This is a genomic window from Aquimarina sp. MAR_2010_214 (assembly GCF_002846555.1).
Classification (GTDB): Bacteria; Bacteroidota; Bacteroidia; order Flavobacteriales; family Flavobacteriaceae; genus Aquimarina.
Window position 1 is genome coordinate 3,402,615 of record NZ_PJMS01000001.1, and the last position, 57,671, is coordinate 3,460,285.

General features: G+C 31.8%; 51 protein-coding genes (2 of these 51 cut by a window edge). 26 read left to right on the forward strand and 25 right to left on the reverse strand.

Translation table 11 applies throughout. The features are described from left to right. The 3 genes from ATE84_RS14600 to hutH form a co-directional block, all read right to left on the reverse strand. A protein-coding gene (locus ATE84_RS14600; protein ID WP_101448656.1) for a urocanate hydratase crosses the window boundary here: on the reverse strand, nucleotides 1-1,231 show its 5' portion. The gene continues 770 nt to the left of window position 1, outside the view; 1,231 of the gene's 2,001 nt are visible here — the first part of the coding sequence; its start codon is at nucleotides 1,229-1,231; the stop codon falls past the left edge of the window. A 74-nt stretch (nucleotides 1,232-1,305) separates the two neighbouring features. Next, on the reverse strand, nucleotides 1,306-2,544 hold the full coding sequence (gene hutI / locus ATE84_RS14605; protein ID WP_101448657.1) for an imidazolonepropionase: 1,239 nt from the start codon (nucleotides 2,542-2,544) through the stop codon (nucleotides 1,306-1,308). Nucleotides 2,545-2,596: 52 nt separating this feature from the next. Further along, nucleotides 2,597-4,177, reverse strand: coding sequence for a histidine ammonia-lyase (gene hutH / locus ATE84_RS14610; protein ID WP_101448658.1), 1,581 nt, complete (start codon nucleotides 4,175-4,177; stop codon nucleotides 2,597-2,599). Between the two features lie 80 nt (nucleotides 4,178-4,257). Between hutH and ATE84_RS14615 the strand changes: the two genes are divergently transcribed. Further along, nucleotides 4,258-5,136 (forward strand): LysR family transcriptional regulator, encoded by an 879-nt coding sequence (locus ATE84_RS14615; RefSeq protein ID WP_101448659.1) that lies wholly within the window; start codon nucleotides 4,258-4,260, stop codon nucleotides 5,134-5,136. 68 nt (nucleotides 5,137-5,204) lie between these two features. Here ATE84_RS14615 and ATE84_RS14620 read toward each other — a convergent pair whose 3' ends face one another. From ATE84_RS14620 to ATE84_RS14660, 8 genes are all read right to left on the reverse strand, one after another. Continuing rightward, entirely contained in the window at nucleotides 5,205-5,927 is a 723-nt protein-coding gene (locus tag ATE84_RS14620) for a DUF3307 domain-containing protein (RefSeq protein WP_101448660.1), read from the reverse strand. Then, nucleotides 5,924-6,523: a SatD family protein gene (locus ATE84_RS14625; RefSeq protein ID WP_101448661.1), complete on the reverse strand. Its 600-nt coding sequence runs from the start codon at nucleotides 6,521-6,523 to the stop codon at nucleotides 5,924-5,926. The genes ATE84_RS14620 and ATE84_RS14625 overlap by 4 nt, the downstream gene beginning before the upstream one ends. A 254-nt stretch (nucleotides 6,524-6,777) precedes the next feature. Beyond that, entirely contained in the window at nucleotides 6,778-7,143 is a 366-nt protein-coding gene (locus ATE84_RS14630) for a SnoaL-like domain-containing protein (RefSeq protein WP_101448662.1), read from the reverse strand. A gap of 94 nt (nucleotides 7,144-7,237) precedes the next feature. Beyond that, on the reverse strand, nucleotides 7,238-8,545 hold the full coding sequence (locus tag ATE84_RS14635; RefSeq protein ID WP_101448663.1) for a deoxyribodipyrimidine photo-lyase: 1,308 nt from the start codon (nucleotides 8,543-8,545) through the stop codon (nucleotides 7,238-7,240). A gap of 3 nt (nucleotides 8,546-8,548) precedes the next feature. Then, entirely contained in the window at nucleotides 8,549-9,247 is a 699-nt protein-coding gene (locus ATE84_RS14640; protein ID WP_101448664.1) for an SDR family NAD(P)-dependent oxidoreductase, read from the reverse strand. 10 nt (nucleotides 9,248-9,257) lie between these two features. Further along, nucleotides 9,258-9,752, reverse strand: a complete 495-nt coding sequence (locus tag ATE84_RS14645) for an SRPBCC family protein (protein WP_101448665.1) — start codon at nucleotides 9,750-9,752, stop codon at nucleotides 9,258-9,260. Between the two features lie 85 nt (nucleotides 9,753-9,837). Next, nucleotides 9,838-10,194, reverse strand: coding sequence for a hypothetical protein (locus tag ATE84_RS14650; RefSeq protein WP_101448666.1), 357 nt, complete (start codon nucleotides 10,192-10,194; stop codon nucleotides 9,838-9,840). 473 nt (nucleotides 10,195-10,667) lie between these two features. Beyond that, nucleotides 10,668-11,327 (reverse strand): MIP family channel protein, encoded by a 660-nt coding sequence (locus ATE84_RS14660; protein ID WP_101448668.1) that lies wholly within the window; start codon nucleotides 11,325-11,327, stop codon nucleotides 10,668-10,670. Between the two features lie 126 nt (nucleotides 11,328-11,453). On the opposite strand from ATE84_RS14660, the gene ATE84_RS14665 reads away from it, so the two are divergent. Further along, a complete protein-coding gene (locus tag ATE84_RS14665) occupies nucleotides 11,454-12,296 on the forward strand; it encodes a DUF2911 domain-containing protein (RefSeq protein ID WP_101448669.1) in 843 nt (280 codons plus the stop codon). A gap of 138 nt (nucleotides 12,297-12,434) precedes the next feature. Here the strand turns inward: ATE84_RS14665 and ATE84_RS14670 are convergent, their stop codons facing one another. The 8 genes from ATE84_RS14670 to ATE84_RS14705 form a co-directional block, all read right to left on the reverse strand. Beyond that, on the reverse strand, nucleotides 12,435-13,472 hold the full coding sequence (locus ATE84_RS14670) for a S9 family peptidase (protein ID WP_101448670.1): 1,038 nt from the start codon (nucleotides 13,470-13,472) through the stop codon (nucleotides 12,435-12,437). Nucleotides 13,473-13,647: 175 nt separating this feature from the next. Next, a complete protein-coding gene (locus tag ATE84_RS14675) occupies nucleotides 13,648-14,361 on the reverse strand; it encodes a hypothetical protein (protein WP_101448671.1) in 714 nt (237 codons plus the stop codon). Between the two features lie 177 nt (nucleotides 14,362-14,538). Continuing rightward, entirely contained in the window at nucleotides 14,539-15,051 is a 513-nt protein-coding gene (gene lspA, locus ATE84_RS14680) for a signal peptidase II (RefSeq protein ID WP_233195816.1), read from the reverse strand. A 204-nt stretch (nucleotides 15,052-15,255) separates the two neighbouring features. Next, nucleotides 15,256-16,236: a Gfo/Idh/MocA family protein gene (locus ATE84_RS14685; RefSeq protein ID WP_101448672.1), complete on the reverse strand. Its 981-nt coding sequence runs from the start codon at nucleotides 16,234-16,236 to the stop codon at nucleotides 15,256-15,258. Next, nucleotides 16,236-17,915 carry a sodium:solute symporter gene (locus ATE84_RS14690; protein WP_101448673.1) on the reverse strand — a complete coding sequence of 560 codons (1,680 nt, stop codon included), beginning with the start codon at nucleotides 17,913-17,915 and terminating at the stop codon, nucleotides 16,236-16,238. The genes ATE84_RS14685 and ATE84_RS14690 overlap by 1 nt, the downstream gene beginning before the upstream one ends. Before the next feature lie 207 nt (nucleotides 17,916-18,122). Then, nucleotides 18,123-20,621 (reverse strand): PIG-L family deacetylase, encoded by a 2,499-nt coding sequence (locus tag ATE84_RS14695; RefSeq protein WP_101448674.1) that lies wholly within the window; start codon nucleotides 20,619-20,621, stop codon nucleotides 18,123-18,125. A gap of 141 nt (nucleotides 20,622-20,762) precedes the next feature. Next, nucleotides 20,763-22,067 (reverse strand): sodium:solute symporter, encoded by a 1,305-nt coding sequence (locus ATE84_RS14700; RefSeq protein WP_101448675.1) that lies wholly within the window; start codon nucleotides 22,065-22,067, stop codon nucleotides 20,763-20,765. Between the two features lie 7 nt (nucleotides 22,068-22,074). Continuing rightward, nucleotides 22,075-24,246, reverse strand: a complete 2,172-nt coding sequence (locus ATE84_RS14705) for a DNA mismatch repair protein MutS (protein ID WP_101448676.1) — start codon at nucleotides 24,244-24,246, stop codon at nucleotides 22,075-22,077. An 88-nt stretch (nucleotides 24,247-24,334) separates the two neighbouring features. On the opposite strand from ATE84_RS14705, the gene ATE84_RS14710 reads away from it, so the two are divergent. Continuing rightward, nucleotides 24,335-25,000: a uracil-DNA glycosylase gene (locus ATE84_RS14710; RefSeq protein ID WP_101448677.1), complete on the forward strand. Its 666-nt coding sequence runs from the start codon at nucleotides 24,335-24,337 to the stop codon at nucleotides 24,998-25,000. Between the two features lie 490 nt (nucleotides 25,001-25,490). Here ATE84_RS14710 and ATE84_RS14720 read toward each other — a convergent pair whose 3' ends face one another. From ATE84_RS14720 to ATE84_RS14740, 5 genes are all read right to left on the reverse strand, one after another. Beyond that, a complete protein-coding gene (locus ATE84_RS14720) occupies nucleotides 25,491-26,342 on the reverse strand; it encodes a substrate-binding domain-containing protein (RefSeq protein ID WP_101448679.1) in 852 nt (283 codons plus the stop codon). A gap of 383 nt (nucleotides 26,343-26,725) precedes the next feature. After that, nucleotides 26,726-27,604 (reverse strand): nucleoside phosphorylase, encoded by an 879-nt coding sequence (locus tag ATE84_RS14725; RefSeq protein WP_101448680.1) that lies wholly within the window; start codon nucleotides 27,602-27,604, stop codon nucleotides 26,726-26,728. Between the two features lies 1 nt (nucleotide 27,605). After that, nucleotides 27,606-28,544, reverse strand: a complete 939-nt coding sequence (locus tag ATE84_RS14730) for a DUF1835 domain-containing protein (RefSeq protein WP_101448681.1) — start codon at nucleotides 28,542-28,544, stop codon at nucleotides 27,606-27,608. 15 nt (nucleotides 28,545-28,559) lie between these two features. Next, on the reverse strand, nucleotides 28,560-28,889 hold the full coding sequence (locus ATE84_RS14735) for a translation initiation factor (RefSeq protein ID WP_101448682.1): 330 nt from the start codon (nucleotides 28,887-28,889) through the stop codon (nucleotides 28,560-28,562). A gap of 8 nt (nucleotides 28,890-28,897) precedes the next feature. Continuing rightward, complete coding sequence (locus ATE84_RS14740; protein ID WP_101448683.1) at nucleotides 28,898-29,848, reverse strand: isopenicillin N synthase family oxygenase; 951 nt, start codon at nucleotides 29,846-29,848, stop codon at nucleotides 28,898-28,900. Nucleotides 29,849-30,104: 256 nt separating this feature from the next. Here ATE84_RS14740 and ATE84_RS14745 point away from each other — a divergent pair, with 256 nt between their 5' ends. From ATE84_RS14745 to ATE84_RS14810, 14 genes are all read left to right on the forward strand, one after another. Then, entirely contained in the window at nucleotides 30,105-32,111 is a 2,007-nt protein-coding gene (locus ATE84_RS14745) for a thiamine pyrophosphate-dependent enzyme (RefSeq protein WP_101448684.1), read from the forward strand. A 331-nt stretch (nucleotides 32,112-32,442) separates the two neighbouring features. Beyond that, nucleotides 32,443-33,441 carry an SDR family oxidoreductase gene (locus ATE84_RS14750; RefSeq protein ID WP_101448685.1) on the forward strand — a complete coding sequence of 333 codons (999 nt, stop codon included), beginning with the start codon at nucleotides 32,443-32,445 and terminating at the stop codon, nucleotides 33,439-33,441. A 34-nt stretch (nucleotides 33,442-33,475) separates the two neighbouring features. After that, on the forward strand, nucleotides 33,476-34,759 hold the full coding sequence (locus tag ATE84_RS14755; protein WP_101448686.1) for a nucleotide sugar dehydrogenase: 1,284 nt from the start codon (nucleotides 33,476-33,478) through the stop codon (nucleotides 34,757-34,759). 45 nt (nucleotides 34,760-34,804) lie between these two features. Continuing rightward, the gene (locus tag ATE84_RS14760; protein ID WP_101448687.1) at nucleotides 34,805-36,334 is read left to right on the forward strand and encodes a lipopolysaccharide biosynthesis protein; all 1,530 of its coding nucleotides are present in this window, start codon (nucleotides 34,805-34,807) and stop codon (nucleotides 36,332-36,334) included. Nucleotides 36,335-36,337: 3 nt separating this feature from the next. Continuing rightward, nucleotides 36,338-36,994: a CatB-related O-acetyltransferase gene (locus ATE84_RS14765; protein ID WP_101448688.1), complete on the forward strand. Its 657-nt coding sequence runs from the start codon at nucleotides 36,338-36,340 to the stop codon at nucleotides 36,992-36,994. Continuing rightward, a complete protein-coding gene (locus tag ATE84_RS14770) occupies nucleotides 36,987-38,141 on the forward strand; it encodes a glycosyltransferase family 4 protein (protein ID WP_101448689.1) in 1,155 nt (384 codons plus the stop codon). Before ATE84_RS14765 ends, ATE84_RS14770 begins: the two co-directional genes overlap by 8 nt. Then, nucleotides 38,138-39,250, forward strand: a complete 1,113-nt coding sequence (locus ATE84_RS14775) for a polysaccharide pyruvyl transferase family protein (protein ID WP_101448690.1) — start codon at nucleotides 38,138-38,140, stop codon at nucleotides 39,248-39,250. The genes ATE84_RS14770 and ATE84_RS14775 overlap by 4 nt, the downstream gene beginning before the upstream one ends. Nucleotides 39,251-39,262: 12 nt before the next feature. Continuing rightward, complete coding sequence (locus tag ATE84_RS14780; RefSeq protein ID WP_101448691.1) at nucleotides 39,263-40,246, forward strand: nitroreductase family protein; 984 nt, start codon at nucleotides 39,263-39,265, stop codon at nucleotides 40,244-40,246. Between the two features lie 57 nt (nucleotides 40,247-40,303). Beyond that, a complete protein-coding gene (locus ATE84_RS14785; protein WP_101448692.1) occupies nucleotides 40,304-41,047 on the forward strand; it encodes a glycosyltransferase family 32 protein in 744 nt (247 codons plus the stop codon). Beyond that, the gene (gene wecB / locus ATE84_RS14790; protein ID WP_101448693.1) at nucleotides 41,044-42,210 is read left to right on the forward strand and encodes a non-hydrolyzing UDP-N-acetylglucosamine 2-epimerase; all 1,167 of its coding nucleotides are present in this window, start codon (nucleotides 41,044-41,046) and stop codon (nucleotides 42,208-42,210) included. Before ATE84_RS14785 ends, wecB begins: the two co-directional genes overlap by 4 nt. An 11-nt stretch (nucleotides 42,211-42,221) precedes the next feature. Then, nucleotides 42,222-43,340: a glycosyltransferase family 4 protein gene (locus ATE84_RS14795; protein WP_101448694.1), complete on the forward strand. Its 1,119-nt coding sequence runs from the start codon at nucleotides 42,222-42,224 to the stop codon at nucleotides 43,338-43,340. A gap of 452 nt (nucleotides 43,341-43,792) precedes the next feature. Further along, entirely contained in the window at nucleotides 43,793-44,896 is a 1,104-nt protein-coding gene (locus ATE84_RS14800) for an EpsG family protein (protein WP_101448695.1), read from the forward strand. Nucleotides 44,897-44,923: 27 nt separating this feature from the next. Then, entirely contained in the window at nucleotides 44,924-45,814 is an 891-nt protein-coding gene (locus ATE84_RS14805) for a glycosyltransferase family A protein (protein ID WP_101448696.1), read from the forward strand. Beyond that, the gene (locus ATE84_RS14810; RefSeq protein ID WP_101448697.1) at nucleotides 45,811-46,917 is read left to right on the forward strand and encodes a glycosyltransferase; all 1,107 of its coding nucleotides are present in this window, start codon (nucleotides 45,811-45,813) and stop codon (nucleotides 46,915-46,917) included. The genes ATE84_RS14805 and ATE84_RS14810 overlap by 4 nt, the downstream gene beginning before the upstream one ends. A gap of 37 nt (nucleotides 46,918-46,954) precedes the next feature. Here ATE84_RS14810 and ATE84_RS14815 read toward each other — a convergent pair whose 3' ends face one another. Next, nucleotides 46,955-48,913 carry a right-handed parallel beta-helix repeat-containing protein gene (locus ATE84_RS14815; RefSeq protein WP_101448698.1) on the reverse strand — a complete coding sequence of 653 codons (1,959 nt, stop codon included), beginning with the start codon at nucleotides 48,911-48,913 and terminating at the stop codon, nucleotides 46,955-46,957. A gap of 516 nt (nucleotides 48,914-49,429) precedes the next feature. Between ATE84_RS14815 and ATE84_RS14820 the strand changes: the two genes are divergently transcribed. The 9 genes from ATE84_RS14820 to ATE84_RS14860 all read left to right on the forward strand — a co-directional run. After that, on the forward strand, nucleotides 49,430-50,581 hold the full coding sequence (locus ATE84_RS14820; protein ID WP_101448699.1) for a glycosyltransferase family 4 protein: 1,152 nt from the start codon (nucleotides 49,430-49,432) through the stop codon (nucleotides 50,579-50,581). A 111-nt stretch (nucleotides 50,582-50,692) separates the two neighbouring features. Next, nucleotides 50,693-51,742: a sugar-transfer associated ATP-grasp domain-containing protein gene (locus ATE84_RS14825; RefSeq protein WP_101448700.1), complete on the forward strand. Its 1,050-nt coding sequence runs from the start codon at nucleotides 50,693-50,695 to the stop codon at nucleotides 51,740-51,742. A 23-nt stretch (nucleotides 51,743-51,765) separates the two neighbouring features. Continuing rightward, nucleotides 51,766-53,067 (forward strand): phenylacetate--CoA ligase family protein, encoded by a 1,302-nt coding sequence (locus ATE84_RS14830; RefSeq protein WP_101448701.1) that lies wholly within the window; start codon nucleotides 51,766-51,768, stop codon nucleotides 53,065-53,067. Between the two features lie 19 nt (nucleotides 53,068-53,086). Continuing rightward, nucleotides 53,087-53,701, forward strand: coding sequence for a sugar transferase (locus ATE84_RS14835; RefSeq protein ID WP_101448702.1), 615 nt, complete (start codon nucleotides 53,087-53,089; stop codon nucleotides 53,699-53,701). Continuing rightward, nucleotides 53,679-54,275 carry a formyltransferase family protein gene (locus ATE84_RS14840; protein WP_101448703.1) on the forward strand — a complete coding sequence of 199 codons (597 nt, stop codon included), beginning with the start codon at nucleotides 53,679-53,681 and terminating at the stop codon, nucleotides 54,273-54,275. The genes ATE84_RS14835 and ATE84_RS14840 overlap by 23 nt, the downstream gene beginning before the upstream one ends. A gap of 10 nt (nucleotides 54,276-54,285) precedes the next feature. Beyond that, entirely contained in the window at nucleotides 54,286-55,377 is a 1,092-nt protein-coding gene (locus ATE84_RS14845; protein ID WP_101448704.1) for a hypothetical protein, read from the forward strand. Between the two features lie 9 nt (nucleotides 55,378-55,386). Beyond that, a complete protein-coding gene (locus tag ATE84_RS14850; RefSeq protein WP_101448705.1) occupies nucleotides 55,387-56,883 on the forward strand; it encodes an AMP-binding protein in 1,497 nt (498 codons plus the stop codon). Nucleotides 56,884-56,886: 3 nt separating this feature from the next. Further along, nucleotides 56,887-57,129: an acyl carrier protein gene (locus tag ATE84_RS14855; RefSeq protein WP_233195817.1), complete on the forward strand. Its 243-nt coding sequence runs from the start codon at nucleotides 56,887-56,889 to the stop codon at nucleotides 57,127-57,129. A 157-nt stretch (nucleotides 57,130-57,286) separates the two neighbouring features. Then, nucleotides 57,287-57,671: the 5' portion of an acetyltransferase gene (locus tag ATE84_RS14860; protein ID WP_101448706.1), read on the forward strand. 308 nt of this gene lie beyond the right edge of the window; only the first 385 of its 693 coding nucleotides appear in the window; its start codon is at nucleotides 57,287-57,289; the stop codon falls past the right edge of the window.

The following is a 57,671-nucleotide window of genomic DNA, read 5'->3' on the forward strand; positions in this document are numbered from 1 at the left end:
CTCCTGCACGAGAAGCTTCTAGTAAGAACGCGTTTCCGTAATCAAAGAAATAGGTGCCTCTTGCAGTATGTTTATTAATTGCTTCTGCATGTCTGCGAAGCGATTCCTGAACTTTGTTTTTAAACGCTTCTGGATCATTACTGATCAAGGTATTGGCTTCTTCATAGCTTAGCCCTACAGGATAATATCCTCCAGACCACGGGTTGTGCAATGATGTTTGATCAGATCCTAATTGAATATAGATGTTTTCTTCATAGAATCGCTCCCAGATATCAACAACATTACCTTGATATGCAATAGAAACGATTTCTTTTTGATCCATTGCTTTTTGAACTCTGGTTACCAAATCATTTAAATTATCATGAATTTCATCTACCCAACCTTGCTCATGACGTTTTTGGGCTGCTTTTGAATTTACTTCGGCACAAATAGTAATACATCCTGCAATGTTTCCAGCTTTTGGTTGAGCACCACTCATTCCTCCTAATCCAGAAGTTAAAAAGATTTTACCAGCAGGACTTTCTTCGGATTTCAATGTTTTTCTAAAAGCGTTCATTACGGTAATAGTTGTACCATGTACAATACCTTGAGGACCAATGTACATATAGCTTCCTGCGGTCATTTGCCCATATTGCGTTACACCCAGAGCATTGTATTTTTCCCAATCATCAGGTTTTGAATAGTTGGGAATCATCATTCCGTTGGTTACCACAACTCTTGGAGCATCTTTTGAAGAAGGGAATAATCCCATAGGATGTCCAGAGTACATATGTAAAGTTTGCGCTTCGGTCATCGTGGCCAAATATTGCATCGTTAATACATATTGTGCCCAATTTTGAAATACAGCTCCGTTACCACCATACGTTATTAACTCGTATGGATGCTGTGCGACTGCATGATCCAGGTTATTCTGAATCATAAGCATAATTCCTGCTGCTTGTTTTGTCTCTGCAGGATATTCATCAATAGGACGAGCATACATAACGTATTCTGGCATAAAGCGATACATATAAATACGTCCGAATGTATTTAATTCATCTAAAAACTCACTGGCAAGTTCTTTATGCCAGTCTTTTGGGAAATATCGTAATGCATTTTTAAGTGCTAATTTTTTTTCTTCGTTAGAAAGAATTTGTTTTCGTTTGGGAGCACGACTAATTTTAGAATCCAAAGATTTCTTTGGAGGCATTGTTTTAGGAATCCCTTGAAGTATTTGTTCTTTGAAACTCATATTCATATTTTTTTTACCTCATGACTGTGCTGTATCGAATTGAGTGCAGGCCTGTGAAGTTTGTTTTATTGTCGTTATATTAACTTTCCTTTTTTGCATACCTGAGAAGGAATGAGTTTTCCCTGATGGTAAAAGATTTCATTGATATGTTCTGTTTCAAACAGGTTAAAATCTGCTATCATCCCAGGAACTAATCTTCCTCTGTCGTCTAGATTAAGTGCAGCAGCTGCTCTACAGGTAATTCCGGCAAGAATTTCTGCATTACTTAATTTTTGAAATGTGCCCAGAATACAAGCTTGTGTTAGCAAATCCCCCATTGGTGCCGAACCAGGATTCCAGTCACTGGCGATAGCAAGAGCTCCTCCTGCGTCTAAAATTTTTCGGGCAGGAGTGAAGTCACATCCTAATCCAATGGAAGCACCAGGTAAAGCAACCGAAATCACATTACTTTGGGCTAACATTTGTATTTCATTCTCGGTACTGGCTTCCAAATGATCTGCACTAATTGCTCCTACTTTTACAGCTACTTCGCTACCTCCTGTATTAAATTGATCTGCATGGACGGTAATATCAAATCCCATTTGTTTTGCTTTTTCAAAATAGGGATAGATATCAGAAGGAAGAAATGCTCCTTGCTCAACAAAAGCGTCTATTCGATTTGTAAGTTGCTCTTCTTTTAATAAAGGAAATAGAGTAGTACTAATTTCTTCGAGGTATGCTTTATGATCTCCATCAAAATCCCGGGGAAGTATATGCCCGGCAAGACAGGTGGAGACTAAATCTGCTGTTGTACTACTATTTGCAGTTTTTATAGCACGTAGCATTTTAAGTTCTTCTGTAACCGAAAGACCATATCCACTTTTTACTTCGATTGTGGTAATTCCTCTTTTTAGTAATGTATTTGCTCTTTCTATAACACCAGAAACAAGCACCTGCTGTTCTGCTTTTCTGGTTTGAGTAACGGTATCCCAGATACCACCACCAGCTTCAGCAATTTCTAGATAGGATCTTCCTGCATTTCGCATAGCATAATCATTAGCTCTGGATCCAGAAAAACAAATATGAGTATGAGGATCTATAAAGCCAGGAGTACATACATGATCGGTATGTAATTCTATAATTTCTGCTTGTAGCGCATTGGCTTTTTCTTTTAAATCTGAAAAAGCACCAATGGTGTGGATTTTTTCACCTTCAATAAGAATACCTGCATTCTCAATGATTTCGAGGTCTTGATCTTTTATAGCACCTTTACTACCTGTTTTTTGTAGCGGTATAAGTTGCGTGATCGGGCCTATTAATGTATATGTTGTCATATTAATTTTTTTTCATTTACATCGAGTCTAAGGGAACTACTTAATTTTTGGACTAATATTTTTCAAATTCACTAGAAAACTGCGTTTCTAATGATAATTGCTCTTTTGCTGATACTTGATTTGCCGTGGTAATTATAGTTTTCTCTTTAATTATTTTGATTCCTTTTTCTATATCATCTGCAAATACTCTGTCTTTATCAGCAAAAGATACAGCTTCTCGTACTTTTTTATGAATTTCATCTAGAATGATTCCTGATTTTAAAGGTTTTCTAAATTCAAATGCCTGAGCTGCAGTTAATAATTCTATAGCTAGTATTTTTTCCAGATTTTCAATTACTCTCAGTGCTTTTCTACCACCGATTGATCCCATACTTACATGATCTTCCTGCCCCAGAGAAGTAGGAATACTATCGGCACTTGACGGAAAACATAATCCTTTGTTTTCACTTGCCAATGCAGCAGTGGTATATTGTAGTATCATATAACCAGAATTGATACCTGTATCTTCCATCAATAATTTAGGAACACCAGGAGAATTACCTTCTAATGAAAGGTAAATTCTTCTATCAGAGATATTACCGAGTTCTGAAGCTGCTAAACATGCATAATCAATAGCCATTGCTAAGGGTTGCCCATGAAAACTACCTCCGCTAATGGTTAGCTCTTCATTTATAATTATAGGATTATCGGTTACCGAGTTTAACTCTACTTCAAGAAGTTCTTTTAAATGTAACCAAGCATTTCTTGATGCACCATGTACTTGTGGCATACAACGTAAAGAATAGGGGTCCTGAACACGGTCGCAATCGATATGATCTTCCATGATTTCAGAACCTTTTAATAAAGATTTTATTCTGGAAGCGACATGTATATTTCCTTTATAAGGTCGTAATTGGTGTAGTTCTTTAAAAAATGGTTTTATAGAGCCTTGCAATCCTTCGATCATCATTGCTCCAATAATATCAGCTTGCGTAAGGCAGCTATGTAGTTTTGCTACTACCTGTACCGCATGGGCTGCAATAAATTGAGTTCCGTTGATTAAAGCTAATCCTTCTTTTGGTCCTAAATCAAGAGGTTTTAATCCTGTGATGTCGAATAACTCTTGTGTCGTAATTACTTTATTTTGATATTCTACTTTCCCTAACCCCAGTAAAGGTAAAAATAGGTGAGAGAGCGGAGCTAAGTCTCCAGATGCTCCAACAGATCCCTGACAGGGAACAATCGGGATAGCATCGTTATTAATATGCCATAGAATTCTATCTAATGTTTTTTCTGCAATACCAGAATACCCTTTAGCCAGAGATTGTATTTTAAGAATAAGCATAAGCTTAGCAATCTCGGTATCTATGGGGTCTCCCACACCTACACTATGACTTTGCAAGATGTTACTTTGAAGAATATTAGTTTCTTCTTTAGATATTTTTGTAGTACAAAGTGGTCCAAAACCCGTATTAATACCATATACAGGGTCTCCTTTATCTACAATGTTTTCTACTACTTGCTGGCTTTTTTTTACTTTATTGCGAGAGGTTTCAGAGATAATTCCGATGGTTTCCCCACGAGCAATTTGTATTGCCATACCTGCGGTTAGGTAATCTTCTCCAAATGAAAATTGGTGTGTTGTCGTTGACATATACGTATTTCTATTTTTTTACTAAAATAATACCTATTTTTGATAATTAGAAATACTAATTTGATCATTAATTAATAACCATGAGTTATCAAATAGAACTTCGACATTTTACTTATTTTATGGCAGTAGCCGAAGAGTTACATTTCAGAAAAGCTGCGGATCGATTGTTTATTTCTCAACCAGGATTAAGCAGACAGATCAAACAGATGGAAGAAATAATTGGTGTTGCTCTTTTTGTACGTAGCAAAAGAAAAGTGACACTAACTGCTGCTGGAGTGTATCTAAAAAAAGAGTTGGATTATATTTTTAATCATATAGATTTTACGATACGACAAACTCGTTTGATTGATAAAGGAAGTGATGGAGAAATTAGAATAGGTTTTTTGGGTTCGGCAATACAGACTATTATTCCAGCATTGTTGGTTAAGGCAAATGAAGAATATCCTAACATACAATTTAGTTTAGAAGAGATGTCTAATTATCTTCAGGTAGAAGGGATTGTCAAGGATCAATTGGATCTTGGTTTTGTAAGACTAGCCAGAGTACCAGATGGAATAGAAATAAAAACGGTACATACCGATACATTTTCTTTGGTCTTACCGATGAACCATCATTTAAATGAGAAGACGTTTAAGAGTGTAAAACAGGTTGCTGATGAACATTTTATTTTGTTTTCATCTGATTATAGTTCGGTATATTACGATAAGATAATGAGTATTTGTGAGGACAAAGGATTTTCTCCTATCGTTTCTCATAAATCGGTGCATGCTCAAACTATTTTTAAACTGGTAGAGAGTGGGTTAGGAGTTGCGATTGTTCCTACATCATTGCAACAAGGTTTTGATCTGGGTGTTAAGTTTTTAGAGATTCCGAAAATATCTCAAAAAGCAATACTTTCTGTTATTTGGAAAAAAGACAATCGAAACCCAGCGCTACAACAAATTTTGAAATTCTTGTAGAAAAGATAACTATCAATCATCAGAATATCATGCTTGAAAAAAATAATTGATTTGACTTGGTATTAGATTTAGATAATAGTTTGTGCAAGATACGTATAGGTGATACCTATCAACATGGCTAATCCAAAACTTAATAAAGTACCGATTAGGATATATTCTGTGAGTTTTCTATCTCCTGCTTTAGAAAGATCTCCATATCTAAATACAGATTTGGCTGCTAATAGAAAACCAATGCCTTCCCACCGCCCTGTAACGATAAATATAAATATAAAAAGACGTTCTAGCATACCTATATACGTTCCGGCTTTGTGTAAAGAATTTTCAGGAGTACTATATTCACTTACATTCCATTGAGAGATGAATAGTTTCATGATTATAGAAGATACAAGTGTGGTAAGTATTAAAAATACTAAAAATAGTAGTGTTTTTGAATTATATACGATGCCAAAATCAATATTGTATCGATGATAGTAATACACAACGAGTGCTATTATACATAAATGAAGGATTTGGTCTAAAACAAATAGAAATCTATAGTTTATTTTTGATTTTAGATAGACTTTAAGAAGATCTATTCCAAAATGAGAGATTGAAATGATAAGTATACCTAACCAATATTTCATTTTAAATTGAAGTATGACAAATAAGAGTATTGCATGAATTATAATATGCAGGTATAGATATACTGATTTATATTTTTTGATTTCTTTATCCTGTACCCATGAATTAGGTTGAAATAAAAAATCCCCAAGAAGGTGAGAGAATACTAATTTTATGGCTAATGCGATCATTTGGTTTTTATATAATTGATATAATAAGATATTAATTGACTCATTTCTTCATACCCTGACCTTTTTAGTCCTTCGCTTACAGTACTTTGGGTTTTCCCTAGTAACTCGGCTAATTGTTTTTGTGTTTTTTTAGGGTTTTCGAGTGCAGTCTTTACAATAGATGAATACGCAGGTTTCCAGTCATTCATAGTTAGTAACGCTAGTCGAAGCATTAGATTTATGGTGCTGTCGAACTCTTCCCAGGGAGATTTTATAGCTATATTTTGTTTTTTTAGATTTTCAAAACATTCCCCTGAGCGCTCAAAAGCATCACCATTTGATTCCGTAATTTTTTTAGAAGTATACGTTTTTTCGCCAATTCCTATAGCTATTCGTACATCTAGAGGCTTACATTGTTTAATTGTCGCTTTTATCAGAAAAACAACTTCTAATGCTTGCTCTATGGGAATTTCAATTTGAAAACTGTCTCCTCTATAAATTTCCCACTGATTAGGTTCAGAACCATATTTTTCGAATACTTTTTTCAATAAAGGTATCCATTGCTGGGGAGCACGTTCTCTAGAATTAATAATATCACCTGTTAAAATACTGATCATGTATTATAATTATCTGTTAGTGTAATTATCGGCTAAAAACCCAATAATTACAAATATCGACTAAAAACCCGATAATTGCAAATATCGATCATATTTATCATTAAATGAAACTTCCATATATTTTAAAATAAAGATCTTTTTATACAAAGAAACGCAAGTATGTGTATAGAGATTGCCTTTACAGGTACATAAAAAAGTCAAACCCTTCAAGGTTTGACTTTTGAGTATATTTTAAACTACTTCAGTATGTAGTCTTAGTTTGGCATAGAATAGAAAAACTGCTCTTCTGTAATTTTACCATTATTTACTTGATACACACAAACTTCTTCTATTTGCATACGTCCTTGCTCTTTAAAGGTGCAATCCATTTTCATGGCACAGCTGAAGTGATTTTCTGCAACCACAGGCTCGGATATTTCTCCACCGTGATACTCTTCGACAGAAGCATACCATTCTTCACTTTTCTTAAGCACAGCATTAATACCCGAAGTCACTTCGTTCGGCATTCCTGGCATTTCTTTACTTACTATGTTTTGATCATACAACTCCTTAAGAGCTTGCATATTCTCTCCTTGACGACAGAGTTCTACTAAACGTGTGGCCACTTCTTGTGTGTTCATGGTATTAAAATTATTGGTTTATAAATGACTTGCGATATGTGTAAAGTACAAAAAAACCGGATCATAATTTTAAAAAAATGTTATAATTTTTTGCTTAACCAACAGCTTCCTTATATATTTTGAGACAACGCTCACGGGCCATTTTATGTTCTATAATTGGTTGGGGGTAGGTGAGTTCATTGATATCATTTACCCAAGTATTAATATAGGTCAATTGTTTATCAAATTTATGAATTTGTGTAGTTGGATTAAATATTCTAAAATATGGAGCTGCATCCACACCAGAACCTGCTGCCCATTGCCAGTTACCAATATTAGCAGACATATCATAGTCTAATAGTTTTTCTGCAAAATAGGCCTCGCCCCATCGCCAGTCGATTAATAAATGTTTACACAGAAAACTGGCAACGACCATTCGTACACGATTATGCATATATCCTGTTTGATTGAGCTGTCTCATTCCAGCATCTACCAGTGGATATCCTGTTTGTCCAGTCATCCATTTTTTAAATTCCTGCTCATTATTTCTCCATTCTATTCTATCATATTTGGGTTTAAAAGAAGAGTTTTTAGTATGTGGATAATGCCATAAGATTTGCATAAAAAACTCTCTCCAGATTAGTTCTGACCAAAATACCTGATTTTCTTCTGCGATCGCTTTTTTGACGATCGATCGTATCCCGACAGTCCCAAAGCGTAGATGAGGTCCTATTTTTGAAGTTCCGTTTTCTTTTGAAGGAAAATTTCGGGTGGCCTCATAATTTTGAATAAGATTAGGTGAGATATTATAATCTGGAACTTTGATGGATGATGAAACAAACCCCATTTCCTGTAATGTTACATTAGGAAGATCAGTATTCTTAACCAAATTATCAAGATATGATTCTGTGGCATGGATTTTTAATTGGATGGAGTCAAATATTTCTTTCCACTTATTTTTATAAGGCGTGTATACTACATATGGAGTACCATCTTTTTTTACAATTTCATCTTTCTCAAATATAACCTGATCTTTACATGTATGTAATTGAATATTATGTTTTTGTAAAAGATTTTTGATTAGTGTATCTCTTTCTTTTGCATAAGGTTCATAATCGTGATTGGTGTATACTTGTTGTATGTCGTATTGAGAAATTAGAGTTTCAAAAACTTTTTTAGGAGTGCTATAATGTAATGATAAAGAACTTCTGTGTTTGTTTTGAAGCTCCAACCTTAATTTTTGCAGTGTTTCAAAAATAAAGGTTATCCGAGCATCATTTTTTGGCAGATGTTCCAAAATATGCTTATCAAAAATAAAAACAGGTAAGACCGGATATCTACTTTTTAGTGCTTCAAGAAGCCCTGTGTTATCATCTAACCTTAGGTCTCTTCTAAACCAAAATACAGTGACTTTCTTTCTCATAAATTAATTTACATTTAGAGTAGACATACCACCATCTACCCCAATAACCTGACCTGTAATCCAACTACTATCATCACTTAACAAAAAGCGGGCAATATTTGCTACATCTTCTGCTTGTCCTACGCGTTTCATTGGATGACGATTATCCATGAGTTCTTTCTTTTTTTCGTTATTTAATAATCCTTTTGCAAGGGGAGTATTTGTTAAAGATGGGGCGATAACATTAACTCTAAAATTTGGAGCATATTCTGCGGCTAAGGCTTTTGCAAAACCTTCTATAGCGCCTTTTGCCGCTACAATACTGGTATGAAAAGGCATTCCGACCTTTACAGCTACAGTACTAAAAAACACTAAACTTGCTTGTTCCGAATTTTTCAATTTAGGAAGTAAGGTGTGTATAATTTTGACCAAAAACATAAAATTGATCTGCATATCTTCTTCAAATACTTTTGGAGTTAACATTTTGAAGGATTTGAGATTGATACTTCCCGGGCAATACACAAAACCATCAATTCTTTCAGGAAGCACAGAGGTGTCGATTTCATCCTTTGACGCATCATAAGGAATATGAGTAACTTCTAAATTACCTAGGTTTTCAGAAGTTCTTGAGGCAATAAAAACGTTATGCTCATTATATAGTTTTAAAGCGATTTCAAAACCAATTCCATGACTTCCTCCTATGAGTAGGATGTTTTTTCTCATTATTTAAGTTTTAAACAAATATAATTTCATTATTTGCTTTGGTTTCAGATGTTCCGAATAATTCGATTAACTTTTTTTTGCGATATTCAAACACTTCTTTTAATCTTGGTTTTACAATAATAGGGTGAATCAATTGACCTAGTATCCCAAAGGGTATTTTATAATCAATAATATCTTCCATTTCAACCCCACCAGGAATTTCTTTGATAAAGTGTTTATGATGCCATAATGAGTAGGGACCAAATCGCTGTTCATCTACAAAATATTCCTCGTTCTTTACATGTGTTATTTCTGTTACCCATTTGTTTTTGATTCCTGCTATTGGGGTAACAATATATTGTATAATTTGACCAGGATACATTTTGCGATCAGCACCAGATAAAACCTCAAACTTCATATATTCTGGTGTTATTGTTTTTAAATTTTTAGGATCTGAAAGAAACTCCCAAGCTTTTTCTATAGATATAGGAAGATTTTGTTTTGCTTTTAAGGTATATATTTTCATAAGGCACGAAATTATATCAGCAAAGGTATAGTAATTTTGTTTAACATAAAATAGTTTTTGTTAAACAATTTAATTGCTAGTTCTGTTAAAAGAAACTTTTTGCCCAGGATTTAGCTTCTTCAAGAGTGTTAAAGAACGCAAAGGATTTACCATATAATGGTTGCTCAATAGTAGCTTTATCTCTTTCTTTATCATTACTAGACACAATTGCCAATCCTATCATATTGTTTAATAGTCCTTGTTTGTATATGTCTGGAGAGACTTTATGTTCAAACTTACGATGGCTAATCATTATAAAATCTTTAGCTTCATAATGTTGTCTAAGTTTATTTCTTAGTATTGAAGCTTTATTAATGGTAAAATCTACATTTTCATTAATGGTAAGTATAGCGTATTGATCGTATAGTTCTATTTGGCAAAAATCATTAATAAAGTGCTCCATTGGGGGATATGGGTATTGTTTGTTAATTGTAAATATATGTTAAAAAGAACAATTTTTATAAAGTATACCACCAAAATAACCGTTTATGATGAGTAAACTAGTAAGAGGTGAATTTTAAACACTCTTAGATTTAATTTTGGTATTAATCCAGAATAAATAAATCAATTGTACTAAACCTAGTATCCAATATACTTGATATCTTAGCTTGTAGATATTAAAAAACTCAATTTCAGTATCGGAAAATTTGACAATCAAAAAAGCAATTGAGGGTATGGTAACTCCAAAAAAGACTATTATAAAGAAGATTGTAGCAAGCCCAGTATTTTGTTTAAGATTAAATTCTGTTGAGAATTTATATTTTCTATAATTTATATAAAATAGCAAAAGAAGAATTGTAATATCTATATATACCCAAAGCATGTTGGTGAGCTAAAATTTTGTATTCAATATAGCAAATTTATACAAGATATTCTCTAACAGTTGGTACAACAATTATCAGGTTTTACTAGTTTACAAGTTAACACAGCCAATAGGGCACCTAAAACAGGAGCAATGAAATATAGCCATTGATGTTCCCAATGACCAGATAATAAAGCAGGACCTAAGGATCTGGCGGGGTTCATTGATGCATTAGTCATAGGGCCAGCAAACATAGCTTCTAACAGAACAACTCCTCCAACTGCTATCCCAGCCATAGTACCAGTTTCTTTAGACCCTGTAGAAACATTTATAATAACTACCATAAGAAAATAAGTAAGTAGTATTTCTAAGACGAGTGCTCTTAGGTCATCTAGAGCTGGCATCGTTCCGCCAAGAAATTCACTTTCTGGAAACAAAAAGAGTAGAATACTACTAGCCACAATGGCTCCGGTACATTGTGCGATTATATACAGAGGAACCTCATTCCATTCAAATTTTTTTGCATAGGCAAATGCAATGGTAACCGCAGGGTTAAAGTGAGCTCCGGATATTTCTCCAAAAGCATAAATCATTGCCATAACAATAAGCCCCCAAGTAATTGCGATACCTACATGAGTGACATCTCCTCCTGTTACTTCGTTAATAGTCATAGCGCCGGTACCACAAAATACCATGCTAAAAGTTCCTATGCTTTCAGAAATATATTTTCTCATTACTTTTTTAAAATGAGGACAAATATACTATTCCTTATTTTAAGTTTTTGTTAACTTTTAATGTATGTTGTAATCCTTATTTTCGTCATTAAGTAAATTAAAACAAACAAAACTAAACTAACTACAATGAAAAAGATAGTCTTATTTCTTTCTATGGCTTTATTCTCTTTGGGAATTGAAGCTCAGGTAAAAGCACCGCAACCAAGTCCTGCTTCTAAAATCGAACAAGTTATTGGATTGACAGATGTTTCTGTTGAATATTCACGTCCAAGTATGCGAGGAAGAACCATTTTCGGAAATTTAGTGCCTTATGACAAACTTTGGAGGACAGGAGCTAATAAAAATACCCACGTCACATTTAGTGATGATGTAAAAGTTGCAGGTAAAGAGTTGAAAAAAGGAACGTATGCAATTTATACAAAACCAGGTAAAGAAAACTGGGAGGTAATTTTTTATAGTGATGCAAACAATTGGGGAACTCCACAGAAGTGGGATGATACTAAAGTAGCAGCTACAGCCTCTGTAAAAGCAACTACAATCCCTATGAATGTAGAAACATTTACGATCATGTTTAGTGATTTTAAAATTGATTCTGCAATTATGAATTTTATTTGGGCAAATACAGAAGTAGCAGTTACTATAGAAACTCCAGCAAAAGCACAAACTGTTGCTAGTATCGAAAAAACTATGGCGGGTCCTACAGATAGGGATCATTATCTGGCAGCTACTTTTTATAAAGATTCAGGAGAATTTGCTAAAGCCAAAGAGCATATTGATAAGGCAATTTCACTACGTAAAGAGCCTGCTTTTTGGTACCATAGACAACAATCTTTGATTTATTTTAAGTCTGGAGATAAAGATGGGGCAATAAAAGCAGCAAAAACTTCGTTAGAGTTAGCAGAGAAGGCTGGAAATGCCGACTACGTAAAATTAAATAAAGATTCCCTTGCAGAGTGGGGAGCCAAATAAACACTCTTTTTCACACACAAATCATAAAAAGCGTTCCATTTGGAACGCTTTTTTCGTTTTCTAACTGATCTTTTTTATTATTAATCTTTTGATTAAAGACGAAAACCGTTATTTTTTTTACTGTATTGGTAAATCGTTTTATTTTCTTTCAGCTAGCCATTTCTCCATAGTGTCAAGAAATCCATCACATCTATTCCACGGTAAATCATTGTCTTGAAACTCATAGAAGCCTCCAGTTTTACATTTAAACAAATTGTGATTACAGTCTGGAAATGATTTAATTGTTAAATCCGTTTTAGATCCAAGTGTTTTCAAATAAAGTTCTTGTGTTTTTGTCCAATCAACATTCATGTCTTTTTCCCCGAATAAGGCTAGCACTGGACAGTCTATATTAGATAAAATATTCTCAAAGTTATTTATGTATATCGGTAACCTAGTTTCTTTATCTAGGTTTTGCTTCATAAGAGATTTTTGGAAAGTATGGTAACTGTCTTTTTCAATTCCTCCATTAGTAAAGCGCAACCAAAACTTATTCTTTCTAAGGTTTGATGTAATTGCCTGATAGTTTTTAAAATTACCACATTCGTGACTAATTCTAATTCCTTTTTGCCATTCATTGACTAATAAGTTTACAGTATCCATTGAATGTCCATTAATTCTTAAATTTTTCTCAAGTAGATATTTAAAGTTTTCTTTTTCATCAACACCACTTACGGATATCCAAAACTTAATGTCTTTGTACTGGTTAATAACTAATGGATTTATCCAACCAGCTCTACTAATTCCCCATAAACCGATTTTATCTGAACCAGGTACTTTTTTATTCTTTAAAGCCTTTATTGCCGCTATCACTTCTAGCGCACTATTTTGTACTGGTTGATTGTAATTGAAATCACCTTCACTTTTACCGCATCCCCTTTTATCCCACATATAAACAGCATAACCAGATTTAATGAATTGCTCTCTGACATCATAGTACCATTCTTGTTCTACTGCATTTGTTTTACCAGAACCGTGAACAATAAGAGCAATACCTTTTGGAATTGTATCTGGTATATTCAAAATACCATTTAGTCGAAAGCCCTCAAATTCAAACTCAAATATTTTCTTTTGAATTTGAGCATTAGAGCTTAGAGTAATTATACTTAAGAATAGTAATATTTTGATTTTTTTCATTTGTATTTTCAAATCTAGACTAACGATAAAATTTTGTCCTTTAAAAAAACTTCAAAACTTCGTCCGTTAACTTAAGGAATTAATTGGTTTCTGATGTGTTGAATGTTTGCAATGTTCTGCTTAAAGCCATAGTTTGGGTTGAGCGTTGGCTTTTATGTATTGTTGCCATTCTGTTTTATTCCTTTTTTACCCATCCAATTATAGAATGTTCATTATCTTTTTTATGAAGGATTAAGTACCAACCTTCTTTGAAGTCAAGAACTACCACTTTCTCATTATTGATTTTTAGTATTTGATTCCCAATATTCTTCTGTGGTAGACAAGGATCTTGATGAATATTATCATATACGATGGGTTTTGATCTCAATACTCCTGAAATTAGCTTTTCTTTTAATTCAGAAGCAAGGCTAACTTTTGTATCAAAATGATATTCTACAATTGCCTTTACCATGCGATTATCAAAACCAATACTGATTTCCGTGAATTCAGAATAGTAATCACAACAACAATTTGATTTAAGGATAGAAATTTTTGATGCTAAATGGTCGGTTTGTACTTTAAGAAGTTTTCCTGGGGAATCATATACGTTATTCAGTTTAGTGCCATCATTTAAAAAGATTATGCATTGATAATATGGTTTACAAGGACCAGAATAAATAAGATCTTTTAGACCATCATTATTCAAATCCTGAACATGCCAAAAGATACCTGATTCTCCATCATAGCAGTCATAATCTATTTTGGGTAGTTTTTCAAAGCCTGTTGAATCTAACTTAAAATTGACGCTATCTGCATTCACTAAAACCATTAATTGATCTCTTAAATCAGTTTGTGTCTGACTGTAAGAAATATACGATATTAAAAGTGCTATAATTAAAATTACTCTCATATTGTAGTCAACACCAAATATATAAATCGAAGTAAGGCAAGCATACCTGAACCAATCGATTTATCTGCGCATCTTTTTTCTTGTTTAACTTATAAAAATCTAGCGCTATCGCAAACAGGAAATAACCTTTTCGATATAGCACTTAACTTTGCTCTGATTTCATATATGATGTTACAATTAGGTTTTTTTAAGTTGATATTTTTTTAATTCTGATATTACTGAATTCAATAAGATCAGAAGAGTTCCAACAACTACAGAAACATCCGCCATATTAAAAATTCCGGTGTGTAAATAGCCGTATTCCAAATACATAAAATCTGTTACGGAGTTAAATAATATTCTATCATAGATATTTCCAATTCTACCTCCAATAATAAAAGAGAATCCAATCAGATTAAATTTCGTGATCTTTTTTTCTTTAACAATATAAACAAACATAAAAAGAAGGACTAGTAATGGTAATACTTGTGAAAAAATGATTTTTAAGTTAGGAGTAAGGTTTTCTCCTAAACTTAAAGCTGCTCCAGTATTCTCTACTTTAGTCAGAATAAAGTTGTCACCAATAACTTTTACAGTTTCATTTTTAGAAATTTCCTTTCTAACCTTTTCTTTTGTAATCTGATCACAGCTTATGTTACTAAATATTATTACTAAAGAAACAAATATTTTAATCAGTCTTTTTATTTGCAAATCTAGAGGATTTCTGATTAACCTAAAATAGATATAGCTATCTGGGTGCAAATTTTAATTGTTTTTGTACTACTATATCCTAAATATGGTTTGTGTATACTTTAAATCAAGCCTATATGAATAACTTTATGCGAATGATACTATAATAGGAATGTACCTCTCTATGCTTTTGGTATTGAAAATAGAAAAGGAAAGAAATTCAATTCAATCGTAGTGCAAGTCTATTTTTTCTCTAACCGTATCTAACAAGTTGATTAACTGAAGACTTTTTTCGAAACTCATAACTGTACTTTCTTTACGATTTTGGAGCAACATCTCTTGTACATGAATGGCTTCATAGTTATACCCATTTGTAGTAACGTTAAACTCTATAAGCTCTGATTTTCCTTCTTTTAGAATAGTGATTGAAGAAGGTTCGTGAAAACGACTATTGATGATGATCGATCCTTTTTCGAACTCTAGGATAGCTGTTGTATCGGTTTCTTTGGTAACAGCACTAAATAGTGAGGCTGTAGCTCCATTTTTATATTGAAGCTGAATACTACAATCTTCATCAATTCCTGTTTTTCCTATGGTAGCCTTTGCATTCACTTCTTCTGGATATCCTAAAATGGTTAATGCTGCAAATAATGGATAAATACCGACATCCAAAAGACTACCTCCTCCTAGTTTTTTATTGAATACTCTTCCTTCGGGATCAAAAGGAGTGGTGAAGCCAAAATCAGCTTTCAGTGTTTTTACTTTTCCAAGTTCATTAGATGTAACAATATTCAAAACATATGTATAATGCGGAAGAAAATACGTCCAAAGCGCCTCCATCAAGAATACCTTATTCTTCTTTGCTAGCGCAATCATTTCTTCAACCTGAACAGTATCCATTGCAAACGGTTTTTCGCATAAGACTGCTTTTTTATGGTTAAGACACATCACCGTATTTTCATAATGAAATACATGAGGAGTTGCGATATACACAACATCAATATTTGAATCTTTACTTAATTCTTCATAACTACCATAGTAGGTAGAGGCTTGATATTTCTTCCCAAACTCCTTAGCTTTTTTTATATTTCTACTAGCAACAGCATAAAGTTTTGCATTGGGTACCGATTTTAGATCATTAGCAAATTTATGTGCTATTTTACCACAACCAATGATTCCCCATTTTATGACTTTTTCAGCATTCATTAGGAAGTTATTTGAGATTTAGACCCCATTAATGGTTGTATGAATATTGCTATAGTCATTACCAAAGCACATCCAAATAAATTGAGCCATAGATATGGCATCCAATCATAATACCAACCAAGAATAACAATTACTTGAGTAATAAGTGCGGCGACAAAGGTGGCATTACTATGTACGAATTTTACGAAGAAAGCTAATAGGAATATTCCTAGCACATTTCCATAAAAAATAGAACCAATAATATTTACTAATTGAATAAGGTTGTCGAATAAATTAGCAAAACATGCTACTATGATGGCTAGAATACCCCAGGCAAGAGTGAAAAGTTTGGAAGCGGATACATAATGCTGATCACTTTTTTCTTCAGAGAGATTTCGTTTATATAAATCAATAGCGGTTGTTGAAGCTAAGGCATTTAATTCTGAAGCTGTAGAAGACATAGCAGCCGATAATATAACAGCAAGGAGCAAACCTATAAGTCCTCTGGGCAAGTTATTTAGAATAAAATGGATAAATACATAATCTTTATCGTTTGTTTCTACAGTTGTATCTGCCTTATTAATTAATGCTTTAGCAGCTTCACGGGTTTCTTTTTCTTTTTTGTTAAGCTCCTGAATTAAACTTTTATTATCTGGTTTTTGGTCTGCTAGATATCCCTTAATCACAGCATCTTTTGAACTATGAATTTCTGCAAGTTTATTTTCTAGTTTTGTATATTGTTCTGCATATTCTGTGTTAAGTATAGCTTCTTTTCCTTTTGGATTGAAATTTAGAGGAGAAGCATTAAATTGGTAAAAAACAAATACCATAACTCCAACTAAGAGGATAAAGAATTGCATAGGTACTTTGAGCAACCCGTTAAACAAAAGCCCTAGCTGACTTTCCTTTATAGATTTACCAGTTAAATATCGTTGTACCTGGCTTTGATCTGTACCAAAGTAGGAGAGGGCCAAAAATGTTCCTCCGATGATTCCACTCCAGAATGTATAACGATTATCAAGATCAAATGAAAAATCCAGAATTTCCATCTTTCCACTAGCACCTGCAATATCCAATGCTTTAGAAAAAGTTATTCCTTCAGGAAGGTAGCTTATTATAATAAAAAAGGCTACCAACATACCAATAAAAATAATACCCATCTGTTGTTTCTGGGTAATATTCACTGCTTTTGTACCGCCAGAAACGGTATATATGATCACTAGTATTCCTATGATGATATTTAAGGTTACTAAATCCCAACCTAGTACAGATGATAATATTATAGCTGGTGCAAAAATAGTTATACCGGCCGCTAATCCTCTTTGAACTAAAAATAGAATAGCAGTCAGACTTCTGGTTTTGAGATCAAATCTACTCTCAAGATATTCGTATGCTGTATACACATTTAATTTGTGATACATCGGTATAAATACCATACAAATGACAACCATGGCAATAGGGACCCCAAAATAGAATTGTACAAATCCCATTCCGTCATGAAAGGCTTGACCCGGTGCAGAAAGAAAAGTAATAGCACTTGCTTGTGTTGCCATTACTGATAGGCCAATGGTCCACCAATGTGCATCATTACCTCCTCGTATATAATCTTTGACATTTTTACTGCCTTTAGTTTTCCAGGCACCATATAGTACTATAAATAATAAGGTTCCAAGTAGTACGATCCAATCTATGGTTTGCATAAGTGATTGATTAAATTAGTTGATTGATTGATGAGGTTGTTATCTTAAAAGAATTATGAATAAGAATTAGTAATAAAATAGAACAATAGAATATAAACTGCATTAGCGATTAATACTGCACTATATAATTTTTTCCACTCTCTTTTTTCGTTTTTCTCTTCCATATTAAAAATTGTTAGATTATATTTTGTAGTATATCTTGGATATTTATTTTCCTAGAGAAAGTATATTGGCAAAAAGGCGATATGCACCTGATACTCCTGCCGGAAACTCTCTAAAAAAACTAAGCCCTGTATATACATAATGCCCTTTGCCATATTTGGCGATTAATAAAGGACCTTTTTTCTTAGACTCTCCTTTATCATTAGCTGCTAAAATAGGAATATATTCTTTTGACCATTCATTAGGGAAATACAATCCTCTTTCTTGCACCCATCCTTTAAAATCATTGGCCGTGATTTTATTGGGTGAATTTAAGACCTGATGTTCTGGTGCTAAAAAGGTGATTTTTGCATTTTCATCGGTTACTCGATCTCTAGATAATTTAAGAGGATAAGGTCCTAAGTTGTCGGTTACTTTTAATCTACGATTAGTATTATATTGAATAATAAGGTTTCCTCCATTTTTTACATATTCTAACAAATACTTCTGTTTAAACTTTAATTGCTCTACAGTATTATAGGCCCTGATTCCTACGACAATAGCATCAAAAGATTGTATACTTTCTAAAGATATAGATTCTGGGTCAATTGTAGTTACTTGGTAACCAATTTGTTGTAAGCTTTCTGGTACTACATCTCCAGCTCCTTCAATATACCCTATGTTTTGCCCTTTCTTTTTAATATCCAGGCGCACAACTTTGGCCTCAGATGGTAATACTACAGTTTGATGTGGAATATGATCATAATCAATAGTAACCACTTCATTAGAGTATACATTTCCATTAATTTCTATTTTGGGTGAAATGTAACCTTCACTTTGAGTATTGGGTGAAGTAAGTGTAAAAACTACTATTTTTTCTTCTCCTTTCTGAGAAAGACTAAAATTTACAGCAGCTGGAGTCACCTGCCAACCTTCTGGATGCGTAAGAGTAACTTTTCCATTCAGATTTGCTTTTCCGGCTTTTATAGTAATAGGAATTTGTTTTGAAGCACCATTAGCGTAGATAATTACTTTATCCTTGATACTTGCAGAAATAGCAGGGATGACCTCAAAAGGTTTATATACTTCTCCTTTAACAGGATCATTTGTTTTGTAGATGATATCTTTAGAAAAAGGAATAGAAACCCCATCAATTGTTACCGTAAACAAAGCTTTGATTTTATGATCTGTTTCTGGTTTTCCAATTAACTTTTGATCACTAACATTATACATTCCCAATGTACCTTTATTAGTAAGCCAATAGGGGTTAGTAAAATCAAAATTGGAGGGAATAGTACCTTTAAATTCGAAGTTATTTCGGATATTATTTTTTAAAACTTTTTCTGAAACATCACTGATATCAACTGTAGCAATTTTTATAGATTGCAAAGTCATAGTAATTGCACTTCTATTAATAGCTTCTACCTTAATAGTAATTTCACTCCCTTTGGTAGTATTTTCTTCGGTTGCGACAGCTTCTAGATACAAGCCTGAAGCTGCAGCAATAATTTCTTTGATTTCTTTAGATTTAACTACTTTCCAGTGATTGTTTTCTAATTGCTTAATTAGTTGATATGCTTTTATCAGTTGAGGAATACTTGCAGAAGGATTTTTAAAATTAAAATCTTTTTCTACCTGATATAAAATATCACCAATAGCTTTTCCTCCTTTAACCCGATTCCATGAGGTATCAATCCCTTCAAAAATATTCGTTTTATCTTTCGGTAATTCGCCTTTGATCAGTTCTATATATTCACTTTGTTGCCCTCGAGTACCAGTACTACCAAACCCTTGGGATTTGTGCTGACTACGACTCAACGAAGCAATTTCACTATTAGAAAGCCCTAGAGAGGGGTAATATATTCCTGTATCAAACGCTAATAATTTACTTTTATCTGCTTTTTCGAAATTTTCTCGACTACCATAAAACCACCAAGAGGTATTGAAAAATAATCTTGTTGGTTGCCAGGTTTCTGTATAGTTGAGTTGGTCTGGATAAACCGTTTTATCTCCTGTTAGGTCAAAAGCTTCTACACTTAACATAGCCGAAGAAGTATGATGGCCATGAGTGCTACCGGGAGTTCTGTGATTAAAACGGTTGATAATTACATCAGGTTTAAAATTTCGTATAGCCCAAACCACATCACTTAATACTTCTTTTTTATCCCAGATAGAAAGTGTTTCATCGGGATGTTTAGAATATCCAAAATCATTAGCTCGTGTAAATAGCTGTTCTCCTCCGTCAGTTCTACGAGCTGCTAATAACTCTTGAGTTCTAATTACACCTAAGAGTTCTCTAATCTCTGGACCTATCAGATTTTGCCCTCCATCTCCTCGAGTGAGAGATAAGTATGCTGTTCTTGCCTTTACCTGATTAGATATATAGGATATGAGTCGTGTGTTTTCATCATCAGGGTGTGCAGCAACATATAATACAGAGCCTAAAAAATTAAGTTTTTTTATAGCTTGATGGATTTCTGCTGCATTCGGCTTATTAGGTTGTTGTCCTAGAGCAACAAGTGGAAATAGTATGCCAATACAGGCTATAAAAAATAATTTTCGCATAATTTTTTGGTGCAGTTTTTAGTTGAATTTCTCCAAATATAAAAAGATAAAATTCTCAGAATTGTGGTTTAAGGATACTTTAACAGGAAGCTCTCTTCAATAATTAGGAAGATGAATGTGGTTATAGAAACTTATTTTGTATCAGCTTTTTGACCTGTAAATTAGTCCAAGTAATGATCCTAAAAGTACCGTTATAGCAATGGTAGGAGTAGGGCCAAAGATTAATATTCCGATTATTAATCCCAAAAGCCCCCCTAGTGCACTTGCAATAAATCGTCCACTATTTCTTTTTTGTTGTATAACATAGATCATCGCTATTGAAAGTGTCATTCGTAATGCGGCCCCTACAATAGTTATATCAACAATACTCCTCCAAAATAGAGCTACTACAAAAGCAACAATAACGGTAATTATAGTAGCATATCGTAAAGATTTTACTTTTCCCTCTTTTTTAGTATTGGATACAATATGAGAAGCCACTGCAAAAATTGAAGTATCTGCAGTACTCATTAAACCTGCAAAAAAAAGCACGAGTAAAAGTGGTAGCCATGATTGTGATATAAAGTTTTGCATAGCATAAACAAATACAGTATCGGGATCTAAGTTGGGATTTTGAATATAGGTGTACAGTCCTATTAAAAGCAATAGGAAAACGATACCTAAGACAGGAATAATGGCAAGACTCAATCCTCTCTTTAATGATTTCTCATCTTTAGCGGCATAACAAAGCTGATATCGATCTGCTAGCCCAAAAACAGATAACCCTCCGTAAAGAACTAAACCTATAATGCTACCTATAGTTACATTTTGACCTGTAGTACTGCTAAGAATGGTACCAAAATCCTTAACATCAAACATTCCGTAAATTAATATACAGAGAAATACGATTATAATTACTGCCTGAAAAACATCGGTAACGATTACAGCTTTAAAACCAGAAAATAATACATACACCATAACTACTATTGCTGTAATTAGTAATGCGGTTTCATAAGGCAGAATTTCGAAAAATGCAATGATTTTTGCACCACCTGCCAGGGATAATAATATCCAGAAAAACTGAACTACTATGGTTATAACGTTAGTAATGATACCAGTATTTTTGTTGCTCGTAACAAAAGCGGGTAGGTCTCCTTGTGTATAGAATTTACCCTGTGCTGATAGTTTTTTTATTTTAGGCGCAGCCCAAAATGCAAATAAAAAATAACCAACTACTGATCCTATAGACATGGCGAAAAGTCCCCAGCCAAATTTATATGCATAACCCGTATAGGTAATTAGAGTACTCACTCCAATGGCTCCTGCGAATTTAGAGAATAAAATGGCGTACGCACTTTTATTTCTCCCTCCGATAAGGAAATCTTCACTTGATGATGATCTGGATATATATATCGATAAACCAATAATTAAGATAATATAAGTACTTAAGTAAAGATAGATTTCCATTCAGAGCTTATTTTTTTCTTTCTACAAATTCTAATTGATCAATGCTTACATTAGTGGTAAAAATTCCATAATTAACAATAGCTTTTCCTTTTTCTAAAGTATCTATAGTGCCTATAGATCTTCCATCAATCATTCGTACTCGATCACCAATTTTTAAAGTCACTTTTGGTTTTGCTGCTTCGATTTTTTCTTCTTTCTTTTTTTCCTCCTTTTTCTTTTTACGAATAACCTGCACTTTTCCGATAACTTCTTTTACGACTTTTTCCTCTTTTGCTTTTTCTACTTTTCGTTGTTTTACGCTTTGTTTTTTTCGTTTGGAGTTTTCTACTTCAACGATTTTTATAAACTCGTTGATTAGCTCTCTTTTTTTCTTATTGTTAAAGTATTTTTCACTGAGATCATCTATTTTTTGACCCAGATAGATCATTCTTTGATTACCATCATATAACTCCTGATAGCTTTCCAACTTACGTTGAATACGCTGGTTGGTCTTCTCTAGGCGATCTTTTTCTTCCTCTGCTTTTTGCTCTTTGGTTTTAAGCCCTGCAGTAGTTTTTTGTAGTTTGGATCGCTCTTTTTGAAGATTAGCAATACTTTTATCAAAACGAATTTTACCGCGTTCTACCTTTTTCTTTGCTTTATTGATAAGGCTATAAGGGATCCCATTTTTTTGAGCTACTTCAAAAGTAAAAGAGCTTCCTGCTTCACCTAAGTGTAATTTAAATAGAGGTTCTAATGTTTTTGAATCAAATAACATATTTGCATTACTCATATTCGGTAACTCATTAGCCAGCATTTTTAAATTGGCATAATGTGTCGTGATAATCCCAAAAGATCCTCTTTCATAGAAAACCTCAAGGAAAGCTTCGGCTAGTGCTCCACCAAGTTCTGGATCACTACCTGTTCCAAATTCATCAATTAGAAATAACGTTTTGTTATTACATTTTCGCAAGAAATAATTCATGTTTTTCAAACGATAACTGTAGGTACTTAGATGATTTTCTATAGATTGATTGTCCCCAATATCAGTAAGAATAACGTCAAATAAACACATTCTACTGTATTCGTGTACAGGAATGAGCATTCCGCTTTGTAACATTATTTGTAGTAGACCTATAGTTTTTAAAGTAATACTTTTCCCTCCGGCATTGGGACCAGAAATAACAATGATTTGATTATTCTCATTTAATGTTATGGTTTGAGGGAAGGTTTTCTCTCCTTTTATTCTATTAGTATGATATAGTAATGGGTGATAAGCATCTTTAAGTGTTAATTCTCTATCTGTTGTGATTTTTGGCAATACTGCATTAAGTTGACCTGCATATTTTGATTTTGCAGAAACAACATCTACATCACTTAAGTATTCTTGATAGTGCTCTAATAGCTCAATAAATGGTCGTAATTTATTAGTTAGTTCTTTCAATATTTTTACGATTTCTTCTCGTTCTTCATATTGAAGATTACTGAGTTCACGACTATATTGTAAAGTAGCTTCGGGTTCTATGTAAACAATACTTCCGGTTTTAGAATTCCCCATGATGGCACCTTTTACTTTACGCCGATACATGGCAGTTACCGCTAGAACTCTTCTGTTATCTACAACACTTTCTTTAATTTCATCTAGATATCCCAAGCTGTTATATCGAGATAAGTCTTTTCCGAAACTTCCGTTTAATTTTCCTTGTACACTATGAATATCTTTTCGAAGACGTTGTAATACAGGAGAAGCATTGTCTTTAACCTCTCCGAACTTATCAATCACGATTTCGATTAGATTAATAATTTCTTTAGTAAATACTACTCCAGAAGATGTTTGATAGAGCGTAGGGTATAGCTCTGCATTTTTTCTGAAAAAATATAGCAAATCATTAGTAGTAGTACTAATAGAAACCAATCGTTTTAAATTCAAAGCTTCTAAAAATGTATTTTCAATATTCAATAATTGAATTTCTTTATTAATACTATCGAATCCATGATTGGGTATACGAGTATCATTTAATAATGAAGATTTATATTCGAATACTTCCTGTAGGGCAATATGAAGTTGCTCTTCAGTATCGAAGGGAACAATTTGTAATGCTTTCAACTTACCAAAATCTGTACTACACTGTTCTGCAACATGTTTCTGCACAGTATCAAATTCTAGGTCGTCTAGTGTTTTTTTAGAAATGCGAATCATACTTTTTTTTACCCTATTTTTGGGTTATATTCGATCAATTTTAGAACAGGGCAAAAGTACACAATTGCTATAATTTTTTGACATCTATATGAATGTAAATATTGAATCCTCTTGGAATCAGCAACTTGAGGAAGAATTTGATAAGCCATATTTTGGTTCATTAGCAGATTTTGTGAAAACAGAATATAAAAATAACACATGTTACCCAAATGGAAGTGAAATATTTTCTGCTTTTGATCATTGTGGTTTTGATGATGTTAAAGTGGTTGTGATTGGTCAGGATCCATATCATGGAGTTGGGCAGGCCAACGGTTTGTGTTTCTCTGTTAATGATGGTATTACTATGCCTCCTTCATTGATTAATATTTTTAAAGAAATTGAAACAGATTTAGAACTAACTTATCCATCAAATGGAAATTTAGAACGTTGGGCAAAGCAGGGAGTTTTATTATTGAATGCTACTTTAACTGTTAGAGCACATCAAGCTGGATCTCATCAAAATAAAGGTTGGGAGCAATTTACCGATGCTGTTATACAAACTATATCTGATAAAAAAAGAAGTGTTGTTTTTTTGTTGTGGGGTGGTTATGCTAAGAAAAAAGGCGCTAAGATCGATCGATCAAAACATCATGTTTTAACTAGTGGTCATCCTTCTCCATTAAGCGCTAATAGAGGATACTGGTTTGGCAATAAGCATTTTAGTAAAACCAATTCATATTTGGTTGAAACCAACCAAGCTGAAATAAATTGGTAAAATATACTTATGCAGCGTTAGGTATATCTGAAGATTTCGACTTGTCTGAAGTATCCTTAGATATAGAGTTAATCTTAATTTTTGGTGTTCTTGATTTATTCTTGTTCGTATCAACAGATTGTGTACTTAATTTAAGTAAAATAAAATTGAAAGCGACAAGACCAACGAGTATTATTAAAAAAGTTGCCATAATAGATTTGTTAGTTAATTATTAGATGCAATTAACCATAAATGGTTGCGTATGCACTAATAATTAGTTCATTTTATTGGGGGTAGGCTTTGCAAATGTACAATTTTTTTTATTTGTATAGATGCTTGCTACATAGATATTTAAAAATTGATACTTTGCTAAAGGTTTATCTTATGCACTTAATATATGATATCTTTGCACTTATTTTTATAAATATCCTTTATTAAGTAACGCTTTATATTAAGATATCCCTACCCTTGTATTTCACTTTTTTAATTTGAATTTAAGTTTATGAAGACCCTAAATGTCATAAATCAATTTTTTTGGGGTTATTTTTTTGTTAATGATTTGTAAATTGAATAAGTAATCTTGAACCTCGATAAGTGTTTCTTCTTTGATAAGAGATTGACTCCACTCTGTATGCTGTAGCCATTTTTGTATGTCTTCTAATTGTTGATCATATCTATAGGAAAGAGTTCTGTCTATGCTTGGGATATGCTTAAAATCTGTAGTGGTTGTGTTTATGATATCAAGAATTGTCTTTATTTCTTCTTTTTTTGAATCGAGTATATCTTCTCTAACGGCTATCACAAAACAAGGCCAGGGAGTAGGGCAGTCTATAACTCGCCTAAAAGTACCATTGTCAACCAATGGTTTTGTTGTAAAATGTTCCCACATGAAATAATCAGCTTTTCCGTTAGTTAATGCTTCAACTGCTCCATCTAGATTTTTTACAACTTCAAATTGTAGATGAGACGTATCCCATTTTTGGTTTTGAGCATTTACATAAGCCATTAAATGAGAACCTGATCCATACCTGCTAATAGCGGCTTTTGTATTTTGAAGATCAGAGAGATGAGTGTATCCTGATTGTGCACTTACATGAATTCCCCATACAAGAGGTGTTTGAATATATGTTTGTACAATTTTACTTGGATTACCAGCTATAATATCTTTTACAATACCTTCGGTAAGGATTATTGCCATATCGATATCCTCATTTCTTAGAGCTTCACACATGGCTCCTGTACCACCAGGATATTCAGTCCATTCTAATTGTATATTGTTTTTTAGATAGCTTCCGTCTTCAATAGTTAAATGCCAAGGTAGATTGAAGTGCTCGGGAACACCACCTATTTTTATAGTATGCATGCTATCCGATATTAATAATTGTGTATTTCATCGATTATTTGTGTTTTTTAACGATAAAAATAAATGGTTTTTATATATTTGTACTATTACTATTTTAAAGAAATATATCTTTAAAAAGTTTTAACCCCAAATAAAAACAATATTGCTATGAAAAAGAACTTTTTAAAAAATAAAAAGACATATGTAAAGGTTGCGAAGTTAAAAAATAATTCTCTTGAGAATGGCATTGTAATCTTTATTGCAGTATTGTTACTGACTAATTTATTGATTAGTCTTAAAATATTATTTGGTTAATATGTTTAGAAGTTTCTGATTACTAACTAAGTAATGAAAAAAGAATGAGGACCTACTACTCATTCTTTTTTATTTTCTATACATACTATTCATATATGGTAACTTACTATCTTATCTAAAGTGTATTTGATAAGTTTATTAACAGTTTCTTTTGGGTTTTTACTAAATTCTCCAGTAGCGCGATTAGCTACAATGGCATTCATGGATACGGCTTTGTGTCCTAACAATTTTGCCATTCCGTACATGCCGGCAGTTTCCATTTCTAAATTGGTTATTTTTTTATTCTCATAAGCAAAAGAGGCTATTTTTGTATTGAGCTCATTATCTTGTAGAGGTAATCTCAACACTCTCCCTTGTGGACCATAAAAACCTACATTAGTGAGTGTATGCCCTTTTTGAACTATACTACTTAGCATATGTTCTCCCAATTTTTTATCGTATACTACAGTATACGGCATTGATTTATTTTGATCTAGGTCTAAATGTTTAGTCAGCGCTTTTGAAATTTCTGGTAATTGTACATGGCTACTTTTATAGAAATGTAAAAGACTATCAAAACCGGTGGCAATTTCTGAAACTACAAAACTATCAATAGGAATATCGGGTTGTATTGATCCAGAAGTTCCTATGCGTACAATATGTAGCGCAGTGTGTTCTGTTTTATTTTTACGAGTGGTGAGGTCAATATTTACTAATGCATCTAATTCATTAAATACAATGTCTATATTATCGGTGCCAATACCTGTAGAAATTACAGTGATTCTATGTCCCTTGTAAATTCCTGTCTGTGTATGAAATTCTCGTTTCTGAATTTTGTATTCAATAGTTTCAAAATATTGCGTTATCTGGTCAACTCGATCAGGATCTCCAACAGTTATTATGTTTTTGGCAAGATGTTCGGGTCTAAGATTTAGATGGTAAATACTACCATCATCATTAAGAATAAGTTCGGATTCGGCTATAGCCATATTATAATTTTAATAGTGTGTGCGTTTCATTATTATATAAGTAATCATATTTTTTGACACCTCCATAATACCAATCTAATATTTGTGTATTGTAGAAGTTTTTTTTCTGTTGTAATGCTAGTTTTCCTCTTTCAGATAATAAAAGCCTGTCTTTTGTTTGATCCAAAAACTGAAAAAGTCTAGCAAGAACACGTTTCATCTGCATGTCGCCATATCCATAATACCCTTGATACTCTAAAGCATACCCCATAAGTTGTTTAATATTCTTGATGTGGTAATTATCTATCATTTCTAAGATATTATGCTCTAAAATATTAAGCCCTGTTAGCATATTAGGAAAACGTTGCAAATGTGCTCTTAAGCATATAGACATATATTCAAAAGAAGAATCTCTCTTAATTTGTCCTGCTATTTTCTGCGGTTTTGATTCACAGTATAAGGTCCAGATGTGAGAAGCAAATTCAAGATCATCTGTTGTTAATAAAATTTTATTTTTGTAATGTTCTTTTAGTTGACTGTCAGATAATTCGCAAAGTCCAAACAGTTTTTTCTCGTGCTCAATCCTACCACTGCAAACCAAATAAACAGGAATGTCTTTAATTCCTTTGCGAAGTAGTAGACTAATGGCTGCAATCATATTAATATGACAGAATAAATCATATTCGAACCACAATATGATTTCGGTATAACTAGTAAGATTATCTATTTTTTTGAGTTGTGAAACAAATTTTTCTTCATAATCAGAAGCATCGATTCTGTAATATTTCTTTAGAAAAGCTGCTCGTTTTTTAATAGAATTATCTGTTTCTACTTCAATTTCAGTAGGCCCTTCGCAAAGCATTTCGCGCCAGGTCATAAATTCACCGGTAACGAGACCTAGCTCTTTCATTCTATGAGTTAGGCTATCCCCGTTAGTAATATGTAATGTGTTTTTTTTCAAAATAGCTATTAATTATTATCCTCCAACACGTTTTACTCTAAATCCTTTTTCTTTAAGAATATCCATAATTTGATTTCTATAATCACCTTGTATGATTATAGCATCATTTTTAAAACTTCCACCAACACTTAGGCGAGTTTTTAATTCTTTAGCGAGTTTTTTAAAGTCTTCATCTGCACCTGTATATCCTTCAAGTATAGTTATGGGTTTTCCCTTTCGCTTTTCATACTTACAAAGTATAGGGTCATCCTGCATCCATATTTGATCTTGATGATCCTGCACATTTTCTTCCTCTTCAGGTTGGTGATCAGGAAATAAATTTTTTAATTGATCTTGTAAATCCATAAATAAGCCTATTTTTTTATTAGTCCAATTTCTACAAGTCTCTGATGCAAGAATTCTCCTGCTGTAATATCCTTATAGTGCTTAGGATTATCTTCGGTAACACACTCTTCTAAGCAATTTAGCTTCATGTCACTTCTTGGATGCATGAAGAAAGGAATAGAATACCTTGGTTCTCCCCATTGATCTTTAGGAGGGTTTACTACCTGGTGTATTGTAGATCGAAGCTTATTATTGGTGTGTCGTTCTAACATATCTCCAACATTAATAACTAGTTCATCCTCTTTAGGGAGCGCATCAATCCATTTTCCATCTCTATGTTGAACTTGTAATCCTCCTGTTGAAGCTCCCATTAACAATGTAATCAGATTGATATCTCCATGTGCTCCGGCTCTAACTGCGCCTTTAGGTTCTTTTTGAATAGGAGGGTAATGAATAGGGCGTAAAATACTATTTCCATTGCTTGCCCAATGATCAAAATAATGTTCGTCAAGACCTATATATATAGCTAATGCTCTAAGTACATATATTCCTGTCTTTTCGAGCATTTTATAGGCTTCCATTCCTGTACTATTAAAATCTTTAAGTTCTTCGACAAGAACATTAGCAGGATATTCTTCAATTAATTTAGCATCTGCATCTGGTTCTTGTCCAAAATGCCAAAACTCTTTAAGGTCTCCTTCTTTTTTACCTTTAGCATGTTCTTTACCAAAAGAAGTATACCCTCTTTGACCACCTAACCCTTCAATTTCATATTTTTCTTTAGTGTCTTTAGGTAGCGCAAAAAAATCTTTAATTTCCTTATATAAGTTTTTTACAAGTTCATCACTCAAAAAATGATTTCTTAATGCGACAAAACCTATTTCTTCATAAGCTTTTCCTATTTCGTTGACAAATTTTTGTTTTCGCGAAGGGTCATTTGATAAAAAATCTGCCAAATCTACGCTTGGTATATTATTCATTAGTCTATTCTTTGTGGATTAACAGCACTAAAATAGGTGTATTTGACCAAAAATTCCTAATAGCACTTCAAATTTATTTGTTGTTGTAAAATATCGGTCAAATTTGTCATTTATGAACACATAATCCTTAATTCATGGTAAATTTAACTAATTCGTAGAATTGTTTAAGGTAAATTAACAACTACTTAATAATATTATAATTGAGATGCGAGTTGTGAAGTAAAAATAAGTATTTTTACTTCACAAATTTTCTGCTATGGAGCACATTTCAAAGGAAAAAATAGAGCTACATTTTGACCGAAAAAAATACAAAGATGATCAGCTGATCTCGCTATATCTCAAAATGCTTAAACCTAGGCTTATTGAAGAGAAAATGCTTGTGTTGTTACGACAAGGAAAAATATCTAAGTGGTTTAGCGGGATAGGGCAGGAGGCAATTTCAGTTGGTGTAACAGCTGCTTTAGAAAGCGAGGAGTATATATTGCCAATGCATCGAAATTTAGGAGTATTTACAACAAGAGACATTCCTCTATATCGATTGTTTAGTCAATGGCAAGGAAAAGCAAATGGATTTACCAAAGGACGTGATCGTTCTTTTCATTTCGGAACACAGGATTATAATATTATTGGTATGATTTCTCACCTGGGTCCGCAAATGGGAATAGCGTGCGGTATTGCTATGGGTAATCTCTTAAAAAAGAACAATAAAATTACTGCAGTATTTACAGGAGAAGGAGGGACTAGTGAAGGAGATTTTCATGAAGCACTTAATATCGCTTCGGTATGGAACTTGCCAGTGTTGTTTTGTGTAGAAAATAATGGCTATGGTTTGTCGACACCCACTAGCGAACAGTATAATTGTAAGCATATTGCAGAACGCGGTATTGGATATGGTATGGAATCTCATATTATAGAAGGAAATAATATATTAGAAGTATATGATAAGGTTTGCAATTTGGCCAAAAGTATTAGGGAGAATCCACGACCGGTTTTATTAGAGTTTAAGACTTTTAGAATGCGAGGGCATGAAGAAGCAAGTGGAACTAAGTATGTACCTAAGGAATTAATGGAATATTGGAGTGTTAAGGATCCTATAGAAAATTATAAGAATTACCTGATTGACAGGGGAATAATTTCTGAAGAAGAGGATATTGAGAAAAAATCCATTATAAAAACTGAAATAGAAACCAATTGGGGACGCGCAAATACCGAAGAAGCGATTGATGTTAATTTGGATAAAGAATTAAATGATGTATATGTACCATTTGAATATCAGGAAATAAAACCGGGTACCGATACAAAAGAACTAAGATTAATTGATGCTATTTCTGATGGTTTAAAAGAAAGTATGCACCGATATCATAGGCTTGTGATTATGGGGCAGGATATAGCAGAATATGGAGGAGTTTTTAAAATAACCGAAGGTTTTTTAGAAGCCTTTGGAAAAGAACGAGTACGCAATACTCCAATTTGTGAGTCAGGAATTGTCTCTGCAGGATACGGTTTGTCTGTTAATGATTATAAAGCTGTTGTCGAAATGCAATTTGCTGATTTTGTGTCTTCAGGGTTTAATCCGATAGTTAATTTATTGGCAAAATCAAATTATCGATGGAACCAATCGGCAGATGTTGTGATTCGAATGCCATGTGGTGCAGGTGTTGGGGCAGGGCCGTTTCATAGCCAAACGAATGAAGCTTGGTTCACCAAAACACCGGGACTTAAAGTTGTATATCCAGCATTTCCATATGATGCAAAAGGCTTGCTGGCTACAGCGATAGAAGACCCCAATCCAGTGTTGTTTTTTGAACATAAAGCACTGTATAGAAGTATTCGTCAAGAGGTTCCCGAAGGATATTATAATTTACCATTAAGTAAAGCTTCTATATTAAAAGAGGGAGAAGATATTACTGTTATTAGTTATGGGGCGGGCATACATTGGGCGTTGGATGTGTTAGAAAAACATACACAGATCAATGCAGATCTTATTGATCTAAGAACACTGCAACCTTTGGATACAGAGGCAATATATCAATCAGTGAAGAAAACAGGTAAAGTTATTATTTTGCAAGAAGACTCACTTTTTGGAGGTATAGCTTCAGATATTTCAGCATTAATTATGGAAAATTGCTTTACATTTCTTGATGCACCAGTAAAACGAGTAGCGAGTTTACAAACTCCAATTCCATTTGATACTAATCTTGAAACTCAATATTTGGCTAAAAACAGATTTGAAGAAGAGTTGTTATTGCTGTTAGAATTCTAGTTTAGATACAAGTTGTTTTTTTGTGGATATATACTAGTATGATGCTGTAAATAACCTTAAGGATTATTTTTTTTTTTAACACATTGTGAAATTTTAGTTACTAAATTTTCACAATGTGTTTTGTTTTTAATGATATGATTTTCAGGAGTTTATTTGTATTTTTTGCGTTGATTAAAGGTTTTTAAGGTTAACAAAATATTATAAATTTTAAATAGGGGCAAAATCCCCTTTAACATATGTTGTATGTTCTATAAGTAAATGTTAATTTCGCGCTGATTATGCAAATGCATAGTCTTTTGTACTAAAAAACAGGGGCTTAAAATTATAATTCATGAATGCGAAACAACTAGAACATCTTCGTTCTTCAAAAATACTAGTAACTGGTGCAGCAGGGTTTATAGGGTCTAATCTTTGCGAAACACTTTTAGATATAGGAAGTACTGTAATAGGATTAGACAATTTTGCAACAGGACACCAAAAAAATATTGATCCACTTCTAAAAAAATCTAACTTTACTTTTATTGAAGCAGATATTAGAAATCTTGATGATTGTCATAAAGCATGTAATGCTGTTGATTTTGTATTACATCAGGCTGCATTAGGTTCTGTGCCACGCTCAATCAATGATCCTATTACCAGTAATGACGTTAATGTAGGAGGATTTCTTAATATGCTGGTGGCCTCTAGAGATGCTGGAGTAAAACGTTTTATCTATGCCGCAAGTTCTTCGACATACGGCGATTCTGAAGCTTTGCCTAAAGTAGAAGAAAACATAGGGAAACCATTGTCTCCATATGCTATAACCAAATATGTTAATGAGCTATATGCAGATAATTTTAAAAAAACATACGATTTAGATACAGTAGGGTTACGATACTTCAACGTATTTGGGCGTAAGCAAGATCCTAATGGAGCATATGCTGCAGTTATTCCAAAATTTGTAATGCAGTTTATGAAATATGAATCTCCCGTAATTAATGGAGATGGTTTATTTTCAAGAGATTTCACCTATATAGATAATGTAATCCAAATGAATTTATTGGCGATAGTTTCTGATAATCAAGAAGCAATAAATAACGTCTATAATACAGCATATGGAGAGAGAACAACACTAAATGAATTAACAGTTTTGTTAAAAGAATATTTATCTACATATGATGCAGCTATTGCAGATGTAGATATTGTGTATGGACCAGAACGTAAAGGGGATATTCCGCATTCTTTAGCTTCTGTTGATAAAGCGAAAACACTTTTGGGGTATGACCCAAAATTTGATATTAAATCAGGATTAAAAGAAGCAGTAAAGTGGTATTGGGAATATCTAAAATAACTCCAATTTTCTAGTAAATAAATAAAGAATAATTATGCAAGATATTAAAATTGCGATCATCGGATTGGGATATGTAGGACTACCTCTAGCAAGGTTATTTGCTACCAAATACTCTGTAATTGGTTTTGATATTAATGAAAAAAGAATCAAAGAATTATGTTCAGGAACCGACTCTACTTTGGAAATAGAAGATGAGTTACTAAAATCAGTGTTAAAGGATAGCGGAGATTTAAGCGAAAATGGACTCTACTGTTCTTCTGATATACAAGATATAAAAGGTTGTAATTATTATGTAATTACTGTACCTACTCCTGTAGATAAAAATAACAGACCCGACCTTACGCCTTTGTATAAATCTAGTGAAGCAGTTGCTAAGGTACTTAAAAAAGGAGATATAGTTATTTATGAATCAACAGTATATCCAGGAGTTACCGAGGAAGAATGTGTTCCTGTATTGGAGCGAATAAGTGGGTTAAAATTTAATGAAGATTTCTTTGCAGGATATTCACCAGAGCGAATCAATCCGGGAGATAAAAAGCATACAGTAGAGAAAATCCTGAAAGTTACCGCTGGATCCACTCCAGAAGTTGGAAAAAAAGTTGATGATTTATATGCTTCTATTATTACTGCAGGGACTCATCTAGCACCAACTATAAAGGTAGCAGAAGCAGCCAAAGTAATCGAAAACTCGCAAAGAGATATTAATATCGCTTTTGTTAATGAATTGGCTAAAATCTTTAACTTAATGGATATAGATACCAATGATGTGCTTGAAGCAGCTGGAACCAAATGGAATTTTCTCCCTTTTAAACCAGGACTTGTAGGAGGTCATTGTATTGGTGTCGATCCTTATTACTTGGCACAACGAGCACAAGAATTTGGATATCATCCAGAAATAATCTTGGCAGGACGTAGATTAAATGATAGTATGGGGAAGTATGTGTCATCAGAAGTAATTAAGCTTATGGTGAAACACGATATTCATATAAAAGGAGCTAAAGTATTAGTGCTCGGAGTCACATTTAAAGAGAATTGTCCTGATGTTCGTAATACAAGAGCAGTTGATGTCATTAGACAACTAAGAGATTTTGGAACCGATGTTACCGTATATGACCCATGGGCAAATCCTAATGAAGTAATGCATGAATACAATCTTGAAACAACAATACATTTACCAAAAGAGAAATTTGAGGCAGTGATATTAACTGTAGCACATAAAGAATTTTTAGATATAGATTTAAAATCTATGCTTGCACCAAATGGTATTCTGTATGATGTTAAAGGAATTTTGAAAGAAAAGGTACACGGAAGATTATAATATAAGCTAATCAAACGATAGTATAACAACTTAAGACCAATCATTTTGAGCCAATTAAAAAAAGGGGCTATATTAAATTATAGTACAATTATTCTTACGAATGTTATTGGGTTATTACTTACTCCATTTATTATTAGAAAATTAGGAGATGCTGAGTTTGGACTCTATACTTTAATCGGAGCATTTGTAGGTTATATAGCTATCTTGGATTTTGGTCTGCACCATACAATAGTAAGATTTGTAGCAAAATATAAAGCCGAAAAGGATAAAAAAGGAGAAGAGAATTTCTTGGCTATTACTATACTAATTTATTCACTAATCTCGGTAATTGTAATCATAATTGGTGCCATATGTTATTATAATTTGGATAGTATTTTTGGATCTTCTTTAGATAAAGAGCAAATAGTTAAAGCCAAAATAATGTTTATTATTTTGATTTTTAATTTAGCTATTACTTTACCAGGAGGAGCTTTTAAAGGGATTTCTTCAGGATATGAACAGTTTGTCTTTCCAAAATCAGTCGATATCTCTCGATATATAATAAGATCTTTAGTTTTAGTAGCTATTCTTTTCTTAGGAGGAAAAGCAATTTCTATAGTTATTTTGGATACTATAATGAACATCATAGTTATTATAGCTAATGCCATTTTTGTGTTTAAAAAATTAAAAGTAAAATTCAAACTTCATAATATTCAAATGTCTTTTGTAAAAGAAATATTTAGTTATTCTATTTGGATTTTTGTTTTCATAATAATAGCTCAATTTCAATGGCGAGTGGGACAAATAGTTTTAGGGGTTATGACAGATACAACAGTAGTAGCTATTTTTGCAGTTGGAGTTATGCTAGGAACTTACTATGGAGCTTTTTCGACGGCGATTTCAAGTGTTTTTTTACCTAAAGCTACCCAAATGATTGTAGCTAATGCCAGCGGAGAAGAATTAACTGCAATGATGATTAAAATAGGTCGTCTTTCTTTTATAGTATTAATGTATATTTTAGGAGCATTCGCTTTATATGGGAAACAATTTGTATTGTTATGGGTTGGAGAATCATATTATGATTCTTGGATAATTGCATTGATGATTATGATAGCATATACGTTCCCATTAGTACAATCGTTTGCAAACTCTGTTCTAGAAGCAAGAAGTAAATTGGCTTTTAAGGCAATTTTGTATTTGATTTCTGTGGTTATTGGTACTGCAATAGGAGCAGTATTAGCAGTGAAAAATGGAGCTACAGGAATGATATCGGGTACTATATTTGGTTGGTTGTCTGGACAGATAATAATGAACTTTTATTACCATAGAGTTGTAAAAATTAATATCAAAAGATTCTTTAAAGAACTTTTTAGTAGAACTATGATAGCTTTAATCTTGATATTAATAATTGGATATTTCATCAATTTTATTCCTGGAAATGGATGGCTAAATTTTGTAAGTAAATCAATATTGTATTCGCTTGTTTACTTTTTGATTATGTTTTATTTCGGTATGATTGTTTTTGAAAAAGATATGATTAAAGAATATTTATATAAGTTAATGAAATTATTGAAAATAAAACCTAAAACTTTATAAACTATGATTTTCAAATTAAGGACTTTATTGTGGCGAATATTAGGTGTTGATTATCGTCAGGTTTTAAAAATTCATGATTATGTTTTTCTTAAAAATGATCCGTTTACTAAAATAGGAAAACATACTTACGATAATGGAGCGATAGTATATCGATGGACAGATGCTCCTTTACAAATTGGTAAATTTTGTAGTATAGCAAATGGAGTGAAATTTATAGTAGACGAAGCTTTTCATGGGGCACCTTCAATAACTTCATATCCTTTGGTTAACAATCTTTACAAAAGGGGTACGAATCTAAACTCTGGAAAAAATAAAAAAGCATTTTTAGATCAAATAAAACAGAAAGCTGGGATAACGATTGGGAACGATGTATGGATCGGTATGGGGGCGTATATTATGCCTGGAGTAAAGATAGGAAATGGTGTGACTATAGCAGCAAATTCCGTGGTAACTGAAAAATCTGATATTCCTGATTATTCAATAATTGGAGGAGTACCAGCAAAGGTGATAAAAATAAAGAATGATAATCAAACGGTAGAGGAATTAAACAAAATTTGTTGGTGGGAGTGGGATACCGAAATAATAAAAGATAGAATAGAAGATTTTTATAAAGATCAGAAAACTTTTATAGAAAAGTATAAAACTGATAGGAATGGATAAAAAAATGAAGATAGCATATTGTATTGGATCACTTGCCAAACCTGGCGGTACCGAAAGAGTTTTGGCAAGTAAGGTTAATTATATGGTTGATAAATTAGGGTATGATGTGCATATTCTTATTATAGATCAGCATAGAGCTCCTTTGTGCTATGATTTTTCACCAAATATTCATATTCATGATATGAATACATCTTCATTGCAAAAAGGAAAAACGATACCAGGTTTAACCTATTGGATGAATGTTTTTCGAATAAGGAAATTGTATGATCAAAAATTTAAGGAAATTAAACCAGATGTTATTCTTGCGGTAGAAAGAGGATATCATGATTATGTTATTCCATATATAAGTCCAGGTATTCCAAAAGTAAGAGAGTTTCATTTTTCAAAAGGAGCAGTGCGTCTTAGGGCAAAACTAATGAAGTCTTTTAAAACTAGAATTAGATATAAGATATTGTATGCTATGTTGTATAAGCAATTTAAAAAATATAATAGACTTGTACTTCTAACTCAAGGAGATCAAGACGCAGAGAACTATGGTAATAATACTATCGTTGTCGAAAATATGATAGAAGCTTATCCAAAAACCTCTTCACTACTTAACGAAAAGAAAGTGATCAGTATTGGTAGTATGAATGATGATAGAAAAGGTTTTGATAAACAAATAAAAATTTGGAAAACGATAGTCAAATCTTTTCCTGATTGGACATTAGATATTTATGGAGATGGAATAAGATTTTCTCATTATAAAAAAATGATCGAAGAAGAGCAATTACAAAATAAAGTAATTTTACATGGTCGATCAAATGAGATACCTCAAAAATTAAAAGAATCATCCATATTTATAATGACTTCAGAAGCAGAAGGACTTCCTATGGTTTTAATAGAAGCAATGTCATCTGGATTACCTTGTGTGTCATATGATTGTCCAACAGGACCTTCAGATATAATAAAGGATGGAGAAGATGGATATTTGATTAAGTTAAATGATGAAAGTAGTTTTAAAGAAAAACTACAAGAATTAATGGCTAATGAAAAGCTTAGAAAAGAAATGGGTACAAAAGCAAGAAAGAATGCAAAAAGATATCTCCCAGAAAATATAATGCCCAAATGGGAAAAACTTTTTCAAGAATTAACAGGTAAGTCATGAAAATAAAAACGATCACTTGTCATGAAGTATATAATCATGGAGCTAGTTTACAAGAATACGCATTATTAGCATTTTTGAAAAGCTTAGGTCATGATGCTCAAACTATTCATTATAAACCCGACTATTTAAGTAATCATTTTAATCTCTGGAGGATATCCAATCCAAGATATGAGAAGAATATTATTTTAAAAACTGTATATCTAATCATAAAACTTCCAGAACGATTAAAGGTTTTAAAAAGGAAGAAAAATTTTGATGAATTTTCAAGAAGGTTTATTGAATCAACAGTAAAGTTATATAAAACGAATGAAGAGTTAAAGGCTGATGTGCCTGAAGCAGATGCATTTATATGTGGTAGTGATCAGATATGGAATTCTTTTTTTCCAAATGGAAAAGACCCATCTTTTTATCTTGATTTTGTTCCTAATAATAAGTTGAAAATTTCCTACGCCGCAAGTTTTGCTATTGATAAATTAAAAGATGATATCAAAGATTTTGTTAAAGAAAAGGTATCCAAATTAGATCATATTTCTACTCGAGAACCTTCAGGAATTGATATCTTAATAGATTTAGGAATTGACAGGGCAACACAGGTCTTAGATCCAGTATTTTTATTAACTCCCGTAGATTGGGAAAAGTTGAGCGCTCCAAAAAAAGAAGAAAATTATATTTTTGTTTACGATTGCGATAGTGATTCGTTGATACAAAGTTTCGCTACTAAAATGAAAGAGAAATATAATTGTAAAATAGTTACTGTGAATAGTAATATTAAGTATGCTGATGAAGATTATAGTCTTGAAGGTCCTGATATATTTCTATCATTAATACAACATGCAAAGTTCGTTATATCAAACTCATTTCATGCAGTGGCTTTTTCGATCATTTTTGAGAAACAATTCACTGTCTTTAATCGATTTGAAAAAATTAATACCCGTATGCGAGATGTTACAAGGTTACTAGAAATTCCCGAAGTACTTGTCTTAGATCAAGAACAAGTTCAAAATTATGATTATGTAATTGATTATGAAAAGATGAAACCTAAGTTGTCTTCATTAATTAATCATTCAAAGAGTTTTCTTCAGAATGCTTTAGGTAACCAAAAGAATTAAAAGAGATTTAAAATGTTTGCAAGATTAAAATCAAAATTACATGCCGTCATTTTTTGGCAAACTTCTCTAGGTGATATTGCTAATAAAATTTATGATCTTAAAATTTTTTACAAATATTATTTTAGAAACGATAAATTTAAAAGTAGAAAAAGTGAGAGAGCATTTTTGACAAAACAATATCATATTGTAGAAAAAGGTTTGGCTTTACCAAATCCCCGTATGGGTTTTGGTGAAAAAAAGATTCAACTTTTATTGGATAAAACTTCAAATTATATAAAACAATATGGAGAAGATGAGTTAACTTCTTCTATCAAAAATTGCCTATCCGAATATATAGAGTTTAATAAAAATAACAATGTTGATTTAGACAATAATTTTTTTAATAGAGTAATAGAATTTATTAGTAATAGTAGTTCTAAAAATGACGGGGGTACAAAAATGATTTCTAAAATGGAATTAGAAGAATCTATAAATATAGATTTTGAATCTTTTGTTAAAAGTCGTTTTTCGGTAAGAAATTTTGACAATAAGGATGTAGATATACAAACAATAGAAAGAGCCGTTGATATTGCCAAGCATGCACCTTCTGTATGTAATAGACAATCTTGGATGGCCCATATTTTTACGAAAAAAGGACAAATTTTAGAATTATTAAAATTACAAGGAGGAAATAACGGGTTTACAGATAGTGTTAATAGATTAGTAATAATTACCACAGATACCAAGGCATTTACTACTTTGGAAAGTAATCAGGTATATGTTGATGGTGGATTGTTTTCAATGAACTTGGTATTGTCATTTCATAATCAAGGGTTGGGGGCATGTTGTTTAAACACTTGTTTTCCTTATACAACTGAGAAAAAAGTTAAAAAAGTAGGAGATATTCCTGAGAACGAAAAATTGATAATGATGATAGGAATAGGAAATCTAAAAAAAGAATACAAAGTTGCTGTTTCAAAAAAGAAAAATTTATCAGAAGTGATAAAAATACATTAAAAAATAATGAAATAGCATTACAAAATTTAAATAAGTTGGATATATAATATAGAATTTATGATACCAAAAGTGATACATTATTGTTGGTTTGGAAGAGGAGAAATGCCAAAACTGGCACGTATATGTATAGAGTCCTGGAAAAAATATTTACCAGAATATGAACTTCATTTATGGAACGAAGATTCGTTTGATGTGAATAGTAACTTATATACAAAACAAGCTTATGAATCTAGAAAATTTGCTTTTGTTACAGATTATGTAAGGTTATATGCTTTATATCATCACGGAGGTATTTATATGGATACCGATGTAGAAGTAGTCAGGAACTTGGATTATTTTTTGCAATACCCTGCATTTTCTGGTTTTGAAGACGAAACTAATATTCCGACTGGATTAATGGCTAGCGCAAAAGAAGGTAATTGGGTTAAATATCTTTTGTCTTTTTATGATGATCGTGCATTTATTCGTCCAGATGGGACTTTAAATACCTTAACAAATACTGCTACAATAGGTAGAATGACAAAAGAAATGGGGTTTGTACCCAATAATCAATACCAATGTATAGCAGACGAAGTACATATTTTCCCTAAAGATTATTTTTGTCCAAAGTCTCAGGTGACGGGAAAAATAGAACTTACAAAGAACAGTTATTGTATACATCATTTTTCGGGTTCATGGTTGCCTGCTAATCGAAAAAGAATTACAAAATTCAAACGAATTGTAATGCGAGTTATTGGAGTTAAAGCTGTTGAGTTTTTAATAAAAACATTCAACTTAAAAAAATTAAAAGAACGTCTATGAGAAAGGTATTATTAATTTTTGGGACAAGACCTGAAGCTATAAAAATGGCTCCTTTGGTAAAAGAATTTAAAAAGTATCCAAAGAAGTTCGAAACTAAGATTTGTGTAACTGCTCAGCATCGAGAAATGCTAGATCAAGTGCTTTCTCTTTTTGATATTAAACCAGATTTTGACCTTGATTTAATGAAAAAAGGTCAAGATTTATACGATATAACTTCACGCGTTTTGTTGGGTTTAAGAGGTGTTTTAGAAGCAGAGAACCCAGATGTTATATTAGTTCATGGGGATACAACCACGTCTACAGCTGCCTCGATGGCAGCATTTTACCAAAAAATAAAAGTTGGACATATAGAAGCAGGCTTGAGAACCCGTAATATTTATTCTCCATGGCCAGAGGAAATGAACAGGCAAATTACAGGGCGTATTGCTACATATCATTTTTCTCCTACAAAACTTAGTAAAAAAAATTTGTTAGATGAAAGTATCAATGAAGATCAAATAATAGTAACTGGTAATACTGTTATAGACGCATTGCACTTGGTTCTGGATCAAATTAGAAAAAATACAAATATCCAAAATGATGTTTTTTCAAGTTTAGTAAATGTTGGTATATCAGAATCCAAACTTGAGAGTTGGATATCTTCCGAAAGAAAATTAGTATTAATAACAGGACATAGAAGAGAAAATTTTGGGCAAGGGTTCGAAAATATATGTCTGGGAATAAAAAAATTAGCTGAGAAATATCCTGAGGTTGATTTTTTATATCCAATGCATTTAAATCCAAATGTAAGAAAGCCTATCTCTGAAGTTTTTTTGGAAAACGAGTTGAACAATGTCGTATTTGTTGAACCTTTGGAATATCTCCCTTTTGTATATCTTATGAGTAAAAGCTATTTAGTACTTACCGATTCTGGAGGAATACAAGAGGAAGCGCCGGGAATAGGTAAACCTGTTTTGGTTATGCGTAATACGACAGAAAGACCTGAAGGACTTGAGGCCGGAACAGTAAAGTTGGTTGGAACTGATAAAGATTTAATTATAAATGAAGTTTCCTCACTAATAGATTCTAAAGAATTATACTTGAAAATGTCGGAAGCTTCAAATCCATATGGAGATGGATTTGCATCAAAAAGAATTGTTGAATATTTTATGAATACGTTATAATATCCGGACAAATGAAGGTATTGTATATTACAGATCAGATGTACCTACATGGGGGAGGAGAGCGTGTTCTTACAAATAAAGCCAATTATTTTATAGATAATGGTATTGCCGAAGTATATATTGTAACATCAGAACAAAAAGGAAACGCCCCTTGTTACCCAATTAAATCCGAAGTAATTTTCGAAGATTTGGCAATAAACTACAATCGGGCAATCAGTTATTTTTATCCATATAATTTTATTAAAATACCTAAACATTTTTTTAGACTAAACAGAATAATAAATAAAATCAAACCAGATGTTATTGTAACACTTAGTGCACAGTTTGATTATTATTTTTTACCCTTTATTCATAAAAAAATTCCTAAAATAAAAGAATTTCATTCTTCAAGACATTATGCTTCTTTAAGTAGAAAAAGAAATAGATCAGTTTTAAGAAGATTAATGTATAGGTTCAATGATTATATTGAATCAAAATATGATCGTCTTGCAATTTTAACTAATGATGAACAGCAATATTTTAAGTCTCAAAATACTGTTGTTATTCCAAATAGTTACACAAATTATCCAAAAAATAAATCTGATCTTACTAGTAAAATAGCTGTAAGTGCAGGAAGAATAGCTCCTGTAAAACAATTTGATAAGTTAATTGTAGCTTGGTGGCATATTGCTCAAACCCATCCCGATTGGCGCCTTGAGATTTATGGAAAAGGGGAAGAACAGGATGTGAAATTGTTACAAAAAATGATTGATGATTTTAATATAGGAAATCAAGTTAAATTATGTGGGGAGACAAATGATTTAGAAAGTAAAATGTTAAATTCTTCATTGTATGTGATGTCATCAAAAACAGAATGTTTTCCTATGGTTTTACTTGAGGCAATGACCTGTGGTTTGCCTATTGTATCATTTGATTGCCCACATGGTCCTGGAAATATAATCACAGATGATGGAGTTTTGGTAGAAATGGATAACGAAAAAAAATTAGCGGAAGCGGTAGTTTCTATTATTAATAACACTAAAGATCATAAAGAAAAAGGAAACAGATCAAGGGAAAATGTAAAAAGATACTCATTAGAAAAAATATGTAATCAATGGAGTGAATTATTTGTCAGGCTAATGAACAGTTAGAAAATATATTATTAAGTGTAATCATTCCAGTAGATTGTGACAGATTTTGGTTTTTTGTGCTTTTCTAAAAAAGTAGCAACTCTTTGAAATGTCGGTTGCCATTGTTTAGTAAAATTCGATTCTATAAGTAATGTTAGGACAGTAAAATATCTAAGTAATAGTATAGGATAGTGTATTTATTGGTAATAATATTAATGATTTTTAGAGATTGGTTTGATAGTTATTTTATGAACTTTAGTTTATTTAGATTTAATAATCAAATAGATTTTATTATTAATATTACACATGATTCAAAAAATACTAATAATTATAGAGCAAAATAGTGTAAAATGAGAATTAAGAAGAAATTATGTTTTGTTAATTGCAAACAATAAAACTATCTTTCTATTTACCTGTAAGATTTAAAGAATATTAAAGTAGACATTTCTAAATAATAATAATAATAACCCATAATGTTTGATTTCGTTCCTGCACAATCATATTATTCGTTTTATATAAATATCTCGTTTGGTATTGTGTTGTTTACATTGATGCATGCATTTGTACTTCCTATAACAGACAAAAAAAATATTTCATATATCAATTGGATAGGGTATGTATATCTATTGTTTATTATTTTGTATGTAGGATTGCGACCGGTTGAAGGAGGTGTTTTTGGTGATATGGGAACGTATAAAAGGTATTTTGTAAACTATGCCAACGGTGCTACCGTTATGATAGAGAAAGATGCTCTTTTTCATCATTTCATGAAGGTATGCTCATACGTAATGTCATCTGAGTTTTTCTTTTTAACATGTATGTTTTTGTATACGTTTCCATTATATAGAATATCCAAAGTGTTTTTTAAGGAGTATTGGTTTTATTGTTTCTTGATGCTTGCGGTGTCATTTTCATTTTGGACATATGGAACCAATGGAATTCGTAATGGTATGGCTACATCATTTTTTTTATATGGTCTATCTTTTATAAATAGAAATAAACTATTGATGGTTCTGTTTATTCTTCTCGGAAGTGCAATTCATCAAACAATGTTGTTACCAGCCTTCGCATTTTCAATCACTTATTTTTATTCAAAACCAAAACTATATTTAATTGGATGGCTTTTGGCTATTCCATTATCTATAGTTCTAGGAGGTTTTTGGGAATCGCTTTTTGCAAGCTTAGGTTTTGCCGACGACCGATTGGAAGGATACCTTACTGGGGATCCAAGTGAATATTCTTTTAGTAGTACAGGTTTTAGATATGATTTTTTGTTATATAGTGCTGCTGCTGTTTTTGTGGGATGGTATTTTATCTTTAAGAGGAATTTTGAAGATAAAATCTATATCAATATATATAATACTTACCTAATTTGTAATGCTTTCTGGATATTGGTTATAAGAGCTAGTTTTTCTAATCGTTTCGCTTATCTATCGTGGTTTATGATGGGGTTGGTAATTATTTATCCCTATCTGAAGAAAGAATTCTTTTCAAAACATCATATAGTAGTCGGTAAAGTGCTTACCGCATACTTTTTGTTTACTTATTTGATGTATTACATTTATTATGGAGGTTAACTACAATTGCAAAATCAAAAATAGACAATGAAAACACTAACAGTTTTTACACCAACTTATAATAGAGCTTATTGTTTAGGGCAATGCTATGATAGTCTTGTAAGACAGGTCAATCAGGATTTTGTATGGTTGATTATAGATGATGGTTCTAGTGACAATACTAAAGAATTGGTTGAGACATGGATCAAAGAAGGTAAAATTAGTATTAAATATCATTTCCAAGAAAATCAAGGAATGCATGGAGGACATAATAGTGCTTACAGTTTAATAGAGACAGAATTAAATGTTTGTATAGATTCTGATGATTTTATGCCAGATAATGCTGTAGATGAAATAATGAAATTCTGGAGTAGAGTAGAAAAAGATAGTAAAATTGCAGGAATTATAGGCTTGGATTCATACAAAAATGGAACAGTAATAGGGCAAAAAATACCAGAGCATATTACTAAAACTACGGTTGAAGATTTGTATTATAGATACAACGTTTCTGGAGATAAAAAAATAGTTTATAGAACCGAAGTGGTACAAAAATATCCGCCATATCCACTTTTCAAGAAAGAAAGATTCGTACCGTTGGGAGTATTGTATTTGCTTATAGATAAAAATTATGAACTGTTATGTCTTAATGAGGTTTTGTGTGTTGTTGAATATATGGAAGATGGGTCTTCACGAAATATTGTAAAACAGTATTATAGGCATCCGAAAGGATTTCAATATGCACGAATGATTAACATGAGGCATTCAAAATATATAAAAGTTCGTTTTAAAAATGCCGTTCACTTTGTTTCTCACAGTTTACAATTACTCGATTTTAAAATGTTTAATAAAACCCCCAGATTCTTTTTAACAATATTTGCTTTTCCAATAGGTGTTTTGCTTTATGGGTATGTTAGATATATAAATACCTTCAAAAAATGAAAGTACTTCAGGTTATAAACTCTCTCTTGTCTGGAGGAGCAGAGAAGTTATTAGTTGATTCTATTATAAAATATGAAAATAAAGGATTACAGGTAGATTTACTTCTTTTGTACGGAGAGAAAACACCTTTCTATGAATATCTACAATCACGATCTAATGTTAATATAATTTCATTAGGAGATAAGAGTTTTGTGTATAATCCGATGTTTGCTTTAAGACTAAATAAATATTTAAAAAGATATGATATAGTTCATGTGCACTTATTTCCTTCTCTATATTGGGTGGCACTAGCAAATTTGATTAGCCTTAAAAAACATAAAATTGTACTTACAGAACATAGTTCAAGTAATAAGAGAAGGAATCATAGTTTTTTTAGAACAGTAGATAGAATAATTTACAAGCAATTTAATAAGATCATCACTATTTCTAATTCGGTAAATGATAACTTACAAAATCACCTTGGTTCTAAGTTTACAATGGTGCATAAAATATACAATGGCATTGATCTAGAAGCAATACGAACTGCCAAAGAATATGACAAGTCAGAATTAGGTTTAGATAAGGATACAAAATTGGTGATTCAGGTTTCCAGTTTTAGATACCCAAAGGATCAAGAAACAGTGATTAAAGCGATATCTAAATTGCCAGAAAATGTGAATTTATTGTTGGTTGGCGACGGAGAATTAAGAAAAAAATGTGAAGAATTATCCGAAAAACTGCGCATACAGCAAAGAGTTTATTTTTTAGGAATAAGATCGGATGTTCCTAGATTACTCAAAACCTCAGATATTGTTGTTTTATCATCTCACTATGAAGGATTATCTCTTTCTAGTGTAGAAGGAATGGCTTCAGGAAAACCTTTTATTGCTACTAGCTCTCCAGGCCTAAAGGAGGTTGTAGAAAATGCCGGAAGATTATTTCCAATAGGTGATGTTAGTGCTTTGGTTAAAGAAATCAGTAGTCTATTAGACGATTCAGTTCATTATAATGAAATTGTTTATTCTTGTCAGAAGAAAGCAAAACTCTTTGATATTGAAATTATGACTGATAAGTATATTGAAGTTTATAAAGAGATAATAAAAAATCCGAAACAACAAATCTAAGTTTCGGATTTTTTATTAATTCACAATTTCCTTGTTATTAATTATTACAAGTATTATCGTTACCAATAGATATATTAAGCCCATCAGTAGTAGTTTGTTCTATACAGTTGAAATTTCCACTAACAGAAATATTATTGCTTGCAATCTGAATGTTTTTACATCCGGTATCCAGACGAATACCATGTGAATTGGAAGCAGAAATTTTATTACTAGAAACATTACTATTTTTGGCTTTTACTAGTCTTATACTACTTTGATCAATAGTGTTGCCAATAAAATCTACACCATTAGTATTGCTTAAAGTAGTTGATGTAGATATATTATCTCTAATAACAAGTTTATAGTTTTCTTGTCCAGAGTTATTATTTATATCTACAAATATAAAAGATGTTCTCTTTACATCTATATTATTATTGCGTATTGTTACATTATTTATATATTCAGATAATCCAGCACTAACAATACCATTACTTGTTTCTTTACTACTTCTTATAGTATTTTCATAAATTTCAGAATTCGTAAGTATTTCTATAGATATACCTACTTTACAATCAATAATTTCATTACTATAAACCTTTAGGTCTGTATTTGCAGTCTTAATACCTGTAGAAAAACCAGTAATAGTATTTCCATATACTTTATTACCATAGTTTCTTTCATACCTGTCATTACGGCCTGCTGTTATTGCTGTACCATTATCCGCCGTTTTATCTGTTGTACTGGTAATAGTGTTATTTCTTATAATTGTTCCTATAGTGGTGGAATAAGAGATAAGGTTTTCCATTTGATTTCCTTCTATAGTTACTCTATCACCTGTATGAACTGTAAAGCCTCCAACTCGACTTCCTTTTTCAATATTGTTTCTTATTATGATATCCTCAACTACTTGATTAGGTTGAGGACCACTACCTCTTGCGGCTTCAACATCTATAGCAAAACCAGGGGCGGTACCTTGTGATGAAGCAGTATGAATTCCTGCATCAATAAATTCATTATCCTCAATTGTGATATGGTGCCCATCTGTAATAGATAAACTATTCCTTCTGTTTCTCAAGAATTTACATTTGGTTACTATAAGGTTACGTGCAGGATTATAATTAGGACTGTGGGCATGACTAGTTGCATTAATAGACATTCCATCTCCGGTAGCATCCATAAAGGTTACTCCATCTACCAAAACAGTATTACATGAGGCCAAACTTAATAAAGTTGGCCACTCATGAGAACCTGGACTATTGTAATCATGTTGATCACGTTCTCCATGTAAGATACCACCTTTTATAACTACATTAGAGTTTCCGTCCGTAACAGTAAGTAAAAGTGGCCTTACATTACCATTAGGCTGCATTCTCAAATGTGTATTGTCAGTCATTATAAGATTATAATCACCAGGAATATTGATAGCTGCTTCCCGTGCAGTAGCTTCTGCAAGAGGCTTATCAACCTTGAAAAAAGCATCAAGTTTGTCAACGTTAAAAGTATCTCCTTGTAACTCTTTAACTTTATAAATCACATTTTGAAAAATATCTTTGTTGTTTTTAGCTACTTGATCAGAGACTTTTCCTTCTGCGATACCCCATCTTGATGCAAAAAAATTAAAAGTAGGTTTTTTAAGTTTTACATCTCCTTCGATTTCTAGATTAGAATTTAAGAGTTCACCAGCAATAGTACCGCCATCAAAAACTAGTTTTCCATTTTTAATATCACCTCCGTCAAATTCAAATTTAACATTAGAGGGCAGTGTAATCGTTTTTCCATCAAGATCCAATACACAATTAAAAATGATTGTAGCATCAGCTGCAACATTAGATAATATATCTGAACTACAAGGTGTAGTAACCACATTTGGTGGTATATCTGGATCAGGTACAGAATTTGGATCTGGATCTGGATTTTCAACTTCAACAACAGGAGCAGTATCATCTAAATTTTCATTGCTACAGGATATAGCAATATAGCTCATCAAAATAAGTAGGTAATAAGGTAATCTTTTCATTTTTGGGGGGTGTTTTTATAGGTTATTTATTCAAACAACGCAATATTGTGTATTTAATTGTGTAAAATTCATTTTGAAATGTTAATTTTTTTTCAGAAATACAAAATACTGGTTTCTAATAGAGTTATCCGTATTTATTTTGTTGAATACCCGTAAAAAAGAGTCGTTTTATGATGAGTTAATTTTAAGAAAAATAAAAAAATGAATAAAATTTTATTTTAAAGTTTTCAAACACTACCTAATACCTATATTTGTATTTCAATTTTATTGTTACCCCGTTGTTAATTTTAAACTAGTATAAAAAAAATGGAGTTATTGTGTTATAGTATATAATAAAATTAAACTCATAACATTTTTTTGTAAAGCTAAGGTTTTTGTTGTTTTAATCTTGATTATTTAGGTTAGATCCACTTTTTGTTATCTGTTAAAGTGTTTGCATCAACGGTTTCAGGCTTACATACTATAAATATAATATACAGCGGTTTTATTAGTTTATAAGTTTAAGTTAAGGGAGAAATGCAAAAAATAATTAGGGTTACTACAGTACCAATATCATTAGGAAAACTGTTGCAGGGACAATTAAAATTTATGTCTCAATATTATGAAATTGTTGGAGTAGCAAGTCAAGGAAGAGATCAACTAGATCTAGTTACGCAAGATGAGGGTATACGTGTTACCCCTGTAGAAATGACTCGAAAAATTACTCCTGTACAAGACCTGAAAGCCGTATATAAACTCTATAAAATTTTTAAAAAAGAAAAACCTGATATTGTACATAGTCATACTCCAAAAGCAGGAACGTTATCTATGATTGCCGCAAAAATGGCGGGAGTTCCTCATCGGTTACATACTATTGCAGGATTACCATTATTAGAAGCCAAAGGAGCAAAGAGAATGCTGTTGGATACAGTAGAAAAAATAACCTATGGTTGTGCAACTAAAATTTATCCTAATTCATCAGGCCTCAATACCATTATCTTGGAGAATAAATATACGTCTTCAAAAAAATTAAAAGTGATAGGTAATGGAAGCTCTAATGGTATAGATACATCTTTCTTTGATCCAGAATTATACTCTGATGAAAAAAGTGAAGTATTATCAAAAAAACTAGGTATTACTCGTGATGATATTGTAATCATATATGCAGGTAGGCTAGTAACCGATAAAGGAATTAATGAATTAATTCAAGCTTTCGAGAAAATTAATAAAAGTGTAGATAATGTAAAGCTTCTTTTGGTAGGAACATATGAGAATGATTTAGATCCATTATTATCAGAAGTGCAAGAAGAAATAGATACAAATTCTAATATTATCATGGTGGGGTGGCAAGAAGATGTAAGACCTTATTTCGCAATATCTGATATGTTAGCATTTCCTAGTTATAGAGAAGGGTTTCCTAATGTGGTAATGCAATCTGCATCTATGGGATTAGCCAGTATTGTAACAGATATTAATGGATGTAATGAAATTATAACAGAAGGAGTAAATGGTACTATAATTCCTGTAAAGAATACAAAAATGTTGCATGATAGTATTATGAAATTAATTGAAGATGATGAACTAAGAAAGAAAATGGCTAAAAATGCAAGAAATTCTATAACCAGTAGGTATGAACGCAAGTATGTGTGGAAAGAACTATTGAAGGAATATCAATCGTTGCTTAACTGAAAGAATGTTTTCTTAATTACCATGTTATAAAGTGAATATAGCTTAAGAAGATAACGACAAAAAAATGATCATGCGATTCTATTCAATCCCTAAAATCATAAAAACACACAGATGAAAACAAAACTACTTTTATTACAAAAGAGATTTTTAGTTTTTTTTAATGATAAAAATAGAAAAGGGATAATTCAAATTATTAAAGAAGTTCTTGTTTTTTGGATAATAAAACAAGAATTGCCTTATTTCTATTTTGGAAAATTCTTATACAGAAAAGATGTTAAAAACTATAAAGACTATTTAAGTAGTAAAGAAATAGATAAAATAACACTTTCTACAAACCTACATCATTTTCAGTATGCTTCTTTATTAAGAAATAAATTGGCTTTTTCATATTATATGGAAAGTAATAATATGCCAGTACCTTCCTTACTTAGTCATAACCTGAAAGGTAGATTTTATTATCAATCCAATCTACAACAGGTTAATACTGTAGAAGATTTGTGTGATTTTTTTAAAAACTTGTTTGAAGTTACAGGGAAAACAAAAGTATTTGTTAAATCCATCATAGAAATGGGAGGAACAGGAGCATACCTTATAACTAAACAAAATCTTGAAAAAGAAATCAAGGCGTATGGATTCTATATACTGAATAATGATTGTATTCATCAAGAAGTGATAGAACAACATCAAGGGATCAATAAGATATATAAGCATAGTGTAAACACTATTCGATTTGACACCTATTTAGATAAGAATAATACAATACATATTCTTTCTGCTTTTATGAGGTTTGGTAGAGGAGGTAGTGTTATAGATAATGGTAGTCTAGGAGGCTTTTATATCTCTGTAGATATAAATAAAGGAACGCTTAGAGGCAAAAGTCATCAGTTGATGAAATATGGAGGTGAACAGTTACATGCACATCCTGATACAGGTATTGTTTTTGATGATTATGAAATCCCATATTTTAAAGAATCCTGTGAATTAATAAAACGAGCTGTTTCTTTTATTCCTGATCGTATTATAGGTTGGGATATTGCAATTGGAACAGATGGTCCTATAATTATTGAAGGTAACGATAATAATTCTTTTGTTACTCCTGATATTGCCTACGGTGGATATCTGAAACACCCTGTTTTTAAGGAAATTATGGAAGAAGCTTAGATTAAGTGAAGAGTGTGAAAAGTATGAAAATATCTGAAATAATAAGAAATAAAGCATTTTGGAGTATTGATGCGCTAACAGGAGGGAAAAAACGACATCATTATAATGATATTAAGTTTATTCTAGAGAATCCGGTATCTCAAAAAGCGATTGATTTCAAAGCGAGAAACTTACAAAATGTCTTAGAACATGCGATAGCCTCTACTCAAAATTATCAGAAGTATAAAACATATAACTCTTTAGAAGATTTTCCTGTCGTGAATAAAAATATTATCAGAGATAATTTTGAAAATTTTCAGTCTAAAGAATATGTCAACCTACCTAAGTTTACTGTAAGTACCAGTGGATCTACAGGAACACCATTTAAAGTATATCAAGATAAGAGAAAAAGAGTAAGAAGTATTGTGGACACCATTTTTTTTTCAGAAATGGCGGGTTTTAAGATTGGATATAAGCTTACTTATTTTAGATTATGGAATGCGTTTGAAAAAAAAGGTAAGTTTACCCAATGGGTTCAAAACCTCATACCGGTTGATGTATTCGAACTAAGTAAAGAGAGCGAAATTCAGAATATCCTCAATACATTATCACAAAGTAAATCATCTAATAGTTGGTTAGGATATGCTTCTGCGTATGAAGAGATATGTAAGTATTTGGATAAAAACCCATCATTGAAAGTAGCTTATACTTTAAAATCAGCAATTGCTATATCAGAGCGATTAAGTGATTACACAAAACAAGCAATGAAAAAATATTTTAACATTAATATCATTTCCAGATATTCTAATGTAGAAAATGGAATCATTGCACAACAGCTGTTAGAAGAGGATTTTTTTAGAGTCAATGAAGCTAGTTATTTTGTTGAAGTCCTAAAGTTAGATTCTGATGAGCCTATAGAAGATGGCAAACCAGGCAGGATAGTAATAACCGATTTGTTTAATTACTGTATGCCTATGATTCGATATGATACAGGAGATATTGGGGTTAAGAATACTATAAAATCAAAAATAGTATTATCTATAATCGAAGGAAGAAAAATAGATGTTATTTACAATACAAAAGGAGATATTATAACCATCAACCTGGTTTTACTAGTTAATAAATATCCAATGCTAAAACAATGTCAACTTATTCAGAAATCCGTAGGAAAATATCACCTCAAATTAAACATAGAAAAGGAGTTTATACGAGAAGAAGAGTTTCTTAGCGAATTTAAAGTGTATTTGGGCGAAGATGCCAATATATCAGTAGAATATGTAGACGAAATTCCGTTACTTGCATCTGGAAAAAGAAGGGTAATGGTTAACGAAATGATTAATTCATAATTAGTAAAAAGTACAAATTATGTATAAATTATTTATCAAAAGAAGTTTAGATTTTTGTGCAGCATTGAGTGTGCTATTTTTTATTTCACCCATTTTTTTATTATTGATTATTTTTTTAGCACTAGCAAATCGTGGTAAGCCATTTTTTGTGCAAAGGAGGCCCGGTAAAAATGAAAAGATTTTTAGTATCATAAAGTTCAAGACGATGAACGATAAAAAAGATGTTAATGGGGAATTATTACCAGATAAAGATAGGATAACTAGTGTGGGAGCATTTGTAAGAAAAACATCTTTGGATGAGATTCCACAATTAATAAATGTTCTGAAAGGTGAAATGAGTTTTATAGGGCCAAGGCCATTACTGATAAGATATTTACCTCATTATAAGAAAGAAGAACAGATAAGACATTCTGTTAGACCAGGAATAACTGGTTTGGCACAGGTTTCGGGTCGAAATATACTTAATTGGGATGACAGACTAGCAATGGATGTAAATTATGTAAATAATGTTTCTGTATCATTAGATTTGAGAATTGTTATCAAAACAATTAAAAATGTATTGACTTCCAAAGATGTAGTAGTAGATCCCAATTCGATAATTTTAGATTTAGATGAATACAGAACAAAAAATTAATTGGGCAATATTGGTAACCGGATGGGGACGTAATGCCAAAGATACGATTGAAGCTTTTAATGATCAAAAATTTAAGAAAAGCAAAATTTCTCTGGTTGTATATGAAGAAGAACCGTGTGGTGCAGCAGAGATAGCCGAAGAAACAGGGATAGAAACATTACAATTGTTTAAGAAAGATTTTTCCAACCTCGGGACTTATCAAATAAAATTAATTGAAGAACTTAAGAATAGAAAAATAGATTATGTATTTATGCTCAATTATAAATATATAATCAAGCAAGATATGTTGTCTGCCTTTCCCGATAGGATAATTAATATACATCCATCAATTTTTCCTAGTTTTTTAGGAACAAAAACAGCAATTCAAGATGCATTAGAATATGGAGTTAGGATTACAGGAATTACAACACATATTATTGATGATAAGTTAGATGAAGGAATAATTTTATGTCAAACTCCTATAAAAGTTAAGAAAGAAGATACTTTTGATACACTATATCCCAAATTTGCAAAAAAAGGAAAAAAAATAATCATAAATACCATTCGTCTGATAGAAGAATTACATTTTCAATAGATCCATACCAATGAATGAAAATATAGAAATAATACCTCTTACCAAAAAAATGTTAAGAGAAGGTATTACACAGAATACCTATTGGAAGGGAGATCTAAATCCGTTACCTAAAAGTAAGGCACTATGGTTAGTGTCTAGTCCTAGAATAGAAGATGATGATTATTGTGGAATTGTTAGTTATGAGAATGACAAAATGATTTCGTTTATTTTTATGTTCCCTGATTTTCTTAATGATCAACAAAAAACAAAAGTGTATTGGATGATATCATGGTGGGTAGATAAAAAATATAAAGACACAATACTAGGTACTTATATATATAATGAAGCTGTCAATATAGCAGGAAAACAGATTTTGATAAAATCATATGCAGAGAATGTAAGTGCATTTTATGAGAAACAACCTTTTACAGTAATAACATCTAGGTTAAGGCATACTATCTTTTTTAGTTTAGATGCCTCTATGCTTATAGCAAGGTTTGGATTCTTAAAATCATTTAAGTTTTTTTTAAAGAGATTTGATAGTGCAGTCGGAGCAATAATAAGGTCTATCAATACTTCAAAAATAAAGAGTAGAACCAAAGAACTTACCTACGAATATATAAATCACCTTGATGATATAACTTGGGAGTTTATTCAACCGTTGTGTGAAAAAGACTTAATATACAAAACGAGAGAATATATAAACTGGCACATAAGTAGTATACAATATATACAAACACCAGTTGTTGATAAACTTCCTTATAAATCACTACAAACAGGAGTAAGCAACAATATTTATATCTATAATGTGAAAATTATGATAAAAGATCAAATTATTGGTTTTTTATCCTACGTAGTCAATTATAATGAATGCAATATTAAATATTTTTTGGTAAAAGATGAAGAGTACTATGATCTCTGCGTAGATGCATTAATAGAGAATTTTACTCACAAGAGAGCTAAATTTATTTTTACTGATGACACTAAGTTATCAGATTGTATAACAAAACGATATAAGACTATTTTTACGCATAGAGTTATGAAAAAAGGATTAGCACATGATGAGACTAAACTCGATTTTGAAAATTCGAATATGTTAAATAGAGATGGTCATTTTTATTAAATCAAAAAGATGAAATTTGTAAAAGCACTACAAGAATCAATTGAAAATCATTTTACTCATAATGTTTTATGTATAAATAATACCTTTTATACATATAAAGATTTTGCTATTGAAGTTTCTAAAATTAGGAATGCGATTGTCAATACTATTGAAGATTCTGAAAAGTTAATTGGTTTAGTAACGAATGACGACTTACAAACTTACGCTAGTATTATTGCACTATGGTTTGAAGGAAAAGCATATGTTCCTGTAAACCCTTCTACACCAATTGAGCGTAACCATAAAGTATTTGAATTAACAGATACGCGATATGTTATTGATTCTTCAAAAAAATCAATTTATCAAAATTATATGGTTATTGCTTCTGCAACATTAGAGGATGTAGAGATTAACCTGAATCCCAGAGAAGTTTCTGACGATCAATTAGCATATATATTGTTTACCTCTGGTACCACAGGACTTCCAAAAGGAGTTCCTATTACTTTTAATAATGTTGATGCATTGGTAAATGCAATTGACGCTGAGCCAGAATTTAATCTGGTTTCTACAGATCGGTGTTTACAAATGTTTGAGCTTACTTTTGACTTTTCAGTAGTAACTTACATATTTCCGTTTTTGTCTGGTGCTTGTATTTATACGATACCAAAAGGAGCAATCAAATATTTTTATGTTTTTAAACTTATAAAAGAACAGAAGCTTACTGTTCTTACTATGGTACCGTCAATTATAAACTATCTGCGACCGTATTTTTCCGAAATCAATGCTCCAGATGTAAGATATTGTAGTTTTGGAGGAGGAGCTTTACATAGCGATATTGCTAAAGAATGGAGTGATTGTCTTCCAAACTGTAAAATGTTTAACTATTATGGCCCAACAGAATTCACAGTCTATAGTGGCTTTTATCCATATCATAAAGAAACTCATCAAAAAGCTCATAATGGAATAATAGCTATAGGAACACCACAAAAAGATACATTATATCTTGTCGTTGATGAAAATAATAATGAAGTGCCTTTAAATGTTACAGGAGAATTATGTTTGGGCGGCCCACAGATAACTCCTGGGTATTGGAAAAATGAGGAACGAAATACTCAAAGTTTTTTTGTTAGAGAAGAAAATGGAAAAAGTATACGATATTACAAAACTGGAGATCTTTGTCTAAAAGATGAAGAAGGAGATTTTTTATATGTGGGTAGAGCAGATTTTCAAGTAAAAATTAGAGGATATAGAGTAGAGTTGGCAGAAATTGAATTTCATGCAAAAGCAAAATCAGAAAGAAAAGCCAATATAGTAGCTCTAGATATTATCAATAATCTGGGTAATGCAGAATTAGGTCTTGCAATCGAGTCTGAAGAATTTGATACCGATGATATATTTGATTATATGAAAACAAAAATGCCAGACTATATGATTCCTGGACATGTTAGATTCATAAAAGAATTTCCGCATAGTATTAATGGGAAAATTAATAGAAAAGAGTTAAGAACATATTTTGACATAAATTAAGTAATGATGAATAAAGAAGAGATTTTATCAAAGGTAAAAGATGCTTTCGTATCTGTATTAGAGCATGATAATTTTAAGCTTACAGATGAAACTACAGCAGATGATGTAGACGGATGGGAATCGATAACACACATGATGATTATTTCAGAGATAGAAAAATCTTTTAATATTAAATTTAAATTAATGGATTTAATGAATATGAATAATGTTGGAGATTTAATCAAAACAATAGAATCTGAATTGTGAATACTGTAAAGAAATTATCACAAATTTTGATATGATATAACTGTTTAATATACTTGTTTTTAGTATTTTAGGAAAATAAGGAAAAGTTAGATGAAATATTAGAAAGTCATATTTGTTAATATTGAATAAGCTTACTATTGATTTGTAAGAAATAAAAATGGAAAAAACCCTCATTATTGGAGCCTCTGGCCATGCCAAGGTTATAATAGAAACCATAGAACTCAATAATAACTATGAAATTTATGGTCTTATAGATACCTTCAAACCAAAAGGAAGTAAATTATTAAGATATGAAGTTCTTGGGAAAGAAGAAGATATCCCTAGTTTAATAAAACAAGGCATTAGAAAAGGAATTATTGCTATTGGAGATAATTGGGTGCGATATCAAATGTATTTAAAAATAAAAAAAATAGCTCCTGATTTTGAGTTTATTAATGTAATTCACCCATCAGTTGTTATTAGCCCAAGTGTTATCTTGGGAGAAGGATCGGTGATATTAGCTTCAGTAACAATTAATGCAGAAGCGCAAGTAGGAGATTTTT

Coding starts and splice junctions, on each gene's coding strand:
- ATE84_RS14775 (WP_101448690.1), top strand. CDS start 38,138: ATGAAAATAAAAACGATCACTTGTCATGAAGTATATAATCATGGAGCT.
- ATE84_RS14810 (WP_101448697.1), top strand. CDS start 45,811: ATGAAAGTACTTCAGGTTATAAACTCTCTCTTGTCTGGAGGAGCAGAG.
- ATE84_RS14725 (WP_101448680.1), bottom strand. CDS start 27,604: ATGGCTATAGCCGAATCCGAACTTATTCTTAATGATGATGGTAGTATT.
- ATE84_RS14805 (WP_101448696.1), top strand. CDS start 44,924: ATGAAAACACTAACAGTTTTTACACCAACTTATAATAGAGCTTATTGT.
- ATE84_RS14690 (WP_101448673.1), bottom strand. CDS start 17,915: ATGCAAACCATAGATTGGATCGTACTACTTGGAACCTTATTATTTATA.
- ATE84_RS14620 (WP_101448660.1), bottom strand. CDS start 5,927: ATGATCGCATTAGCCATAAAATTAGTATTCTCTCACCTTCTTGGGGAT.
- ATE84_RS14815 (WP_101448698.1), bottom strand. CDS start 48,913: ATGAAAAGATTACCTTATTACCTACTTATTTTGATGAGCTATATTGCT.
- ATE84_RS14675 (WP_101448671.1), bottom strand. CDS start 14,361: ATGAGAGTAATTTTAATTATAGCACTTTTAATATCGTATATTTCTTAC.
- ATE84_RS14645 (WP_101448665.1), bottom strand. CDS start 9,752: ATGAAAATATATACCTTAAAAGCAAAACAAAATCTTCCTATATCTATA.
- ATE84_RS14800 (WP_101448695.1), top strand. CDS start 43,793: ATGTTTGATTTCGTTCCTGCACAATCATATTATTCGTTTTATATAAAT.
- hutI (WP_101448657.1), bottom strand. CDS start 2,544: ATGACAACATATACATTAATAGGCCCGATCACGCAACTTATACCGCTA.
- ATE84_RS14845 (WP_101448704.1), top strand. CDS start 54,286: ATGAATGAAAATATAGAAATAATACCTCTTACCAAAAAAATGTTAAGA.
- wecB (WP_101448693.1), top strand. CDS start 41,044: ATGAGAAAGGTATTATTAATTTTTGGGACAAGACCTGAAGCTATAAAA.
- ATE84_RS14825 (WP_101448700.1), top strand. CDS start 50,693: ATGAAAACAAAACTACTTTTATTACAAAAGAGATTTTTAGTTTTTTTT.
- ATE84_RS14615 (WP_101448659.1), top strand. CDS start 4,258: ATGAGTTATCAAATAGAACTTCGACATTTTACTTATTTTATGGCAGTA.
- ATE84_RS14780 (WP_101448691.1), top strand. CDS start 39,263: ATGTTTGCAAGATTAAAATCAAAATTACATGCCGTCATTTTTTGGCAA.
- ATE84_RS14700 (WP_101448675.1), bottom strand. CDS start 22,067: ATGGAAATCTATCTTTACTTAAGTACTTATATTATCTTAATTATTGGT.
- ATE84_RS14630 (WP_101448662.1), bottom strand. CDS start 7,143: ATGAACACACAAGAAGTGGCCACACGTTTAGTAGAACTCTGTCGTCAA.
- ATE84_RS14660 (WP_101448668.1), bottom strand. CDS start 11,327: ATGAGAAAATATATTTCTGAAAGCATAGGAACTTTTAGCATGGTATTT.
- ATE84_RS14830 (WP_101448701.1), top strand. CDS start 51,766: ATGAAAATATCTGAAATAATAAGAAATAAAGCATTTTGGAGTATTGAT.
- ATE84_RS14650 (WP_101448666.1), bottom strand. CDS start 10,194: ATGGAGCACTTTATTAATGATTTTTGCCAAATAGAACTATACGATCAA.
- ATE84_RS14785 (WP_101448692.1), top strand. CDS start 40,304: ATGATACCAAAAGTGATACATTATTGTTGGTTTGGAAGAGGAGAAATG.
- ATE84_RS14765 (WP_101448688.1), top strand. CDS start 36,338: ATGATTTTCAAATTAAGGACTTTATTGTGGCGAATATTAGGTGTTGAT.
- ATE84_RS14855 (WP_233195817.1), top strand. CDS start 56,887: ATGATGAATAAAGAAGAGATTTTATCAAAGGTAAAAGATGCTTTCGTA.
- ATE84_RS14640 (WP_101448664.1), bottom strand. CDS start 9,247: ATGAGAAAAAACATCCTACTCATAGGAGGAAGTCATGGAATTGGTTTT.
- ATE84_RS14665 (WP_101448669.1), top strand. CDS start 11,454: ATGAAAAAGATAGTCTTATTTCTTTCTATGGCTTTATTCTCTTTGGGA.
- ATE84_RS14695 (WP_101448674.1), bottom strand. CDS start 20,621: ATGCGAAAATTATTTTTTATAGCCTGTATTGGCATACTATTTCCACTT.
- ATE84_RS14770 (WP_101448689.1), top strand. CDS start 36,987: ATGGATAAAAAAATGAAGATAGCATATTGTATTGGATCACTTGCCAAA.
- ATE84_RS14835 (WP_101448702.1), top strand. CDS start 53,087: ATGTATAAATTATTTATCAAAAGAAGTTTAGATTTTTGTGCAGCATTG.
- ATE84_RS14710 (WP_101448677.1), top strand. CDS start 24,335: ATGAATGTAAATATTGAATCCTCTTGGAATCAGCAACTTGAGGAAGAA.
- ATE84_RS14685 (WP_101448672.1), bottom strand. CDS start 16,236: ATGAATGCTGAAAAAGTCATAAAATGGGGAATCATTGGTTGTGGTAAA.
- ATE84_RS14740 (WP_101448683.1), bottom strand. CDS start 29,848: ATGAATAATATACCAAGCGTAGATTTGGCAGATTTTTTATCAAATGAC.
- ATE84_RS14820 (WP_101448699.1), top strand. CDS start 49,430: ATGCAAAAAATAATTAGGGTTACTACAGTACCAATATCATTAGGAAAA.
- ATE84_RS14840 (WP_101448703.1), top strand. CDS start 53,679: ATGAATACAGAACAAAAAATTAATTGGGCAATATTGGTAACCGGATGG.
- ATE84_RS14750 (WP_101448685.1), top strand. CDS start 32,443: ATGAATGCGAAACAACTAGAACATCTTCGTTCTTCAAAAATACTAGTA.
- ATE84_RS14720 (WP_101448679.1), bottom strand. CDS start 26,342: ATGCATACTATAAAAATAGGTGGTGTTCCCGAGCACTTCAATCTACCT.
- ATE84_RS14755 (WP_101448686.1), top strand. CDS start 33,476: ATGCAAGATATTAAAATTGCGATCATCGGATTGGGATATGTAGGACTA.
- ATE84_RS14635 (WP_101448663.1), bottom strand. CDS start 8,545: ATGAGAAAGAAAGTCACTGTATTTTGGTTTAGAAGAGACCTAAGGTTA.
- ATE84_RS14735 (WP_101448682.1), bottom strand. CDS start 28,889: ATGGATTTACAAGATCAATTAAAAAATTTATTTCCTGATCACCAACCT.
- ATE84_RS14670 (WP_101448670.1), bottom strand. CDS start 13,472: ATGAAAAAAATCAAAATATTACTATTCTTAAGTATAATTACTCTAAGC.
- ATE84_RS14850 (WP_101448705.1), top strand. CDS start 55,387: ATGAAATTTGTAAAAGCACTACAAGAATCAATTGAAAATCATTTTACT.
- ATE84_RS14705 (WP_101448676.1), bottom strand. CDS start 24,246: ATGATTCGCATTTCTAAAAAAACACTAGACGACCTAGAATTTGATACT.
- ATE84_RS14745 (WP_101448684.1), top strand. CDS start 30,105: ATGGAGCACATTTCAAAGGAAAAAATAGAGCTACATTTTGACCGAAAA.
- ATE84_RS14795 (WP_101448694.1), top strand. CDS start 42,222: ATGAAGGTATTGTATATTACAGATCAGATGTACCTACATGGGGGAGGA.
- hutH (WP_101448658.1), bottom strand. CDS start 4,177: ATGTCAACGACAACACACCAATTTTCATTTGGAGAAGATTACCTAACC.
- ATE84_RS14625 (WP_101448661.1), bottom strand. CDS start 6,523: ATGATCAGTATTTTAACAGGTGATATTATTAATTCTAGAGAACGTGCT.